This is a genomic window from Pseudoxanthomonas sp. UC19_8 (assembly GCF_042700505.1).
Classification (GTDB): domain Bacteria; phylum Pseudomonadota; class Gammaproteobacteria; order Xanthomonadales; family Xanthomonadaceae; genus Pseudoxanthomonas_A; species Pseudoxanthomonas_A winnipegensis.
The window spans coordinates 1,951,636-2,009,306 of record NZ_CP170559.1 but is presented as its reverse complement, the minus strand read 5'-3'; the positions used below and the strand labels follow the sequence as shown (position 1 = coordinate 2,009,306).

44 protein-coding genes, 3 tRNA genes and 1 pseudogene (2 of these 48 only partly in view) are annotated in these 57,671 nt (G+C 69.0%); 39 read left to right on the top strand and 9 right to left on the bottom strand.

The annotated features are described in order from the left end of the window. Nucleotides 1–458, top strand: the end of a protein-coding gene (locus ACFJIT_RS08750) for an isopenicillin N synthase family dioxygenase (RefSeq protein WP_379655598.1). The gene continues 496 nt to the left of window position 1, outside the view; the window shows 458 of its 954 coding nt (coding positions 497–954); its start codon lies beyond the left edge, outside the window; the stop codon is at nt 456–458. Between the two features lie 428 nt (nt 459–886). Here ACFJIT_RS08750 and ACFJIT_RS08745 read toward each other — a convergent pair whose 3' ends face one another. Next, entirely contained in the window at nt 887–1,705 is an 819-nt protein-coding gene (locus tag ACFJIT_RS08745) for an SDR family NAD(P)-dependent oxidoreductase (protein WP_379655597.1), read from the bottom strand. 173 nt (nt 1,706–1,878) lie between these two features. On the opposite strand from ACFJIT_RS08745, the gene tpiA reads away from it, so the two are divergent. The 25 genes and pseudogenes from tpiA (at nt 1,879) to pnp (ending at nt 28,507) form a co-directional block, all read left to right on the top strand. Continuing rightward, entirely contained in the window at nt 1,879–2,631 is a 753-nt protein-coding gene (gene tpiA, locus ACFJIT_RS08740; protein WP_130518830.1) for a triose-phosphate isomerase, read from the top strand. Between the two features lie 68 nt (nt 2,632–2,699). Then, nucleotides 2,700–3,104, top strand: a complete 405-nt coding sequence (gene secG / locus ACFJIT_RS08735) for a preprotein translocase subunit SecG (protein ID WP_379655743.1) — start codon at nt 2,700–2,702, stop codon at nt 3,102–3,104. 46 nt (nt 3,105–3,150) lie between these two features. Next, a tRNA-Leu gene (locus ACFJIT_RS08730) sits at nt 3,151–3,235 on the top strand. A gap of 979 nt (nt 3,236–4,214) precedes the next feature. Then, complete coding sequence (locus tag ACFJIT_RS08725) at nt 4,215–4,571, top strand: NADH-quinone oxidoreductase subunit A (protein ID WP_130521787.1); 357 nt, start codon at nt 4,215–4,217, stop codon at nt 4,569–4,571. Further along, nucleotides 4,562–5,116 (top strand): NADH-quinone oxidoreductase subunit B family protein, encoded by a 555-nt coding sequence (locus ACFJIT_RS08720; protein WP_130521786.1) that lies wholly within the window; start codon nt 4,562–4,564, stop codon nt 5,114–5,116. The genes ACFJIT_RS08725 and ACFJIT_RS08720 overlap by 10 nt, the downstream gene beginning before the upstream one ends. Nucleotides 5,117–5,146: 30 nt before the next feature. Next, nucleotides 5,147–5,899: an NADH-quinone oxidoreductase subunit C gene (locus ACFJIT_RS08715; protein ID WP_130521785.1), complete on the top strand. Its 753-nt coding sequence runs from the start codon at nt 5,147–5,149 to the stop codon at nt 5,897–5,899. Next, on the top strand, nt 5,896–7,221 hold the full coding sequence (locus ACFJIT_RS08710; RefSeq protein WP_130521784.1) for an NADH-quinone oxidoreductase subunit D: 1,326 nt from the start codon (nt 5,896–5,898) through the stop codon (nt 7,219–7,221). The genes ACFJIT_RS08715 and ACFJIT_RS08710 overlap by 4 nt, the downstream gene beginning before the upstream one ends. Further along, a complete protein-coding gene (gene nuoE / locus ACFJIT_RS08705) occupies nt 7,218–7,745 on the top strand; it encodes an NADH-quinone oxidoreductase subunit NuoE (protein ID WP_130521783.1) in 528 nt (175 codons plus the stop codon). Before ACFJIT_RS08710 ends, nuoE begins: the two co-directional genes overlap by 4 nt. Nucleotides 7,746–7,749: 4 nt before the next feature. After that, complete coding sequence (gene nuoF, locus ACFJIT_RS08700) at nt 7,750–9,087, top strand: NADH-quinone oxidoreductase subunit NuoF (protein ID WP_379655596.1); 1,338 nt, start codon at nt 7,750–7,752, stop codon at nt 9,085–9,087. Then, the gene (nuoG, locus tag ACFJIT_RS08695) at nt 9,084–11,330 is read left to right on the top strand and encodes an NADH-quinone oxidoreductase subunit NuoG (protein WP_379655595.1); all 2,247 of its coding nucleotides are present in this window, start codon (nt 9,084–9,086) and stop codon (nt 11,328–11,330) included. The genes nuoF and nuoG overlap by 4 nt, the downstream gene beginning before the upstream one ends. Further along, nucleotides 11,327–12,418 (top strand): NADH-quinone oxidoreductase subunit NuoH, encoded by a 1,092-nt coding sequence (gene nuoH / locus ACFJIT_RS08690; protein ID WP_379655594.1) that lies wholly within the window; start codon nt 11,327–11,329, stop codon nt 12,416–12,418. The genes nuoG and nuoH overlap by 4 nt, the downstream gene beginning before the upstream one ends. Before the next feature lie 5 nt (nt 12,419–12,423). Then, nucleotides 12,424–12,912, top strand: coding sequence for an NADH-quinone oxidoreductase subunit NuoI (gene nuoI / locus ACFJIT_RS08685; RefSeq protein ID WP_130521779.1), 489 nt, complete (start codon nt 12,424–12,426; stop codon nt 12,910–12,912). A 7-nt stretch (nt 12,913–12,919) separates the two neighbouring features. Continuing rightward, the gene (locus ACFJIT_RS08680; protein WP_130529645.1) at nt 12,920–13,579 is read left to right on the top strand and encodes an NADH-quinone oxidoreductase subunit J; all 660 of its coding nucleotides are present in this window, start codon (nt 12,920–12,922) and stop codon (nt 13,577–13,579) included. Next, nucleotides 13,576–13,881 carry an NADH-quinone oxidoreductase subunit NuoK gene (nuoK, locus tag ACFJIT_RS08675; RefSeq protein ID WP_130521777.1) on the top strand — a complete coding sequence of 102 codons (306 nt, stop codon included), beginning with the start codon at nt 13,576–13,578 and terminating at the stop codon, nt 13,879–13,881. The genes ACFJIT_RS08680 and nuoK overlap by 4 nt, the downstream gene beginning before the upstream one ends. Before the next feature lie 7 nt (nt 13,882–13,888). Next, nucleotides 13,889–16,084: an NADH-quinone oxidoreductase subunit L gene (gene nuoL / locus ACFJIT_RS08670; protein WP_379655593.1), complete on the top strand. Its 2,196-nt coding sequence runs from the start codon at nt 13,889–13,891 to the stop codon at nt 16,082–16,084. Nucleotides 16,085–16,103: 19 nt separating this feature from the next. Further along, on the top strand, nt 16,104–17,624 hold the full coding sequence (locus ACFJIT_RS08665) for an NADH-quinone oxidoreductase subunit M (RefSeq protein WP_130521775.1): 1,521 nt from the start codon (nt 16,104–16,106) through the stop codon (nt 17,622–17,624). 12 nt (nt 17,625–17,636) lie between these two features. Further along, the gene (gene nuoN, locus ACFJIT_RS08660; RefSeq protein WP_379655592.1) at nt 17,637–19,106 is read left to right on the top strand and encodes an NADH-quinone oxidoreductase subunit NuoN; all 1,470 of its coding nucleotides are present in this window, start codon (nt 17,637–17,639) and stop codon (nt 19,104–19,106) included. A 60-nt stretch (nt 19,107–19,166) separates the two neighbouring features. Next, nucleotides 19,167–19,243 (top strand) — tRNA-Met (locus tag ACFJIT_RS08655). A 149-nt stretch (nt 19,244–19,392) separates the two neighbouring features. Then, complete coding sequence (rimP, locus tag ACFJIT_RS08650) at nt 19,393–19,956, top strand: ribosome maturation factor RimP (RefSeq protein WP_379655591.1); 564 nt, start codon at nt 19,393–19,395, stop codon at nt 19,954–19,956. A gap of 49 nt (nt 19,957–20,005) precedes the next feature. Continuing rightward, nucleotides 20,006–21,516, top strand: a pseudogene (nusA, locus tag ACFJIT_RS08645) (transcription termination factor NusA). Between the two features lie 95 nt (nt 21,517–21,611). After that, nucleotides 21,612–24,320 carry a translation initiation factor IF-2 gene (infB, locus tag ACFJIT_RS08640; protein WP_165394487.1) on the top strand — a complete coding sequence of 903 codons (2,709 nt, stop codon included), beginning with the start codon at nt 21,612–21,614 and terminating at the stop codon, nt 24,318–24,320. Between the two features lie 82 nt (nt 24,321–24,402). Further along, the gene (gene rbfA, locus ACFJIT_RS08635) at nt 24,403–24,777 is read left to right on the top strand and encodes a 30S ribosome-binding factor RbfA (RefSeq protein WP_165402894.1); all 375 of its coding nucleotides are present in this window, start codon (nt 24,403–24,405) and stop codon (nt 24,775–24,777) included. Then, nucleotides 24,777–25,823 carry a tRNA pseudouridine(55) synthase TruB gene (gene truB, locus ACFJIT_RS08630; protein ID WP_379655590.1) on the top strand — a complete coding sequence of 349 codons (1,047 nt, stop codon included), beginning with the start codon at nt 24,777–24,779 and terminating at the stop codon, nt 25,821–25,823. Before rbfA ends, truB begins: the two co-directional genes overlap by 1 nt. A 160-nt stretch (nt 25,824–25,983) precedes the next feature. Further along, nucleotides 25,984–26,244 carry a 30S ribosomal protein S15 gene (rpsO, locus tag ACFJIT_RS08625; protein WP_130519451.1) on the top strand — a complete coding sequence of 87 codons (261 nt, stop codon included), beginning with the start codon at nt 25,984–25,986 and terminating at the stop codon, nt 26,242–26,244. A 157-nt stretch (nt 26,245–26,401) separates the two neighbouring features. Then, nucleotides 26,402–28,507 (top strand): polyribonucleotide nucleotidyltransferase, encoded by a 2,106-nt coding sequence (pnp, locus tag ACFJIT_RS08620; RefSeq protein WP_379655589.1) that lies wholly within the window; start codon nt 26,402–26,404, stop codon nt 28,505–28,507. A gap of 731 nt (nt 28,508–29,238) precedes the next feature. Here pnp and ACFJIT_RS08615 read toward each other — a convergent pair. Together ACFJIT_RS08615 and ACFJIT_RS08610 are read right to left on the bottom strand one after the other, a co-directional pair. Continuing rightward, nucleotides 29,239–30,591 carry a sensor histidine kinase gene (locus ACFJIT_RS08615; RefSeq protein ID WP_379655588.1) on the bottom strand — a complete coding sequence of 451 codons (1,353 nt, stop codon included), beginning with the start codon at nt 30,589–30,591 and terminating at the stop codon, nt 29,239–29,241. Continuing rightward, on the bottom strand, nt 30,588–31,292 hold the full coding sequence (locus ACFJIT_RS08610; RefSeq protein WP_130529660.1) for a response regulator: 705 nt from the start codon (nt 31,290–31,292) through the stop codon (nt 30,588–30,590). Before ACFJIT_RS08610 ends, ACFJIT_RS08615 begins: the two co-directional genes overlap by 4 nt. A 142-nt stretch (nt 31,293–31,434) precedes the next feature. On the opposite strand from ACFJIT_RS08610, the gene ACFJIT_RS08605 reads away from it, so the two are divergent. Further along, the gene (locus ACFJIT_RS08605; protein WP_379655587.1) at nt 31,435–32,751 is read left to right on the top strand and encodes a hypothetical protein; all 1,317 of its coding nucleotides are present in this window, start codon (nt 31,435–31,437) and stop codon (nt 32,749–32,751) included. On the opposite strand, the gene ACFJIT_RS08600 is transcribed toward ACFJIT_RS08605, so the two are convergent. Further along, nucleotides 32,735–34,132: a GntP family permease gene (locus ACFJIT_RS08600; protein ID WP_130519459.1), complete on the bottom strand. Its 1,398-nt coding sequence runs from the start codon at nt 34,130–34,132 to the stop codon at nt 32,735–32,737. The two genes, ACFJIT_RS08605 and ACFJIT_RS08600, sit on opposite strands and share 17 nt — an antisense overlap. Before the next feature lie 176 nt (nt 34,133–34,308). Between ACFJIT_RS08600 and ACFJIT_RS08595 the strand changes: the two genes are divergently transcribed. The 3 genes from ACFJIT_RS08595 (at nt 34,309) to ACFJIT_RS08585 (ending at nt 40,573) form a co-directional block, all read left to right on the top strand. Then, nucleotides 34,309–36,525 carry a TonB-dependent receptor gene (locus ACFJIT_RS08595; RefSeq protein WP_379655586.1) on the top strand — a complete coding sequence of 739 codons (2,217 nt, stop codon included), beginning with the start codon at nt 34,309–34,311 and terminating at the stop codon, nt 36,523–36,525. Between the two features lie 185 nt (nt 36,526–36,710). Beyond that, complete coding sequence (locus tag ACFJIT_RS08590; protein WP_379655585.1) at nt 36,711–40,025, top strand: PAS-domain containing protein; 3,315 nt, start codon at nt 36,711–36,713, stop codon at nt 40,023–40,025. Between the two features lie 59 nt (nt 40,026–40,084). Next, a complete protein-coding gene (locus ACFJIT_RS08585; protein WP_130519463.1) occupies nt 40,085–40,573 on the top strand; it encodes an 8-oxo-dGTP diphosphatase in 489 nt (162 codons plus the stop codon). A gap of 206 nt (nt 40,574–40,779) precedes the next feature. Here ACFJIT_RS08585 and ACFJIT_RS08580 read toward each other — a convergent pair whose 3' ends face one another. Then, a complete protein-coding gene (locus tag ACFJIT_RS08580; protein ID WP_130519465.1) occupies nt 40,780–41,445 on the bottom strand; it encodes a response regulator transcription factor in 666 nt (221 codons plus the stop codon). A 110-nt stretch (nt 41,446–41,555) separates the two neighbouring features. On the opposite strand from ACFJIT_RS08580, the gene ACFJIT_RS08575 reads away from it, so the two are divergent. Beyond that, a complete protein-coding gene (locus tag ACFJIT_RS08575) occupies nt 41,556–43,400 on the top strand; it encodes a 3-hydroxybutyrate oligomer hydrolase family protein (RefSeq protein WP_379655584.1) in 1,845 nt (614 codons plus the stop codon). Between the two features lie 501 nt (nt 43,401–43,901). Here the strand turns inward: ACFJIT_RS08575 and ACFJIT_RS08570 are convergent. Together ACFJIT_RS08570 and ACFJIT_RS08565 are read right to left on the bottom strand one after the other, a co-directional pair. Then, nucleotides 43,902–45,137 carry a beta-ketoacyl-[acyl-carrier-protein] synthase family protein gene (locus ACFJIT_RS08570; RefSeq protein WP_379655583.1) on the bottom strand — a complete coding sequence of 412 codons (1,236 nt, stop codon included), beginning with the start codon at nt 45,135–45,137 and terminating at the stop codon, nt 43,902–43,904. A gap of 6 nt (nt 45,138–45,143) precedes the next feature. Next, the gene (locus tag ACFJIT_RS08565; protein ID WP_130522312.1) at nt 45,144–45,416 is read right to left on the bottom strand and encodes an acyl carrier protein; all 273 of its coding nucleotides are present in this window, start codon (nt 45,414–45,416) and stop codon (nt 45,144–45,146) included. A 654-nt stretch (nt 45,417–46,070) separates the two neighbouring features. Between ACFJIT_RS08565 and pssA the strand changes: the two genes are divergently transcribed. From pssA to ACFJIT_RS08540, 5 genes are all read left to right on the top strand, one after another. After that, on the top strand, nt 46,071–46,691 hold the full coding sequence (gene pssA / locus ACFJIT_RS08560; RefSeq protein ID WP_130522313.1) for a CDP-diacylglycerol--serine O-phosphatidyltransferase: 621 nt from the start codon (nt 46,071–46,073) through the stop codon (nt 46,689–46,691). A gap of 70 nt (nt 46,692–46,761) precedes the next feature. Next, nucleotides 46,762–47,922, top strand: a complete 1,161-nt coding sequence (locus ACFJIT_RS08555) for a poly(R)-hydroxyalkanoic acid synthase subunit PhaE (protein ID WP_379655582.1) — start codon at nt 46,762–46,764, stop codon at nt 47,920–47,922. Further along, the gene (locus ACFJIT_RS08550; protein WP_379655581.1) at nt 47,919–48,986 is read left to right on the top strand and encodes a class III poly(R)-hydroxyalkanoic acid synthase subunit PhaC; all 1,068 of its coding nucleotides are present in this window, start codon (nt 47,919–47,921) and stop codon (nt 48,984–48,986) included. Before ACFJIT_RS08555 ends, ACFJIT_RS08550 begins: the two co-directional genes overlap by 4 nt. A gap of 421 nt (nt 48,987–49,407) precedes the next feature. Beyond that, on the top strand, nt 49,408–49,614 hold the full coding sequence (locus tag ACFJIT_RS08545) for a PspC domain-containing protein (protein WP_379655580.1): 207 nt from the start codon (nt 49,408–49,410) through the stop codon (nt 49,612–49,614). After that, nucleotides 49,611–50,084 (top strand): hypothetical protein, encoded by a 474-nt coding sequence (locus ACFJIT_RS08540; RefSeq protein WP_379655579.1) that lies wholly within the window; start codon nt 49,611–49,613, stop codon nt 50,082–50,084. The genes ACFJIT_RS08545 and ACFJIT_RS08540 overlap by 4 nt, the downstream gene beginning before the upstream one ends. A gap of 7 nt (nt 50,085–50,091) precedes the next feature. Here the strand turns inward: ACFJIT_RS08540 and ACFJIT_RS08535 are convergent, their stop codons facing one another. Further along, nucleotides 50,092–50,715, bottom strand: coding sequence for a TetR/AcrR family transcriptional regulator (locus ACFJIT_RS08535; protein WP_130519481.1), 624 nt, complete (start codon nt 50,713–50,715; stop codon nt 50,092–50,094). A 189-nt stretch (nt 50,716–50,904) separates the two neighbouring features. On the opposite strand from ACFJIT_RS08535, the gene ACFJIT_RS08530 reads away from it, so the two are divergent. After that, a tRNA-Leu gene (locus ACFJIT_RS08530) sits at nt 50,905–50,987 on the top strand. Between the two features lie 251 nt (nt 50,988–51,238). Here the strand turns inward: ACFJIT_RS08530 and ACFJIT_RS08525 are convergent. Continuing rightward, entirely contained in the window at nt 51,239–52,246 is a 1,008-nt protein-coding gene (locus tag ACFJIT_RS08525; protein WP_130519491.1) for a LacI family DNA-binding transcriptional regulator, read from the bottom strand. A gap of 110 nt (nt 52,247–52,356) precedes the next feature. Between ACFJIT_RS08525 and ACFJIT_RS08520 the strand changes: the two genes are divergently transcribed. Continuing rightward, the gene (locus tag ACFJIT_RS08520; protein ID WP_379655578.1) at nt 52,357–54,918 is read left to right on the top strand and encodes a glycoside hydrolase family 3 N-terminal domain-containing protein; all 2,562 of its coding nucleotides are present in this window, start codon (nt 52,357–52,359) and stop codon (nt 54,916–54,918) included. 519 nt (nt 54,919–55,437) lie between these two features. Further along, nucleotides 55,438–57,671, top strand: the 5' portion of a protein-coding gene (locus tag ACFJIT_RS08515; RefSeq protein WP_379655577.1) for a TonB-dependent receptor domain-containing protein. Its footprint extends 865 nt past the window's final position; the window shows 2,234 of its 3,099 coding nt (coding positions 1–2,234); it begins with the start codon at nt 55,438–55,440; its stop codon lies beyond the right edge, outside the window.

Genomic DNA, 57,671 nt, shown 5'->3' with positions numbered 1-57,671 from the left:
ACAAGACCGATGCGGGCAACTCGATCCTGCGCCCGATCCACTATCCGCCGATCACCAGCGACGACATCCCGAACGTGCGCGCCGGCGCGCACGAAGACATCAACCTGATCACGCTGCTGGTCGGCGCCAGCGCCGCCGGCCTGGAAGTGAAGTCGCGCGAGGGCCAATGGGTGCCTTTCACCAGCGACGCGGACACCATCGTGGTCAACATCGGCGACATGCTGCAGCGCCTGACCAACCACGTGTATCCGTCCACCACGCACCGGGTCACCAACCCGCCGGGCGAGGAGGCGCGCAAGCCGCGCTATTCGGTGCCGTTCTTCCTGCACCCCAATCCGGACTTCCTGATCGACGTGCTGCCTTCGACGATCACCCCGGACAACCCCAAGCGCTATCCCCAGGCCATCACCGCCCAGGACTACCTGGACGAGCGCCTGCGCGAGATCAAGCTGAAGTAAGCCGCTTCGCCGACGCGCGCGGCTCCTGGGCTCGTCAGCCCTAACCGGTTGACGCTTAGTCGGGACAGCGCGTCACGCTTCTGTGGGAGCGACTCTCCCCCATCACGTCGCGGCCTGCCTGTAGAGCGGAGCTTGCTCCGCTGGGGCTTTCCCGATGGTCCGGCCCAACCCCAGCGGAGCAAGCCCCGCTCTACAGGTGGAGGCCTTCAGGCGCTACGTGCGAGGCAGCGGGCCGGCGGGCGGTGGTCGCGACGAGCCAGGCAGCAAGCCGAGCGTCTTAAGGCAGGGCAGGATGCCCTGACCGAGAGAAAAGCGGGTACCGCCCGCCGGACCGCTGCCCCTCCGAAGCGGGAACGCTCCCGCTCGAGCGCCGGAACGCACGAGCCGCTGTGAGAAGCGCTTGAAGTAAGGCCGGGTGCGCGAACGCCTCAAACCTGCGCACGCACCTTGCGCGAGCTGCGCGCCATCAGCGCCAGCAGCCAGGATTGCGGCAGGTGGCGTACCACGTGGTACAGCAGCCGCCAGCGCCAGCCCGGGATCACCAGCACCTGGCCGCGCTCCACCCCCGCGATGCCCTCGCGCACGACCTCCTCGGCGCTCAGCCAGATCCACCGGGGCAGGCGCGACATCTGATCGCGCGTGCCCGTGACATCGTGGAACTCCGACCAGGTAAAGCCCGGGCACAGCGCGCAGACCCGCACGCCGCGGTCGGCATACTCCAGCGACAGCGACTGACTCATCGCCACCAGCCAGGCCTTGGCCGGCGCATACAAGGTCTGCCCGTCCGCCCCGGGCACCAGCGCGGCGAACGAGGCCACATTGATGATCCGCCCCGAGCCACTGGCGGCGATCTGCGGCAGCAGGCGCCAGGTCAGCTCGCACAGCGCGGTCACCATCAGCTGGATGAAACGCGCATGCACGCTCCAGTCGCGCGTGAGGTAGCGGCCCGGCACCCCGTAGCCCGCGTTGTTGACCAGCACCTGGACCCGCAGCCCGCGCCGCGCGATCTCCTCGGCGATCCGGGCGGGCGCGGCCGGATCTTCCAGGTCGGCGGCGATCACCTGCACGTCCACCTGCGTCCCCAGTTCAGTGGCCAGCGCCTGCAGCCGTCCGGCGCGGCGCGCGGTCAGGATCAGCGGCACGCCGCGCGCGGCGTACTGACGGGCGAATTCGGCCCCGATGCCGGCCGAGGCGCCCGTGATCAGTGCATAGCCGGGGTGTTGCGCAGGAACGGCGGTCGAGGACATGGCGGGCGCGAGACGGGAAGAGAGCGCCAGTGTGCATCCCCGGGCAGCGCCCGCGCATCGACGCCGCAAGGGCAGGGCGGGCGGGCCGCCCGCGGATGTGTGGGGCGGCTTCGTCAGCGAGCCACCACGGACGAGGCGGTATGCTGCCCCGCCTGATGTTCATAGGAGTTGTCATGCGCCGCAGGATCGTCGCCGGAAACTGGAAGCTGCACGGCAGCCGCGATTTCGCCACGGCTCTGGTCGGAGACCTGGCAGAAGCCCTGCCCGTGCCGGGCGTCGAAGTGGTGGTGCTGCCGCCGCTGCCTTACCTGGGCGATCTGATCGAGGACTTCGAGGGCCGGCCCATCGCCTTCGGCGCGCAGGACGTCAGCGCCAACGAGAAGGGCGCCTACACCGGCGAGGTCTCCGCCGCGATGCTGGTCGACGTCGGCGCCACCTACGGCCTGGTCGGGCATTCCGAGCGCCGCCAGTACCACCACGAGAGCAGCCAGCTGGTCGCGCGCAAGTTCATGGCCGCGCGCAATGCCGGCCTGGTGCCGGTGCTGTGCGTGGGCGAGACCCTGGAGCAGCGCGAGGCCGGCCAGACCGAGCAGGTCATCGCCGCCCAGCTCGAGCCCGTGCTGGCGCTGGCCGGCAGCGCCGGCTTCGACGGTGCGGTGGTGGCCTACGAGCCGGTCTGGGCGATCGGCACCGGCCGCACCGCGACCCCGCAGCAGGCCCAGGACGTCCACGCCTTCATCCGTGGCGTGGTGGCGCGCGTGGATGCTAGAATCGCCGATTCGTTGCCCCTGCTGTACGGCGGCAGCGTCAAGCCCGACAACGCCGCCGAGCTGTTCGCCCAGCCCGATGTCGACGGCGGGCTGGTCGGAGGCGCCTCGCTGGTGGCCGCCGACTTCCTGGCCATCGCCCGCGCGGCGGCCGGGTAGACACAGACTTCATGGCGCCGTCGCTGCCAAGCGGCGGGGCCTTTCAACGAGAAACACGATCCATGTCGATGTTGATGCTGATCCTCAATGTGGTCTACGTGCTGGTGGCGGTGACCATCATCGGCCTGGTGCTGATGCAGCGCGGGACCGGCGCCCAGGCCGGCTCCGGCTTCGGTGCGGGCGCCTCGGGCACCGTGTTCGGTGCGCGCGGCGCGTCCAACTTCCTGTCCAAGAGCACCAAATGGCTGGCCGTGGCGTTTTTCGCCATCAGCCTGTTCATGGCCTGGAGCGCCTCGCGCACCGCGCACACCGGCAGCGCGCAGCAGGATCTGGGCATCATGTCGCAGCAGCCGGTCGCCCCGGCGCCGGCCGACACGGTCGCGCCCGCCGCTTCCGCGCCGGCCGCCCAGCCCGCGCCTTCGGCCCCGGCGCAGCCCGAGGCCACCAAGCCGGCTCCCACTCCGGCCCAGTGACACGTACAATGCCGGCCCGCGCGATGCGAGCCGGCAGGCAAGCTTTGCCCAGGTGGCGGAATTGGTAGACGCACTACCTTGAGGTGGTAGCGGCGAAAGTCGTAGGGGTTCGAGTCCCCTCTTGGGCACCACACAACGCGTTAAACGAAAAGGGCCTTGTCGGGCCCTTTTTCGTTGGTTGCCTTCCGATCAAGAGCTGCGTTGCCTTCGCGCTCTGGCTTCGACAGGGGCAGCGGTCCGGCGGGCAGTGGTCGCTTTTCCCTCGGTCAGGGCATCCTGTCCTGCCTTAAGGCGCTCGGCATCCTGCCTCGTTCTTCGCGGCTACCGCCCGCCGGCCCGCTGCCTCGCGCGTCAGGTCACAGGGCTTTGGCTTGAGCCCCCTCCCTTGCGCGCAGCGCAGGGGAGGGATGGGGAGGGGTCGGGGCTTTACCGGATAAGCCACCGAAGCGAAGAGTAGAAGCACCCCACCCCGGCCCTCCCCTTCGCCTGCGGCGAAAGGGAGGGGGCAGGGCGCTTGCTCGATGCCTTTGAGTTGGAAGACGTGCTGTTCTATTCACCGCAGCGCCTCGACCCGGGTGGGGGCGCGGAGAGTGGGCCTTAGGATGGCCCGCGGCGGCGAGTCCGCCAGGGAGGGCGGGTCGAGCCGAGGAGCCGCTCCCGGCCGGATCGAGGCTGGGCGGCGAAGTGCGCTTTTCGCCGTCGAAGCGCGTCATGAGCCGCTTCGCGTCCCCGCGCTCCGATGAAGAGCCCTTACGTCGCCGTCGCCGTGGGAGCCCGCGGCCAGGCGCTGCGGGCCTGTCGCGGCGCCGGCAAGGATGGCGAATTCGCGGCACGATCCAAAACCGCGAAATCGTTTACTCGGCAGTTCAGTGAACGCTACAATTGTCAGGTTCGCAGCAGTGTCCGGTACGAGAAGCGGAAGGACACGCGGCGAAGCGCCCGGCCATGCCGGGCCGGATCGGGACGGCAGGGCACTGCCGAGGTCCCGCGCCCGGCCCGTCAACACGGTGGATCCGCAAGGCTGGACCCGTCAGCGACCTCTGCACGCTTCTGCCGCACTGCGGCAGTAGACTGTGCCCCGGTCGCGGGAATTAAAAGAGAGAACTGCGAGTGCTGGCCAATTACCTGCCGAACCTGCTTTTCCTGATCGTCGCCACCGGCATCGGCATCGCGCTGATGATCATCGGTCGCCTCATCGGCCCGCGTCGCCCCGACGCCGAGAAACTCTCCCCCTACGAATGCGGCTTCGAGGCATTCGAGGACGCGCGCATGAAGTTCGATGTGCGCTACTACCTGATCGCCATCCAGTTCATCGTCTTCGACCTGGAAATCATCTTCATCGTGCCGTGGACCCAGGTGTTCATGGACATCGGTGCGCGCTCCCTGGTCACCATGGGCCTGTTCGTGGGCATGCTGTTCCTGGGCTTCATTTACGTCTGGAAGAAGGGAGCGCTCGAATGGGAGTGATCCAAACCATCGACAAGCTGATGACCAACCCGATCCCGGAAGGGCGGGTGGACGACATCCTGCGGCCGGAAGGCGACAACCCGCTGCTGGAAAAAGGCTATGTCACCACCAGCGTCGATGCGCTGATGAACTGGGCCCGCACCGGCTCGATGTGGCCGATGACCTTCGGCCTGGCCTGCTGCGCGGTGGAGATGATGCACGCCGGCGCCGCGCGCCTGGACCTGGACCGCTACGGGGTCGTGTTCCGCCCCAGCCCGCGCCAGTCCGACGTGATGATCGTGGCCGGCACCCTGGTCAACAAGATGGCCCCGGCGCTGCGCAAGGTCTACGACCAGATGCCGGACCCGAAGTGGGTGATCTCGATGGGCAGCTGCGCCAACGGCGGCGGCTACTACCACTATTCCTACTCGGTGGTGCGCGGCTGCGATCGCATCGTGCCGGTCGACGTCTACGTGCCGGGCTGCCCGCCCACGGCCGAGGCGCTGGTCTACGGCATCCTGCAGCTGCAGAAGAAGATCTGGCGCACCCAGACCATCGCCCGCTGATCCACTCCTTTCAGAGCACGCAAAGCCCCCATGGCAGAGCAAGCCCTTTATACCGACACGCTGCGCGCCCGTTTCCCGGACGCGGCCGTGACCGTTTCGCCCTCGGGCGAGACCACCATCGAGGTTCCGCACGCGCTGTGGCACGAGCTGTGCCTGGCGCTGCGCGACGACTTCGGCTTCGAGCAGCTCACCGACCTGTGCGGCGTGGACTACCTCGGCTACGGCAGCGATGAGTGGGATACCTCGGACGTCTCCTCGCAGGGCTTCTCGCGCGGCGTGGAAGGCAAGGCCGTCGGCCGCTTCGCCTGGGGCGAGTTCCCGACCCGCGAGAACGGCAACGCCGGCGGCATCGGTGAGGTGCCGGTGCCGACCAACCGCTTCGCCGCGGTGGCGCACCTGATCTCCTACCAGCACAACCGCCGCGTGCGCCTGCGCTGCTTCGCGCCCAACGACGACGTGCCGGTGGTGGCCTCGGTCACCGACATCTGGCCGGGCGCCAACTGGTTCGAGCGCGAGGCCTTCGACCTGTTCGGCATCGTCTTCTCCGGCCATCCGGACCTGCGCCGCATCCTCACCGACTACGGCTTCGTGGGCCATCCGTTCCGCAAGGATTTCCCGCTGATCGGCAATGTCGAGGTGCGCTACGACGAAGAGCGCAAGCGCGTGGTCTACGAGCCGGTGACCTCGGTCGAGCCGCGCGTGGGCGTGCCGCGCGTGATCCGTGAGGACGCGCGCTACCAGACCGCCGCCGGCGAAGCCGCGGCGCGGGAGTCGAAGTCATGAGCGCACAGATCCAGCCATCGCACGTCAACCAGGCCCATGCGCCTTTCGCGAGCAATCCCGCCGAGGCCCGGCAGGAGATCCGCAACTACACGATGAACTTCGGCCCGCAGCATCCTGCGGCCCACGGCGTGCTGCGCCTGATCCTGGAAATGGACGGCGAGACGGTGGTGCGCGCCGATCCGCATATCGGCCTGCTGCACCGGGGCACCGAGAAGCTGGCCGAGTCCAAGCCGTTCAACCAGTCGATCGGCTACATGGATCGCCTGGACTACGTGTCGATGATGTGCAACGAGCACGCCTACGTGCGCGCCATCGAGACCCTGATGGGCATCGAGGCGCCGGTGCGTGCGCAGTACATCCGCACGATGTTCGACGAGATCACGCGCGTCCTGAACCACCTGATGTGGGTCGGTTCCAACGCGCTGGACCTCGGCGCGATGGCGGTGATGCTGTACGCCTTCCGCGAGCGCGAGGAGCTGATGGACTGCTACGAGGCGGTCTCCGGCGCGCGCATGCACGCGACCTACTACCGTCCGGGCGGCGTCTACCGCGACCTGCCGGGGCAGATGCCCAAGTACAAGGAGTCGCCCTGGCACAAGGGCCAGGCGCTCAAGCACCTCAACGCCGCGCGCGAGGGTTCGCTGCTGGACTTCCTGGAGGAGTTCACCAAGACCTTCCCCTCGCGCGTTGACGAATACGAGACCCTGCTGACCGACAACCGCATCTGGAAGCAGCGCACCGTCGGCATCGGCGTGATCTCGCCCGAGCAGGCGCGCGCCTGGGGCATGACCGGCGTGATGCTGCGCGGCTCGGGCATCGAGTGGGACCTGCGCAAGAAGCAGCCCTACGCCAAGTACGACGCGGTGGATTTCGATATCCCGATCGGCCTCAACGGCGACTGCTACGACCGTTACCTGGTGCGCATCGCCGAGATGCGCGAGTCCAACCGCATCATCGCCCAGTGCGTGAAGTGGCTGAAGGCCAACCCGGGCCCGGTGATGATCGAGAACTTCAAGGTCGCGCCGCCCAGCCGCGAGTCCATGAAGGACGACATGGAAGCGCTGATCCACCACTTCAAGCTGTTCTCCGAAGGCTATTGCGTGCCGGCCGGCGAGACCTACAGCGCGGTGGAAGCGCCCAAGGGCGAATTCGGCTGCTACCTGGTTTCCGACGGCGCCAACAAGCCCTTCCGCGTGCACCTGCGCGCGCCGGGCTTCGTGCACCTTTCTTCGATGGACGCGATCGTGGTCGGGCACATGCTGCCCGACGTGGTGGCGATGATCGGTACCTATGATCTTGTCTTTGGTGAGGTGGACCGATGAGGGCCACGGGTAATTTCGAGAACGCGCGCCACGTCGACCCGATGGTCGTGCTGAGCGACGCCACGCGCGCCCATATCGACCACTGGTTGACCAAGTTCCCGCCGGATCGCAAGCGCTCGGCCGTGCTGCAGGGCCTGCACGCCGCGCAGGAGCAGAACGGCGGCTGGCTGACCGACGAGCTGATCGCCGGCGTGGCCAAGTACCTGGAGCTGCCGCCGGTGTGGGCCTACGAGGTCGCCAGCTTCTATTCGATGTTCGAGCTGGAGAAGGTCGGCCGCCACAACGTCGCCTTCTGCACCAACATCAGCTGCTGGCTCAACGGGGGCGAGGAACTGGCGCAGTACGCCGAGAAGAAGCTCGGCTGCAAGCGTGGCCAGTCCACCGCCGACGGCCGCATCTTCCTCAAGCGCGAGGAGGAGTGCCTGGCCGCATGTTCGGCCGCGCCGATGATGGTGATCAACGGCCACTACCACGAGCACCTCACGCCCGAAAAGGTCGATGAGCTGCTGGACGGCCTGGAGTAAGCGCATGGCACATTCCCACCCAGCTTCCACTGGCCCGGTCGGTCCCGCCCCGCAGCCGCATCAGGTGTGCCTGACCACGCTGCACTACGACACCCCGTGGTCGTACGAGAACTACCTCAAGACCGGCGGTTACGCCGCGCTGCGCAAGATCCTCGAAGAGAAGATCAGCCCGGCCGACGTGGTCGAGATGGTCAAGGCCTCCAACCTGCGCGGCCGCGGCGGCGCCGGCTTCCCGACCGGCCTGAAGTGGTCCTTCATGCCCAAGGGCGACATGCAGAAGTACATCCTCTGCAACTCGGACGAGTCCGAGCCGGGCACCTGCAAGGATCGCGACATCCTGCGCTACAACCCGCATTCGGTGGTGGAGGGCATGGCCATCGCCTGCTACGCCACCGGTTCGACCGTGGGCTACAACTATCTGCGCGGCGAGTTCCATCACGAGCCCTTCGAGCATTTCGAGCAGGCCCTGGCCGATGCCTACAAGCACGGCTGGCTGGGCAAGAACGTGCTCGGCTCGGGCGTGGACATCGACATCTACGCCGCGCTGGGCGCCGGCGCCTACATCTGCGGTGAGGAAACCGCGCTGATGGAGTCGCTGGAAGGCAAGAAGGGCCAGCCGCGCTACAAGCCGCCGTTCCCGGCCAACTTCGGCCTGTACGGCAAGCCCTCGACGATCAACAACACCGAGACCTACGCCTCGGTGCCGGCGATCATCCGCAACGGGCCGGAATGGTTCCTGGGCCTGTCCAGGACCAAGAACGGCGGTCCGAAGATCTTCTCGGTGTCCGGCTGCGTGGCCAAGGGCGGCAACTTCGAGGTGCCGCTGGGCACCACGTTCGATGAGCTGCTGGAAATGGCCGGCGGTCTCAAGCCGGGCCGCAAGCTCAAGGCCGCCGTCCCCGGCGGCGTGTCGATGCCGGTGCTCAAGGCCGACCAGCTCAAGGGCCTGCAGATGGACTACGACACGCTGCGCGCGCTGGGCACCGGCCTGGGCTCGGGCGCCATCGTGGTGCTGGACGACAGCGTGTGCTGCGTGCGCTTCGCCTGCCGCATCAGCCAGTTCTTCCACAAGGAATCCTGCGGCCAGTGCACGCCGTGCCGCGAAGGCACCGGCTGGATGCACCGGGTGCTGGAGCGCATCGTCGCCGGCAAGGGCACGATGGAAGACCTGCACCAGCTCAAGGCCGTGGCCGGCCAGATCGAAGGCCACACCATCTGCGCGTTCGGCGAGGCGGCGGCGTGGCCCATCCAGGGCTTCCTGCGCCAGTTCTGGGACGAGTTCGAGTACTACATCGTCAACGGTCGCTCGATCGTCGACGTCCAGCTGGAGGCCGCCGCATGAGCGCCCAACCGGTCGATCCCAACGTCCCGCCCGATCACGTCACCATCGAGATCGATGGCCGCGTCCTGTACGCGCCAAAGGGCTCGATGATCATCCAGGCCGCCGACAAGGCCGGCATCCCGATCCCGCGCTTCTGCTATCACGACAAGCTGTCCATCGCGGCCAACTGCCGCATGTGCCTGGTCGATACCGAAGTCGGCGGCCGCCCCGCGCCCAAGCCTTCGCCGGCCTGCGCCACGCCGGTCGGCGACGGGCTCAAGGTGTTCACGCGCAACGAGAAGGCGCTCAAGTACCAGCGCAGCGTGATGGAGTTCCTGCTGATCAACCATCCGCTGGACTGCCCGATCTGCGATCAGGGCGGCGAGTGCGAGCTGCAGGACGTCTCGCTGGGCTATGGCCGCTCGGTCAGCCGCTTCAACGAGCGCAAGCGCGTGGTGCCCGACGAGGACATCGGTCCGCTGGTCGCCACCGAGATGACCCGCTGCATCCAGTGCACGCGCTGCGTGCGCTTCACCGCGGAAGTGGCCGGCACCTACGAGCTGGGCGGCATGTACCGCGGCGAGAACCTGCAGATCGGCACCTACGACGGCAAGCCGCTGACCACCGAGCTGTCGGGCAATGTGGTCGACGTGTGCCCGGTCGGCGCGCTGACCAACAAGGTGTTCCAGTTCCGCGCCCGTCCGTGGGAGCTGCAGGCGCGCGAGTCGCTGGGCTTCCACGACGCGATGGGCTCCAACCTGTACGTGCACGTGCGTCGCGGCGAAGTGCTGCGCACCGTGCCGCGCGACAACGAGGCGGTCAACGAGTGCTGGCTGTCCGACCGCGACCGCTATTCGCACCAGGGCCTGTACGCCGCCGACCGCGCGGTCAAGCCGCTGCAGAAGGTCGATGGCGAGTGGAAGGAAGTGAGCTGGGCCGAGGGCCTGGCCGCCGCCGCCGAGATCCTCAAGGCCCACGCCGGTGACGAGCTCGGCGTGCTGGTCCACCCGGCCACCTCGAACGAGGAGGGCGGCCTGGTGGCGCGCCTGGCCGCGGGCCTGGGCAGCGGCAACCTCGACCATCGCATCTTGGCCAACGATCTGTCCGACGCCGCCGTCGCGCAGCCGTTCGGGCTGCCGCTGGCGCAGATCGAGCAGGCCGGGGCGATCGTGGTGTTCGGCAGCAATGTGCGCCATGAGCTGCCGCTGCTGCACCAGCGCATCCGCAAGGCGGTGCGCAACGGCGCCAAGGTGCACCTGGTCAATCCGGTGGACTTCGACTTTACCTTCAGCGCGGCCAGCAAGACCATCGTGCCGCCGTCGCAGCTGGCCGATGCGCTGGGCGCTTCGGCGCTGCGCGAGGCGGTGCAGGGCGCCAGCTCGGCGGTGGTGATCGTCGGTGCGCTGGCCGAGAACCATCCGCAGGCCGCCGCGCTGCGCAAGGCCGCCGCCGACTTCGCCGCGGCGACAGGCGCGGCGCTGTGCCGCATCCCGCAGGGCGCCAACGCCGTGGGCCTGGCCCGCTCCGGCGTGCTGCCGAGCGTGCGCGACGCGGCCGACATGGTCGCCCAGCCGCGCGCCGCCTATGTGATCTACGGTATCGAGCCGGGCCTGGACTTCGCCCACGGCTTCGCCACGCAGAAGGCGCTGACCGCGGCCAAGGTTGTGGCGTTCAGCCACTTCGCCTGCGCCTCCACGCGGCGCATGGCCGATGTGATCCTCCCCATCGGTGCGCTGCCGGAAATCGAGGCGACGCTGACCAATCTCGATGGCGTCGAGCAGCGCACCCAGGCCGGCGGCAAGCTGCCGGGCGAGGCGCGCGAGGGCTGGAAGGTGCTGCGCGCCCTGGGCGGCGTGCTGGGTCTGCCGGGCTTCGACTTCACCGATCTGGCCGGCGCGCGCGCCAGCCTGGCCAACCCGGCCGCGGTGACGCCCAAGGCCTCGGCCGCGCCGTCGCTGGCCGGCGAGGGACTGGAGGTGGTCGCCACCTGCGGCATCTACCGCACCGATGGCTTCGTGCGCCGTGCGCAAGCGCTGCAGGCCCATCCGCTCAACACCGCGCCCGGCATCAGCCTGCATCCGCAGGACGCGCAGGCGCTGGGCCTGGGCGAAGGGCAGGTGGCCAAGGTGCAGGCCGCCGATGGAACGGCCACCTTGCCGGTGGCGATCAATGACCGTGTCGCGCCGGGGTCGGCGTGGATCGAGTCGGGCCACGGCGCCACCGCGCCGATCGGCGCCGGCCGGGTGAAGGTGGTGGCTGCATGAACGAGCTGTTGATCAATGGCGTCAGCCCCCTGCGCGACTGGCTGCTCAGCCTGGGCGCGGGCGGCCTGATCGTGTGGATCGTGCTGAAGATCCTGGTGATCACCATGCCGGTGATCATCACGGTGGCCTTCTACGTGGTCTGGGAGCGCAAGCTGATCGGCTGGATGCACGTGCGCCACGGGCCGATGTACGTGGGCATGGGCATCCTCCAGGCCTTCGCCGACGTGTTCAAGCTGCTGTTCAAGGAGATCATCCAGCCGGCCAGCGCGCAGAAGACGATCTACGTCCTGGCGCCGCTGATCACGCTGGCGCCGGCCTTCGCGGCCTGGGCGGTGATTCCCTTCGACGCGCAGCTGGTGCTGTCCAACGCCAACGCCGGCCTGCTGTACCTGCTGGCGATGACCTCGCTGGGCGTGTACGGCATCATCCTGGCCGGCTGGGCGTCCAACTCCAAGTACGCCTTCCTGGGCGCGCTGCGTTCGGCCGCGCAGGTGGTCAGCTACGAGATCGCGATGGGCTTCGCCCTGGTCGGCGTGATGATCGCCGCCGGCAGCCTCAACCTGTCCAACATCGTCGAGGCCCAGCGCGGCAACGCCGGCTTGTTCGAGTGGTACTGGCTGCCGCTGTTCCCGCTGTTCATCGTGTACTGGGTGTCCGGCGTGGCCGAGACCAACCGCGCGCCGTTCGACGTGGTGGAAGGCGAATCGGAAATCGTCGCCGGCCACATGGTGGAGTACTCCGGCTCGGCGTTCGCGCTGTTCTTCCTGGCCGAATACGCCAACATGATCCTGGTCAGCTTCCTGGTCTCGATCTTCTTCATGGGCGGCTGGCTGAGCCCGATCCAGGGCTGGGTCACCGCCGATGTCTCGCCGTGGATCGACTGGGTCTGGAAGGGCGGCTGGCCGTGGCTGTTCGCCAAGGTCGTGTTCTTCATGAGCGCCTACATCTGGTTCCGCGCCAGCTTCCCGCGCTACCGCTATGACCAGATCATGCGGCTGGGCTGGAAGATCTTCATCCCCCTGACCATCGTGTGGATCGCCGTGACCGCGCTGATGGTGTTCTACGGCGTCATCCAGCGAGGCGCCTGACCGACATGAACAAGATCACCCATTACTTCAAGAGCCTGCTGCTGCTCGAACTGCTGCAGGGCCTGTGGCTGACGTTCAAGTACACGTTCAAGCCCAAGTACACGATGATGTACCCGATGGAGAAGTTCCCGCAGTCGCCGCGGTTCCGCGGGCTGCACGCGCTGCGCCGCTATCCCAACGGCGAAGAGCGCTGCATCGCCTGCAAGCTGTGCGAGGCGGTCTGCCCGGCGCTGGCCATCACCATCGATTCGACCAAGCGCGAGGACGGCACCCGCCGCACCACGCGCTACGACATCGACCTGTTCAAGTGCATCTACTGCGGCTTCTGCGAGGAAAGCTGCCCGGTGGACTCCATCGTGGAAACCCACGTGCTGGAGTACCACTTCGAGAACCGTGGCGAGAACGTCGTCACCAAGCCGCAGCTGCTGGCCATCGGCGACCGACTCGAGTCGGAAATCGCCGAACGCCGCGCCGCCGACGCCGCTTTCCGCTGAGGACGAGATGGACTGGATCAACATCAGCTTCTGGATCTTCGCCGCCGTCGCCGCTGTCTCGGGCGCCGCGGTGATCAGCGTGCGCAACCCCGTGCACGCGGTCCTGTTCCTCATCCTGACCTTCTTCAGCGTCGCCTGCGTCTGGCTGCTGGTCGGCGCCGAGTTCCTCGGCGTGGCCCTGATCCTGGTGTACGTCGGCGCGGTGATGGTGCTGTTCCTGTTCGTGGTGATGATGCTGGACATCGACGTGGCCCAGCTGCGCCAGGGCTGGGTCAGGTTCCTGCCGGTGGGCCTGCTGGTGGCCGTGGTCATGCTGGTGCAGATGCTGGTGCTGATCGGGGTCAAGGCCAAGGCCGGCGCCGCGCTGCCGGACAATGCCGCCGCCGCGGCCGCCGAGACCTCCAACATCACCTGGCTGGCGCGCTCGCTGTTCACCGAGTTCCTGCTGCCGTTCGAGTTCGCCGCGGTGATCCTGACCGTGGCGGTGATTGCCGCGGTGATGCTGACCCTGCGCAAGCGCGAGGGCGTCAAGACGCAGGACCCGTCCGAACAGACCCGGGTCAAGGCGCGCGACCGCTTCCGCATGGTGCGCATGGAACCCGTGCGCCCGGTGGCGCCGGTCGTCGAAACCCCGGCCCAAGACGGTGCCCAGGAGGCCAAGTCGTGATCACCCTCGGACACCTGCTTGCGCTCGGCGCGGTGCTGTTCTGCATCTCGCTGGCCGGCATCTTCCTCAACCGCAAGAACGTGATCGTGCTGCTGATGTCGATCGAGCTGATGCTGCTCTCGGTCAACATCAACTTCGTGGCCTTCTCGCGCCAGCTGGGCGACACGGCCGGCCAGCTGTTCGTGTTCTTCATCCTCACCGTGGCCGCGGCCGAGGCCGCGATCGGCCTGGCGATCCTGGTCGCGCTGTTCCGCAGCCGGCGCACGATCAACGTGGCCGAAGTCGACTCCCTCAAGGGCTGATGTACTGATGACGGGCCAACTTCTCCTTTCCAAGTCCGTGCTGCTGGCCGTGGTGCTCGCGCCATTGCTGGGCAGCATCATCGCCGGCCTGTTCGGGCGGCAGGTCGGCCGTGCCGGCGCGCATACCGTCACCATCCTGGGCGTGGCCGTCAGCTGCGCGCTGTCGTGCTGGACGCTGTACCAGCTGGTGTGGGGCGGGGCGTCGCCGTTCAACGAGAACCTGTACACCTTCTTCGACGTCGGCAGCTTCCAGGGCCATGTCGGCTTCATGGTCGACCGCCTGACCGCGATGATGATGGTGGTGGTGACCTTCGTCTCCCTGCTGGTGCACGTCTACACCATCGGCTACATGGCCGACGATCCGGGCTACCAGCGCTTCTTCAGCTACATCTCGCTGTTCACCTTCTCGATGTTGATGCTCGTGATGAGCAACAACTTCCTGCAGCTGTTCTTCGGCTGGGAAGCGGTGGGCCTGGTCTCCTATCTGCTGATCGGCTTCTGGTTCAAGCGCCCCACGGCCGTGTTCGCCAACCTCAAGGCCTTCCTGGTCAACCGCGTGGGCGACTTCGGCTTCCTGCTCGGCATCGCCGCGGTGCTGATGGCATTCCGCACGCTGGACTACGCGACCGTGTTCTCCTACGCGCCGCTGGCCGCCAACGCCAAGCTGGCCCAGGTCTGGCCGCAGGTCGAAGGCCTGCAGCAGGCGTTCGAGTGGATCGGCGGCTGGTCGCTGATGACGGTCATCTGCATCGGGCTGTTCATCGGCGCGATGGGCAAGTCGGCCCAGGTGCCGCTGCACGTGTGGCTGCCTGATTCGATGGAAGGCCCGACCCCGATCTCGGCGCTGATCCACGCCGCGACGATGGTCACCGCGGGCATCTTCATGGTGGCGCGCATGTCGCCGCTGTTCGAGCTCTCGCAGACCGCGCTGAACTTCATCCTGTTCATCGGTGCGACCACGGCCTTCTTCACCGGCCTGATCGGCATGGTGCAGAACGACATCAAGCGCGTGGTCGCGTATTCCACGCTGTCCCAGCTGGGCTACATGACCGTGGCCCTGGGCGTGTCGGCCTACAGCGCCGGCGTGTTCCACCTGATGACCCACGCCTTCTTCAAGGCGCTGCTGTTCCTGGGCGCCGGCTCGGTGATCATCGGCATGCACCACGAGCAGGACATGCGCAAGATGGGCGGCCTGCGCAAGTACATGCCGATCACCTACGTGACCATGATCATCGGCACGCTGGCCCTGGTCGGGACGCCGTTCTTCTCCGGCTTCTATTCCAAGGACACCATCATCGAGGCCGCCGCGCACCACGCGCACGTCTCGCACGACTGGATCGCCACCTACGGCTACTGGGCGGTGCTGGGCGGCGTGCTGATCACCAGCTTCTACAGCTTCCGTCTGCTGTTCCTGACCTTCCACGGCGCCGAGCGCTTCCGCGATGTGGCGCACGACGATCACGGTCATGGCCATGACCACGCGCATCACGACGCGCACGGCGATGCCGAGCGCACCGATGCCGAGGCCCAGGTCCACGGTCACGACGATCACGGCCACCACGGTCCGCACATCCCGCACGAGTCGCCCTGGGTGGTGACCCTGCCGCTGATCCTGCTGGCCATCCCCTCGGTGCTGATCGGCTTCTTCACCATCGGTCCGATGCTGTTCGGCACCGACTGGGCCGGCCACCACGCCGAAGGCGGCGTGCCGGGCCAGACCGTGAAGTTCTTCACCGGCATCATCGATTTCTACGATCCCGCGCGAGACACCGTCGGCGCGCTGGCCGAGGAGTTCCATGGTCCGGTGGCCTTCGCGCTGCACGGCTTCCTGGGCGCGCCGTTCTGGCTGACCCTGGCCGGCTTCGCCCTGGCGGCGGTGCTGTACCTGGTGCTCTCGCCGGAGTGGCCGGCTAGGCTGCGCCAGCGCTTCTCCGGTCTGGTCAAGATCCTGGAGGCCAAGTACGGCTTCGACATCCTGTGGATCGACGGCTTCGCCGGCGGTGGTCTGCAGCTGGGCAGGATCTCGCGCTGGATCGATACCCGCATCATCGATGGCGTCTTCGTCAACGGCAGCGCTCGCGTGGTCGAGCTGGCCTCGCAGCTGCTGCGCCGCACCCAATCCGGTTTCCTCTACCACTATGCGTTCGCCATGATCATCGGCCTGGTTGCACTGCTGGCCGTCGTGTCTTGGGCCTGGCGCTGATCTGTACGGATACGAACACGTGTCGAACTTGCTGAGCATTCTGATCTGGCTGCCGATCCTCGGCGGTGCCCTGGCACTGGCGATGGGCACCGGCCGCGCCCAGGCCGCCCGCTGGCTGGCGCTGGTCGTGGCCCTGCTGACCTTCCTGGCGAGCCTGCCGCTGCTGATCCACTTCCAGTGGGGCAGTGCGGACATGCAGTTCGTCGAGAAGCATGCCTGGGTGCCGGCCTTCGACATCTGGTACGCGCTGGGCGCCGACGGCATCTCGGTCTCGCTGATCGTGCTGACCACGCTGACCACGGTGCTGGCGCTGATCGGCGCCTGGACGGCGGTGGACAAGCGCGTCAACCAGTACGTGGCCGCCTTCCTGATGCTCGAGGGCATGATGGTCGGCGTGTTCTGCGCCACCGACGCGATGCTGTTCTACGTGTTCTTCGAGGCGATGCTGATCCCGATGTTCCTGATCATCGGTGTCTGGGGCGGCCCGCGCCGCATCTACGCCTCGGTCAAGTTCTTCCTGTACACCTTCCTCGGCTCGGTGCTGATGCTGGTCGGCCTGGTCTACCTGTACATCAAGGGCGGTCAGCTGGGTCATGCCAGCTTCCAGTTCGCCGACCTGTACGTGCTGCCGCTGACAGCCAAGGAGCAGACCTGGCTGTTCTTCGCCTTCCTGATCGCCTTCGCGGTCAAGGTGCCGATGTTCCCGGTCCACACCTGGCTGCCCGACGCGCACGTGGAGGCGCCGACCGCCGGCTCGGTGATTCTGGCGGCGATCATGCTGAAGATAGGTGGCTACGGCTTCCTGCGCTTCTCGCTGCCCATCACGCCCGATGCGGCGCATGAGTGGGGCACGCTGGTCATCGTGCTGTCGCTGATCGGCGTGGTCTACGTCGGCCTGGTGGCGCTGGTCCAGGAGGACATGAAGAAGCTGATCGCCTATTCGTCGGTCTCGCACATGGGCTTCGTGACCCTGGGTACCTTCATCGCCTCGGGCCTGCTGCGCGATTACGACAACGTCGATGCGGCGCGCCTGGGCCTGCAGGGCGCGATGGTGCAGATGATCTCGCACGGCTTCGTCTCCGGCGCGATGTTCTCCTGCGTGGGCGTGGTCTACGACCGCATGCACACGCGCATGATCAAGGACTACGGCGGCGTGGCCAATGTGATGCCGTGGTTCGCGGTGTTCTTCGTGTTCTTCGGCATGGCCAACTCCGGCCTGCCGGGCACCAGCGGCTTCGTCGGCGAGTTCATGGTCATCCTGGCCAGCTTCCAGAAGCACCCCTACATCGCCTTCATCGCCGCGCTGACCCTGATCATCGGCGCCGGTTACACGCTCTGGCTGGTCAAGCGCGTGCTGTACGGCGAGGTCGCCAACAGCCACGTGGCCGAGCTGACCGACATCAACTGGCGCGAGGCGCTGGTGCTGGGGGTATTCGCGGCCGGCACGCTGGCGCTGGGTGTCTATCCCAAGCCGCTGACCGACCTGCTGGAACCCTCGATCGCGCAACTGGCGATGCAGCTCGCCACCAGCAAGCTGTAAGGACTTCACGCCATGGCCGCTCCAATGCTTCCTTCCGCCCCCGTCACCGACCTGTTGCCGATCATCCCGGAACTGGTCGTCGTCGCCGGCGCCTTCGCGCTGCTGATCCTGGACGTGTTCCTGGACGCGCGCCGCCGCGCCATCACCCATGGCCTGACCCTGCTGGTGCTGGCGGTGACCTTCGTCCTGCTGGTCAGCCACAGCGGTGTGGACCTCTCGCAGGGCCCGGCCCACGTCTTCCACGGCATGTTCGTGCGCGATGCCCTGGCCGATGTGACCAAGGCCGCGATCGTGCTGGTCTCGGGCCTGTCGCTGATCTACGGCTGGCCTTACCTGCGCGAGCGCAATCTCTATCCGGGCGAGCTGCCGGTGCTGGTGCTGTTCGCCACCGCCGGCATGATGATGCTGGTCTCGGCCGGCAGCCTGGTCATGGTCTACCTGGGTCTGGAGCTGCTGTCGCTGTGCTCGTACGCGATGGTCGGCATGAACCGCGACAACGGCCTGTCCACCGAAGCGGCGATGAAGTACATCGTGCTCGGCTCGATCGCCTCGGGTCTGCTGCTATACGGCATGTCGCTGGTGTACGGCGCCACCGGTTCGCTGGATCTGGCCCAGATCAACGGCGCGATCGCCGGCATCACCGATCGCCCGATGCTGCTGACCGGCATGGTGTTCATGGTCTGCGGCATCGCCTTCAAGCTGGGCGCCGCGCCGTTCCACATGTGGCTGCCGGACGTCTACCAGGGCGCGCCGACCCCGATCACGCTGTTCATCAGCTCCGGTCCCAAGCTGGCGGCCTTCGCCATGGCCTACCGCGTGCTGGAGCAGGGCGTGGGCCCGACCCAGCCGCAGTGGCATCTGTTGATGGCCGCCCTGGCGACGCTGTCGCTGGTGATCGGCAACGTGGTGGCCATCGCCCAGACCAACCTCAAGCGCATGCTGGCGTATTCGACGGTGTCGCACGTGGGCTTCCTGATCCTGGGCCTGGCCGGCGGCGGCGCGGAAGGCTATGCGGCGGCGCTGTTCTACGGCATCGCCTATGCGCTGATGTCGGCGGCCTCGTTCGGCGCGATCCTGGTGCTCTCGCGCGCCGGCTTCGAGGCCGACACGATCGACGACTTCAAGGGCCTGAGCGCGCGTAGTCCGTGGATGGCCGGCATGGTGCTGTGCGTGATGGCCTCGCTGGCCGGCGTGCCGCCCTTCCTGGGCTTCTGGGCCAAGCTGGTGGTGCTGCGCGCCGCGGTCAACGGCGACCTGATGTGGCTGGCGCTGGTGGGCGTGGTGTGCGCGGTGATCGGCGCGTTCTACTACCTGCGCGTGATCAAGGTGATGTATTTCGATGAGCCGGTGGGTTCCCTTCCGGTGCCGCGTTCAGGTAAACTTGTCCCCGTGGTGTTTGGTGTCAATGCACTGGGTCTGCTGGTGCTGGGAATCGCCTGGAATCCGGTGATGACCTGGTGCAAAGCCGCTTTCGGCGTTTGATACAAAAGAAGTTTCAGGGCTTGCATAAATCCCGCTGATTCTTCATAATTCCGCTTCTGCTGCGGGGTGGAGCAGTCTGGCAGCTCGTCGGGCTCATAACCCGAAGGTCGCAGGTTCAAATCCTGCCCCCGCTACCAAGTTTCCGGCATCGAAGTCCGCTTCGATCGCCAGGAGCCTGGGCTCGTAGAAACGCTTGTTCCCGTTTCTACATCCAGCGTCATCGGAAAAGGGCCCATTGGGCCCTTTTCCGTTTCTGAAAAACGCATTACGACGAGACTTCCGCCACGTGAGCGACAAGGCCACCGAGATCGCACAGCTGCTGCAGCCCACCGTTCAGGCCCTGGGCCTCGAGCTGCTGGGCGTGGAATACCTGCCGGCCACCGGCAACGCCACGCTGCGCCTGTACATCGACGTGCTCGAGGCCGAGCGCGAGACGCGTGTGGTCAACATCGACGACTGCGAGGCGGTCAGCCGCGAGGTCTCGGCCCAGCTGGACGTGGAAGACCCGATCAGCGGCAATTACACGCTGGAAGTGTCCTCGCCCGGCGTGGACCGTCCGCTGTTCACCGCGGCGCAGTTCGCGCGCTTCATCGGCGAGGAGGCCAAGGTCGTGCTGAAGCTGCCGCAGGACGGGCGCCGCCGGCTGCAGGGCCGCATCGTGGCGGTCGAGGGCGAGGCGATCACGCTGGCCTTCGACAACCAGCAGCTGACCATCGCCGGCGACAACCTGGACAAGGCCCGGCTGATGCCCGACTGGGTCGCGCTGGGCCTGGCGCCGCAGCCGAAGAAGAAAGACGTGGGTGCCGGCAAGGGCAAGAAAAAGCCTGCCGCGCCCAAGCAAGTGCATTGATACCAACCCAACCCAACGACGGCCCGCGTGGTCGCGCTCGGAGTGATAGATGAGTAAGGAATTGTTGCTGGTGGTGGACGCGGTCGCCAACGAAAAAGGCGTGCCGCGTGAGGTGATCTTCGAGGCCATCGAGGCCGCGTTGGCGTCCGCCGCCAAGAAGCGCTATCCCGACCAGGACGTGCTGGTACGCGTGTCCATCGACCAGAAGGACGGCACCTACGAGACCTTCCGCCGCTGGGAAGTGGTGGCCGACGACGTGGTCATGGAGTCGCCCGATCGCCAGATCCGCCTGATGGACGCGGTCGACGAGGCCGAAGGCGTCGAGGTGGGCGATTACATCGAGGAGCAGATCGAGAACCCCGATTTCGGCCGCATCGCCGCCCAGGCCGCCAAGCAGGTCATCGTGCAGCGCGTGCGCGAGGCCGAGCGCGCCCAGGTGGTCGATGCGTGGAAGGATCGCGTCGGCGAGCTGGTCACCGGCATCGTCAAGCGCGCCGAGCGCGGCAACATCTACGTGGACCTGGGCGGCAACGCCGAGGCCTTCATCGCCAAGGACAAGGGCATCCCGCGCGACGTGCTGCGCGCCGGCGACCGTGTGCGCGGCTACCTGTTCGACGTGCGTTCCGAGCCGCGTGGCCCGCAGCTGTTCATCAGCCGCGCCGCGCCGGAATTCATGATGGAGCTGTTCAAGCTGGAAGTGCCGGAAGTGGGCCAGGGTCTGGTCGAGATCAAGGCCTGCGCGCGCGATCCGGGCGACCGCGCCAAGATCGCCGTGCTCGCCCACGACACCCGCACCGATCCGATCGGCGCGTGCATCGGCATGCGCGGTTCGCGCGTGCAGGCGGTGAGCAACGAGCTCAACGGCGAGCGCGTGGACATCGTGCTGTGGAACGACAACCCGGCCAACTTCGTCATCAATGCGATGGCGCCGGCCGAGGTGCAGTCGATCATCGTCGACGAGGACCGCCACTCGATGGATCTGGCCGTGGCCGAGGACCGCCTGGCCCAGGCCATCGGCAAGGGCGGGCAGAACGTGCGCCTGGCAAGCCGCCTGACCGGTTGGCAGCTCAACGTGATGACCCAGGACCAGGTCGCGGCCAAGTCCGAGGCCGAGCAGGGCGTGGCCCGCCAGCTGTTCATGGACAAGCTGGAAGTGGACGAGGAGATCGCGCAGATCCTGTCGCCGAAGGGTTCAGCACGGTCGAGGAAATCGCCTACGTCCCGGTCGGCGAGCTGCTGGCGGTGGAGGGCTTCGACGAGGACATCGTCGAGGAACTGCGCGCCCGCGCCCGCGACGCGCTGCTCAACGAGGCGCTGGCCGCCGAGGAGAGCGCCGAGGGCGGCGGCCCGTCCGCCGACCTGCTGGCCCTGGACGGCATGGACGAGGCCACCGCCTACGCCCTGGCCTCGCACGGAGTGCAGACCAGCGAGGACCTGTCGGACCTGGCGGCCGACGAGGTGATGGAGTTCGGCATCGATGGGCTAGACGAGGCCCACGCCGCCGCGCTGATCCTGGCCGCCCGCGCCGAGGAGATCGCCCGCCTGGAGCGTGGCGAATGAGCCGGCCATGAACATCGCCCTGAATCCTTCAGGGTTTAGAATTCGCGTTTCCCTTGCTCTGGGCGAGGGGGCGCCAACCAGATCATAGGATCCGAATGTCGCAGCAAACCACCATCCGCAAGCTCGCCGAACTGGTCAACACGCCGGTCGACAAACTGATCGAACAGCTGGCCGAGGCCGGCATGAAGTTCAGTGGCCCCGACCAGGAAGTGTCCAGCACCGAAAAGATGAAGCTGCTCGGCTTCCTGCGTCGCACCCACGGCAAGGCCGACGGTGAGACCGAGGAGGCCGCGGCCTCGCGGAAGATCACCCTGGCACGCCGCAAGGTGCAGGAAGTGACGGTCAAGTCCGGCCGCAGCAACTCCACCGTGGCCGTGGAGGTGCGCCAGAAGCGCACCTACGTCAAGCCGACCGAGGCCCAGGCCAGCGAGGCGCGCCGCGCCGGCAGCGCCGCGGCCGCCAACGGCGGCGACGAGCGCGCCGAGATCCTGCGCAAGCTGGAAGAATCGCGCCAGCGCAACCTGGCCGAACAGCAGCGCCTGGCCGAGGTCGACCGCGCGCGCGCCGAGGAAATCGAGCGCAAGCGCCAGGAAGAGCTCGCCGCGCGCGCCGCCGCCGAGGCCGAGGCCCGCGCCGAGGCGCAGTCCGAGGACGAGGAGGCGGTCGCCGAGGAGCCGGCGGCGCCGTCGGCCCCGCCGGCGCGCACGCCCATCGACGAGCGCAACGGCCCGATCGCCGGCATGTCCTCGATCCGCGTCCCGGCCAAGCCCGCCGCCCCGCGCAGCACGCCGGCCCCGGCGCGCAAGGAACCCGAGCGTGGCGCCGGCGCTGCCGCGGCCAAGCACAAGACCCGCGGCTCGCACGCGATGGTCGCCGGCGTCGAGGACGACGACAGCACCCAGCGCTTCGCCGGACAGCTGCACCTGTCGGCCGCCGACCGCGCCCGTCGTGGCGCCGCGCGCGGCAAGCCCAAGGCGCGTCGCCAGCTCGAGCAGAGCCGCGGCGGTTCGGGCAGCCACCAGTTCGAGCGCCCGACCGCGCCGGTCGTGCGCGAAGTGGCCATCGGCGATGCGATCAGCGTCGGCGACCTGGCGCAGAAGCTCGCGCTCAAGGGCGGCGATGTGGTCAAGGCGCTGTTCAAGATGGGCGTGATGGCCACCATCACCCAGACCATCGACCACGACACCGCCGCGCTGGTCACCGAGGAACTGGGCCACAAGGTGGTCAAGGCCAATACCGATTCGGCCGAGGACGCGCTGCTGGCCCACACCGAGGAAGTGCAGGGCGATCAGGCCCCGCGTCCGCCGGTGGTCACCATCATGGGCCACGTCGACCACGGCAAGACCTCGCTGCTGGACTACATCCGCCGCACCAAGGTCGCCACCGGCGAGGCCGGCGGCATCACCCAGCACATCGGCGCCTACCACGTCGAGACCGCCAACGGCGTCATCAGCTTCCTGGATACCCCGGGCCATGCGGCGTTCACCGCCATGCGTGCGCGCGGCGCCAAGCTGACCGACATCGTGGTCCTGGTCGTGGCCGCCGACGATGGCGTGATGCCGCAGACGATCGAATCGGTGCAGCAGGCCAAGGCGGCCGGCGTGCCGCTGATCGTGGCGATCAACAAGATGGACAAGTCCGACGCCGACCCGCTGCGCGTGAAGAACGAGCTGCTGGCCCACGACGTGGTCGCCGAGGAGTTCGGCGGCGACACCCAGTTCATCGAGCTGTCGGCCAAGACCGGCCAGGGCGTGGATGCGCTGCTGGACGCGATCAGCCTGCAGGCCGAGGTGCTGGAACTGCGCGCCGTGCCCGAGGGCCGCGCCACCGGTACGGTCATCGAGTCCTCGCTGGACAAGGGCCGCGGCCCGGTCGCCACCGTGCTGGTCCAGCAGGGCCTGCTCAAGAAGGGCGACTACCTGGTCTGCGGCATCCAGTACGGCCGCGTGCGCGCGCTGTTCGACGAGACCGGCGGCCAGCCGGCCTCGGCCGGCCCGTCGATCCCGGTGCAGGTCCTGGGCCTGTCCGGCGTGCCCGATGCGGGCGACGACTTCGTGGTCGTCGACGACGAGCGCCTGGCCAAGGACGTGGCCCAGCAGCGCGATGCCAAGCGCCGCGAGTCGCGCCTGGTGGCCTCGGCCGGCAGCCGCATGGAAGACATCATGGCCCAGCTGGGCAAGGGCGAGGGCCAGCTGAGCCTCAACCTGATCGTCAAGGCCGACGTGCAGGGCTCGGTGGAAGCGCTGCGCCATTCGCTGGTGGCGCTGTCCAACGAAGACATCCGCATCAACATCATCAGCTCCGGCGTGGGCGGCATCACCGAGTCGGACGCCAACTCGGCGGTCGCCTCCAAGGCCACGATCATCGGCTTCAACGTGCGTGCCGACGCCTCGGCCCGCCGCATCGTCGAAGCCAATGGCGTGGACATGCGCTACTTCTCGATCATCTACGACGTGATCGACCAGGTGAAGCAGGTGGCGTCCGGTCTGCTGGGCGTGGAGATCCGCGAGGAGATCATCGGTATCGCCCAAGTGCGCGACGTGTTCCGCAGCTCCAAGTTCGGCGCGGTGGCCGGCTGTATGGTCATCGAGGGCGTGGTCAAGCGCTCTAAGCCGATCCGCGTGCTGCGCGACAACACGGTCATCTTCGAGGGCGAGCTGGAATCGCTGCGCCGCTTCAAGGAGAACGTGGACGAAGTGCGCAACGGCACCGAGTGCGGCATCGGCGTGAAGGCCTACAACGACGTCAAGGCCGGCGACCAGATCGAGTGCTTCGAGCGCATCGAGGTGCAGCGCACGCTGTGATCGCGCCCGTCTGCGCCGCGGCGGTTCCTTCCAGGAATCGCCGCCGGCGCAGGCGCCGTGATCGCCGCATCGCTCGATTGCCATGCCGACCAAATCCTTCCATCGCACCGACCGCGTCTCCGCCCAGCTCCGCCGCGAGCTGGGCACGCTGGTGCACGAAGCGGTGCGCGAGCACGGCCTGCCGTCGGTCAGCGTGTCCGACGTCGAGGTCACCCGCGACCTGGCCCACGCCAAGGTGTTCGTCACCGCCCTGATGCCCGAACGCTCCACCGAGGCGGTCAAGGGCCTGAAGGAACTGGCGCCGCAGATCCGCTACGCCCTGGCGCGTGCGGTGAAGATGCGCCACGTGCCTGAACTGCATTTCCACTACGACGATTCGGTCGACCGCGGCGAGCGCATCGAGACGCTGCTGCGCGAGAATCCGCTGCCGCCCGAATCCGGGTCCGACCAGGACTGATGGCCGCCACCGACGCCGCCGCGATGCCGGACGCCGACGGTGCCGGACGCGGCGGTTCGGCGCGCGCCGACCAGCCGCGCGGCAAGCGCCCGCAGCGCCCGCGCACCAAGTTCCGCCGCGTCGACGGCATCCTGCTGCTGGACAAGCCCGGCGGCATGAGCTCCAACCAGGCCCTGCAGCGGGCCCGGCACCTGTTCGGCGCGGAGAAGGGCGGCCATACCGGCGCGCTCGATCCGCTGGCCACCGGCCTGCTGCCGCTGTGCTTCGGCGAGGCGACCAAGATCGCCGGCAGCCTGCTGGGCTCCGCCAAGGCCTACGACACCGTGGCCCGGCTGGGCCAGGTCACCGACACCGACGATGCCGAGGGCCAGGTGCTGCGCGAGCGGCCGGTCCAGGCCTATCCGATCGACCGCCTCGATGCGGCCCTGCGCGCGCTGACCGGGCACCTGCAGCAGCGCCCGCCGATCTATTCGGCGCTCAAGCGCGGCGGCGAGCCGCTGTACGCCAAGGCCCGGCGCGGCGAGGTGGTGGAGGTCGAGACTCGCCCGGTCTACGTGCGCGCCTTCGAACTGCAGTCGGCCGCCGATCTGCTCGACGCCGGCCAGCCGCTGCTGCGCCTGCATGTCGAATGCGGCTCGGGCACCTATGTGCGCAGCCTGGTGCGCGACCTCGGCGAGGCGCTGGGCTGCGGCGCGCACGTGGCCCAGCTGCGCCGGCTGTGGGTCGACCCGTTCCGCGAGCCGCGCATGTGGACCCTGGAGCAGCTCGAGGCCCTGGCCGAGCGCGATCCGCGCAGCCTGCAGGCCTGCCTGCTGCCCGTCGAGGCCGGCATGGTCGGCCTGCCGCGCATCGACCTGACCGACGAGGCCGCCGCGCGCCTGCGGCAGGGCCAGCGCCTGACCGGCGTGCCCGGCCCGGCCGGGACCGTGGCCGTGTTCGCCGAGTCCGGCCAGGTGCTGGGAATGGGACAGCTGTCCAAGGATGGGCTGCTTTCGCCCCAGCGACTGTTCAACTGGCCGACCGGCGGCGCGGTGTCACCGGCCTGAAACCTTGTGCCACCGGGTGCTGGCCCCTACAATACCGCGGCCTTTTCAGGCCCTTGGCCGATCCCGGCCTTCACTCACCATTGCAAGCGGCGGACCAGGCGGTGCGCGCGGAGGACAGCCCGCGTTCCTGCAGGTCGCGCATCAACCAAGAGAAATCGACATGTCCATCGACACCCAGAAAGTCATTGAAGACAACAAGCGCGGCGCCAACGACACCGGCTCGCCGGAAGTCCAGGTCGCCCTGCTGACCGCCCGCATCGAGATGCTGACCGAGCACTTCAAGACCCACAAGAAGGATCACCACAGCCGTCGCGGCCTGCTGCAGCTGGTCAACCGCCGCCGCAGCCTGCTCGACTACCTGCACCGCAAGGATGCCCCGCGTTACAAGGCCCTGATCGAGAAGCTGGGCCTGCGTCGCTAAAACCAGATGACCGACCGCGGCGCAGTGATGCGCCGCGGTTCGTTTTTTCCGGCGTCGGAAAAAGATGCACTGCAACATGGCCGCATACGGTGGCCGCCCGGGCACGGCAGGGGCCGTCGGCCGGGACAACCAGATTCGAGACTCTTAGGAAACCCACGTGGCAAAAATCACCAAGACCTTCCAGTACGGCAAACACACCGTCACCCTCGAGACCGGCGAGATCGCCCGTCAGGCCAGCGGTGCCGTCATCGTCAAGATGGACGACACCGTACTGCTGGTCAGCGCCGTCGCCGCCAAGAGCGCGCGCGAGGGCCAGGACTTCTTCCCGCTGACGGTGGACTACCAGGAGAAGTTCTACGCCGGCGGCCGCATCCCCGGTGGCTTCTTCAAGCGCGAAGGCCGCGCCACGGAGAAGGAGACGCTGATCTCGCGCCTGATCGACCGGCCGATCCGTCCGCTGTTCCCCGAGGACTACAAGAACGAAGTCCAGATCATCGCCACGGTGATGTCGCTGAACCCGGAGATCGACGGCGACATCGCCGCCCTGATCGGCGCCTCGGCCGCGCTGTCGCTGGCCGGTACCCCGTTCAAGGGCCCGATCGGCGCCGCCAAGGTCGGCTACAAGAACGGCGAATACATCCTCAACCCGACCGTGTCGGAGCTGAAGGACTCGCAGCTGGAGCTGGTCGTGGCCGGTACCGCCAACGCGGTGCTGATGGTCGAGTCCGAGGCCGCGCTGCTGTCCGAGGAAGTGATGCTGGGCGCGGTGACCTTCGGCCATCGCGAGATGCAGAAGGTCATCAACGCGATCAACGAGCTGACCGTCGAAGCCGGCACCAAGCCCTCCAGCTGGGTCGCCCCGGCCAAGAACGAGGCGCTGATCTCGGCGCTGAAGGAAGCCGTCGGCGGCAAGCTGGCCGAGGCCTTCCAGGTGCGCGACAAGCTGCAGCGCCGCGACGCCATCGCCGCGATCAAGAAGGACGTCATCGAAGCCCTGGCCGGCCGTGTCGAGGCCGAGGGCTGGGACAAGGCAGAGCTGTCCAAGGAGTTCGGCGAGCTCGAGTACCGCACGATGCGCGACTCGGTGCTGGACACCAAGATCCGCATCGACGGGCGTGCGCTGGACATGGTGCGCCCGATCTCCGTGCAGGCCGGCGTGCTGCCGCGCACCCACGGCTCGGCGCTGTTCACTCGCGGCGAGACCCAGGCGATCGTGGTCACCACGCTGGGCACCGCCCGCGATGGCCAGGTGATCGACGCGGTCAGCGGCGAGTACAAGGACAACTTCCTGTTCCATTACAACTTCCCGCCGTACTCGGTGGGCGAGTGCGGCCGCTTCGGCGCGCCGAAGCGTCGCGAGATCGGCCACGGCCGTCTGGCCAAGCGCGGCGTGCTGGCCGTGATGCCGACCCTGGAAGAGTTCCCGTACACCATCCGCGTGGTCTCGGAGATCACCGAGTCCAACGGCTCCTCGTCGATGGCCTCGGTGTGCGGCTCGTCGCTGGCGCTGATGGACGCCGGCGTGCCGGTCAAGGCGCCGGTGGCCGGTATCGCGATGGGCCTGGTGAAGGAGGACGACCGCTTCGTGGTGCTGTCCGACATCCTGGGCGACGAGGATCACCTGGGCGACATGGACTTCAAGGTCGCCGGTACCTCCGAGGGCGTGTCCGCGCTGCAGATGGACATCAAGATCGAGGGCATCACCGAAGAGATCATGAAGCAGGCGCTGGAGCAGGCCAAGGCCGGCCGTCTGCACATCCTCGGCGAGATGTCCAAGGCCCTGACCAGCCCGCGCGCCGAGCTGTCGGACTACGCGCCGCGCCTGATCACCATCAAGATCCACCCCGACAAGATCCGCGAAGTGATCGGCAAGGGCGGTTCGGTCATCCAGGCGATCACCAAGGAGACCGGCACGCAGATCGACATCCAGGACGACGGCACGATCACCATCGCCTCGGTCAACGGCGCTGCCGGCCAGGCCGCCAAGTCGCGCATCGAGCAGATCACCTCGGACATCGAGCCGGGCCGCATCTACGAGGGCAAGGTCGCCAAGCTGATGGACTTCGGCGCGTTCGTGACCATCGCCCCGGGCAAGGATGGTCTGGTGCACGTCTCGCAGATTTCCTCCGAGCGCGTGGAGAAGGTCTCCGACAAGCTCAAGGAAGGCGACGTGGTCAAGGTCAAGGTGCTGGAAGTGGACAAGCAGGGCCGCATCCGCCTGTCCATGAAGGCCGTGGAAGAAGGCGAGGGCGTGACCGAGTAATCGGTTGGCTATCGCTTGATTAGAAGAAGGCGGGCCTTGGCCCGCCTTTTTTTGTTGCTGTCTCGGTAAAGGGAGCGCGCGTTTTTGCGCTCCGGCTTCTTTGCGCTCCGGCTTCGGAGGGGCAGCGCTCCGGCGGGCGGGGGCCGCTTATCCCTCAATCAGGGCATCCTGCCCTGATTCGGGCGCTCGGCTTCCTGCCTCGCTAGGCGCGGCCCCCGCCCGCCGGAACGCTGCCTCGCGCGTCAGGTCACAGGACTTCGGTTTACGGGGTCGTGCCAATCTTTCCCTTGTGCACAAGGCGATCAGTGACGGGAAGGCGTCGACTTGAGCCCCCTCCCTTGCGCGCAGCGCAGGGGAGGGATGGGGAGGGGTGCTCTTGCTCTTGCTTTGGTGGCTTGACCGGGAAAGCCACGACCCCACCCCGGCCCTCCCCTTCGCCTGCGGCGAAAGGGCGGGGGCAGGGCGCTTGCTCGCTGCTTTCGAGTTGGGAGAAGTCCCGATCTATTCGCCGCAGCGCTGCGACCCGGGCGGACGTGCGGAGAGCGGGCCGGGATGGCCCGCGGCGGTGAGTCCGCCGTGGAGGGCGGATCGAGCTGAGGAGCCATGTCCTGCCGGGTCGAGGCTGATTAGTGGGCGAAATCAGCTCACAGGCCCGAAGCCGTGCAACTCGGAGACGAGGACTTGGCGCGGCCTTAGCGTTGGACCCGCGATGTGGCAATAGCGGCGACGCCTCAGCGCAGCGGCAGGCTGAGCGTGGCGCGCAATCCCTGCGGCGTGCGGTTGGCCAGGAGCAGCCGGCCGCCGTGGGCTTCGGCGATGCGCTCGGCGATTGCCAGGCCCAGCCCGGCGCCGCCGGTCGTGCGGCTGCGTGAGCTTTCCAGGCGCTTGAACGGGGTGGTGATGCCGGCCAGCTGGTCTTCCGGGATGCCGGGGCCTGCGTCGTCGATGTGCAGGTCGATCCGGTCGGCGTGCGCTTCGATGCTAAGGCGCGCGCTGCCGGCGAAGCGCAGCGCGTTGTCGAGCAGGTTGTCGATCGCGCGGTGCAGCGTGGTGGGGTCGGCCTGGAGGCGTGTATCCCGGTTCGCCGGGACGGAGGCGACGGCTTGGCCCAGCGAGACCCGGTCCGCCGCGATGCCCGCGACCAGGGCGTCGAGATCGACCGGCTGCAGCCGCGCCGGCTGCGCCTGGGCATGCGCGTAGGCGAGCATCTGCTCGATCATGGCGGCCATGCGTTCCAGGTCGCCGATCATGCGCTGGCGGTCGGCGCCGGGGACGAGCTCGGCGCGGATGCGCAGGCCGGTCAGCGGCGTGCGCAGGTCGTGGGCGATAGCGGCGAAGGCCTGCAGTCGTTCGCCGGCATGCCGGGCCAGGCGGGCGTGCATGGCGTTCATGGCCTCGCCGACCGCGCGCAGCTCCGGGGGGCCGTCGAGCGGGAAGCCCGCGCCACTGTCCAGATCGCTGATCGCCGCCGCCCGCGCCAGGCGCTGGATCGGCCGGGAGAGCCGCCTCGCGGCAAACCACACCGGCAGGGCTAGCAGCGCCATCGCCACGCCGAACGCCGCCGTCATCCGCAGCCGCCAGCCCGCCAGCCGTTGGTCGACGGGCGTCAGCGTGCGCCAGCGTCCGTCGCTGCCCTGGATCGCCGCGGTGAAGGCGGGCAGCGAGGTGTCCATGCCGACCCGCGCATCGGCGTCGTAGCGCATCTGGAAGCCGCGCGCGTCGCTGTCCACCAGCAGGGTGCGGTCGCCGACCAGGACCACGCTCTGCCCGTTGCCGCTGGCCTTGCCCGCGCCCGCCGCGTCCAGCCAGCACGCCCGTACGCGCCCCGGCTGGGTGCCCGTGGCCTGCGCCAGCGTCGCCTCCACCGGCGCGACGCGGGGACAGCCGGGCGGCGCGGCACGCGGCTCGATCCTGAAGCGGCCGCCGTGCTGCCCTTCGAGGGCCGCCGCGGCCTCGCGCACGCTCATGCGGATGGGTGCGGGCGTGGGCGTGGCCAGGACGATGCCGAAGCACAGGGCGAAGGCCAGGGCCAGGGTGACCAGCGCCAGCGCCGCCACCTGGACCAGGATGGGCGGCGGTCTCATCCCCGCGTCACCGGCGCGCGGAAGCGATAGCCGAGGCTGCGCACGGTCTCGATCAGCGCAGCGCCCCCGGCCGCGGCCAGGCGCCGGCGCAGGCGGCTGACCGCCAGGTCGATCGCGCGGTCGAACGGCCCTTCCGCTGCCTCGTGGGTCAGGTCCAGCAGCCGGTCGCGGCTGAGCACGCGGGTGGGATGCCGGACGAAGGCCAGCAGCATCCGGGATTCCCCCGCGGTCAGTGCGAGCGTCGCGCCGTCGGGCGTGGTCAGGCGGTGGGCGTCGGCCTCGAACACCCATCCGGAGAACAGATAGGGACTGGTCGGCGGAGCGGCGCGCGGCGCCTGCCGGCGCAGGATGGCGCGCACCCGGGCCAGCAGTTCGCGCGGGTCGAAGGGCTTGCCCAGGTAGTCGAACGCGCCGACCTCCAGGCCGACGACGCGGTCGGTCACCTCGACCAGCGCGCTGAGCAGCAGGACCGGCGGGCCGTCCTGGCTCAGGCGCCGGCAGATCGACAGCCCGTCCTCGCCCGGCAGCATGATGTCCAGGATCACCAGGTCGGCCGGCTGGCGGTGCAGCAGCGCGTCCAGGCCGGCGGCATCGGCGGTGCCGCGCACCTCGAAGCCATGCCGGCCCAGGTAGGCGACGATGGCCTCGCGCACGCTGTCGTCGTCCTCGACCACGACGATCCGGTTGTCCTTGCCTGCCATGCGCCTTTCATAAAGCGGAGACGTATCGGGATTGTGTCGCCATCGGCGCTGGCGATACAGGCCGGGCATCGAGGCGATACGGCGCGGCGCTGGAATGGCGGCCTCGTCCACTTCCCTGGAGTCACCGATGCATCTGCGTGCGATGTTCCGTTCCCTTTGCTGGCTGGGCGTTGGCGGCGTTGGCGGCGTCTTCCCCGTACAGGCGTTGCCGATCACCGCGGACGGTCATGACGATCCGGCAGCGACCGCCGCGGCGGCCATCGCCCAATACCGGGTGCTGTGCCAGCGCGACCATGCGCGGCTGTGGGGCCAGAGCCTGTGCGGCCCGATCATGCTGGTCGAGCGCGACACGCGCACGCTGTTCGTGGACCGCGACGTGCCCGGGCAGGGCCTGCAGCGGCGGCGCGGCGTGTTCGTGGGCCAGTTGCCGGCGGACATCGGCATCGCCAACACCGCGACCGAATGGGCCGGGCAGCGCTGGACGATGCTGCAGCTGCCGCTCCCGCAGGACCGGCAGGCCCGCGCCGAACTGCTGATGCACGAGGCGTTCCATCGCATCCAGCCCTCGCGCCTGCCACCGCCCGTCGCGCCGCTGCCCGAGCACCTGGACCAGTTCGACGGGCGCGTCGGCCTGCGGCTGGAATGGCGCGCGCTGGCGCAGGCGCTGCGCAGCCGCAGCGCGCAGCGCCAGGCGGCCATCGCCGATGCGCTGGCGCTCCGCGCCTGGCGGCGGCAGCGCTTCCAGGACGCGGCCGTGCGCGAGAACGCGCTGGAGATCAACGAGGGGCTGGCCGAATACACCGGCCGGCGCCTCGGCGACGCGGGCGATCCCGCCGTGTCGGCCATCGCCACGCTGGAGGACTACGACCACAGGCGCGGCTATGTGCGCAGCTTCGCCTATGCGTCCGGCCCGGCCTATGGCCTGCTGCTGGACGCGCTGGCGCCGGGCTGGCGCCAGGGCCTGCGGCCCGACAGCGACCTGGGAACCCTGCTGCAGCACGCCGCCGGCGACCCGCCGCTGCCCGATCCCGCCGTGGCCGGCCAGCGCTACGGCGAGGAGGCGATCCGCCGCGAGGAAACCACGATCCGCGAGGCGCACGACCAGCAGGCCGCGCAGTGGCGCGCGCAGCTGGTGGACGGCCCGCTGCTGCGGCTGCCGCTGGTGCACATGAGCATCGAGTTCGACCCGCGCACCGTGTTCCCCCTGCCGCCGCAGGGCACGGTCTATCCGCACGCGATCATCCGCGACGACTGGGGCACGCTGACGGTCGAGCGCGGCGTGCTGCTCGCCGGCGACTGGAAGGCCGCGACGGTCGCCGGACCTGCCAGCGCCGTGGACGGCCGCAACCAGGGGCCTGGATGGACGCTGGAGCTGGCGAAGGACTGGGTGCTGGCCGATGGGGTGGTGCGTCGTCGATCCGAGGCGCAGCCGCCGGCGCCGGCTACACCCAGCCGGTGAGGTAATACGCGGCGATTACCACGAACACCGCCAGCGTCTTGACCAGGGTGATGGCGAACACGTCCTTGTAGGACTGGCGGTGGCTCAGGCCGGTGACCGCCAGCAGGGTGATCACCGCGCCGTTGTGCGGCAGGGTGTCCATGCCGCCGGAGGCCATCGCGGCCACGCGGTGCAGCACCTCCATCGGGATGCCGGCCGCCTGCGCGTTGGCGATGAAGCTGTCGGCCATTGCCGCCAGGGCGATGCTCATGCCGCCGCTGGCCGAGCCGGTGATGCCGGCCAGCGCGGTGACCGAGACGGCCTCGTTGACCAGCGGGTTGGGGATCGCGCCCAGCCCGTGGGCCACCACCAGGAAGCCCGGCAGCGCCGCGATCACCGCGCCGAAGCCGTATTCGGATGCGGTGTTCATCGAGGCCAGCAGTGCGCCGCCGATCGCCGAGCGGGTGCCCTCGGCGAAGCTGGCCAGCACCGGTCTCCAGGCGAAGGCGATCACGCAGGCGATGCCGCACAGCAGCGCGGCCTGCACGGCCCAGATCGCGGCGACCTTGGAGACCTCCTGCACCACCGGCGCCGGGTTGCCGATCACCGCCGGCACGAACGAGGCGCTGCTGCCGTACCACTGCGGGATCCAGCGGGTGAAGGCGAAGTTGGCCACGCCCACCACCAGCAGCGGCAGGATCGCCAGCAGGGGGTGGGCCAGGCGATCGCCCCTGAAGGGTTCGGGTTCGTTGCGCAGTTCGCCGCCGTAACCCTCGCCGGCGCGTGCGGCGGCGCGGCGGCGCCATTCCAGATAGCTCATGCCCAGCACCAGGATGAATACCGCGCCGAGAGTGCCCAGCACCGGCGCGGCCCAGGCCGTGGTGCCGAAGAACGCGGTGGGGATGATGTTCTGGATCTGCGGCGTGCCGGGCAGCGCGTCCATGGTGAAGGTGAAGGCGCCCAGCGCGATGGTGCCGGGGATCAGCCGCTTGGGGATGTCGCTCTGGCGGAACAGCTCGGCGGCGAAGGGATACACGGCGAACACCACCACGAACAGCGACACCCCGCCGTAGGTCAGCAGCGCGCACACCAGCACGATCGACAGCATCGCCCGCTGCGCGCCGACCACGCGGATGGTGGCCGCCACGATCGACTTGGAGAAGCCGGAGATCTCGATCAGCTTGCCGAACACCGCGCCGAGCAGGAACACCGGAAAGTACAGCTTGAGGAAACCGACCATCTTCTCCATGAACAGGCCGGTGAACATCGGCGCCACCAGCGAGGCGTCGGTGAGCAGCACCGCGCCGAGCGCGGCCACCGGCGCGAACAGGATGACGCTGTAGCCGCGGTAGGCCACGAACATCAGAAAGCACAGCGCGGCCAGCACGATCAGGAACGACATGGCACCACTCTCCAGCCGCCAGGACACGGCTTGCGCGGGGCGAGTATCGGCAGCGGCCGCATGGACGCGCTCCTGTACCAAGGTACAAGTGATGGCCCTGCGGCCGGTGCCTAGAGTTGCGCCCAACTTGCGGCGATCCCGCCGCGAGGTCGTACCCGGGGAGGAGGGGAATGACCATGAAGCGCAAGCACCTGTGCCTGGCGATCGCCGGCTTGTTGATGACGCCGGCCAGCGGCGCCTGGGCCCAGCAGGCCGAACCTGGCCAGGCGAGCGAGGGCGCCAGGGCCACCACGCTCGATGCGGTCACCGTCACCGCGCGCAAGCGCGAGGAGACCCTGCAGGAAGTGCCGGTGGCGGTGACCGCCTTCACCCCGCAGGCGCTGGACAAGCTCAACATCCAGGACATCGGCGATCTCGATGCGCAGGTGCCCAACCTGACCATCTATGCCGCGCGCGGTTCCACCAGCACCGCGACCGTGTACATCCGCGGCGTGGGTCAGGCCGATCCGCTGTGGGGCGTGGATCCGGGCGTGGGCATCTACCTGGACGATGTCTACATCGCCCGACCGCAGGGCGCGCTGCTGGACGTGTTCGACGTCGGCCGCATCGAGGTGCTGCGCGGCCCGCAGGGCACGCTCTACGGCAAGAACACCATCGGCGGCGCCATCAAGTACATCAGCCGCGAGCTGCCCAAGCAGCTGGACGGCTACGCCCAGCTGACCGTGGGCAACTACGACCAGCTCGACTTCAAGGGCGGCATCGGCGGCCCGATCGGCGGCAGCGAGGCGCTGCGCGCGCGGCTGTCGGTGGCCAGCATGAACCGCGACGGCTTCGGCAAGAACCTGGTCAACGATCAGGAGGTCAGCGACAAGGAGATCAACGCCGCGCGCTTCCAGCTGGGCGCCTTCGCCAACGAGCAGTTCGATGCGCAGTTCGCGGTGGACTGGCTGGACGATCAGTCCGGCGTGCGCGGCGCCAAGCTGCTCAAGGCCAATCCGCTGGCGCCGGCCTATCCGCCGCTGCCCAGCCGCTACGACATCCGCAGCGGCATGCCCAACGTCAACGACACCACGGTCAAGGGCGCCTCGGCCACGCTCAACTGGCGGCCCAGCGCCGACTGGGCGGTCAAGTACGTGATCGCCAAGCGCGAGTCGGATACCGATACCAATATCGACTTCGACGAGACCCCGCTGAAGCTGGTCGACGTGCATGCCGACTATTACGACCAGCAGGTCAGCCACGAGCTGCAGGCCAACTACGATGGCGGCGGCCGCGCGCGTGGGGTCATGGGCCTGTACTACTTCGACGGCGAGGCCGGTGGCCAGGTCCGCAACTACTTCTCCAATCCCTACCTGCCCAGGTCGCTGACCAATCCGCTGTTCGGCGACACCCAGGGCAAGGTGCTGACCAAGAGCGTGGCGCTGTATGCGGACTGGACCTTCGATCTGACCGACAAGCTCAAGCTGGACGTCGGCGCGCGCTACACCGACGAGGACAAGCACGCCATCGCCCTCAACCGCTTCTACACCAGCGACAGCTACACCACCTCCTGGGGCACAGCGGCCAACTTCGACAAGACGGTGAACTTCAAGAACGTCTCGCCCAAGCTGTCGGTCGATTACCAGTTCACGCCCGACCTGATGGCCTACGTGTCGGCTTCGCGCGGCTTCAAGTCCGGCGGCTACAACATCCGCGCCAACACCACCGCGGTGCCGCGCTCGGGCCAGCCCTTCGACGACGAGCAGGTGGACAGCTACGAGATCGGCAGCAAGATGGGGCTGCTGGACGGCCGCGCCTTCCTCAACCTGGCTTACTTCTACAACAAGTACAAGGATATCCAGCTCTCGGTCTTCACCCAGTACCAGTTGCCCAACGGCAGCTATAGCTTCTTCGGCGACTTCACCAACGCCGGCAAGGGCACGGTGCAGGGCGTGGAGGTGGAGTACCAGTTCCTGCCGACCCGGCACTGGCTGATCAGCGGCAACCTGGCCTGGCTGGATGCCAAGTACGACGAGTTCATGAGCGGCGGCGTCAACATCGCCAAGACCCAGTACTTCACCAACGCGCCCAAGTACTCCGGTGCGCTGAACGTGGAGTGGCGCACCGATCTGGCCGGCGGCGGCAACCTGTCCGCGCGCGCCACCTACAGCTACCAGAGCGAGGTCTGGCCCACCACCGACCTGTCCAAGGAGATCCGCCAGGATGGTTACGGCCTGCTGTCGGCCGGCGTGATCTGGAAGCTCGACGACGCCTGGAGCCTGTCGCTGCAGGGCACCAACCTGACCGACAAGGCCTACCGCACCACCGGCTACAACATCGCCGCCTACGGCGTGCTGACCGGCTTCTACGGCGCGCCCCGCCAGGTGCAGGCCAGCGTGCGCTACGACTTCTGACCGCTGCGTGGTCAGGGTCGAACGACGGGCCCGGCGCAAGCCGGGCCTCGTCCATCCGGGGCGGGGCGCTGGCGGTATGCTCGGCCAATGGGGAGGCAGGACACATCGCGGGCGCGCGCCGCAGGGCGCTGGTGCGGGCAGGGTGCGTCGGCTGAGCGGTGCCCATGCGCCTGGGTGAGGCGCCCATGCTGAGCATGTGGATGGTGGCGCTGGCCGGGCTGGCGTGGCTGGCGCTGATGTTCGGCACCGCACTCTATGGAGAGCGCCATCCGGCGGTGCTGGCGCGGCGCTGGCGCCACGTCTACGCGCTGTCGCTGGCGGTGCATTGCACCTCGTGGACGTTCTACGGCACGGTGACCCAGGCCGCGCGCTACGGCTGGCCGCTGCCGCCGACCTTCCTCGGGGCGATCCTGCTGTACGCGCTGGCGGTGGCCTTCATGGTGCGCCTGGTGCGGCTGGCGCGCGAGACCAACGCCACCTCGCTGGCCGATCTGATCGCCACCCGCCTGGGCAAGGATGCGTGGCTGGCGGCGATCGTGACCGGCGTGGCCGTGCTCGGGCTGGTGCCCTACGTGGCCCTGCAGCTGCGCGCGGTGACGATGAGCGTGTCCACGCTCACCGGCAATGTGGCCCATGCCGACCAGGTGCCCGCGCCGCTGCGCGACGGTGCCCTGTACGTGGCGCTGGCGATGGCGGTGTTCGCGATGCTGTTCGGCACGCGCCGGGCGAATGCGGCCGAGCACAACCGCGGGCTGGTGCTGGCGATGGCGTTCGAGTCGCTGTTCAAGCTGGCGGCGATGCTGGCCCTGGGCGCGTTCGTCTGGCTGGGGCTGGACGTGGACTGGGCGCGCGCGGCCAGCGCCGCACCGGTGCCGGCCGCCGATGGCTTCGTGCCGCTGGTGCTGCTGGGCGCGCTGGCCATGTTCATCCTGCCGCACCAGTTCCATGTGGCGGTGGTCGAATGCCGCGACGAGCGCGACGTGGCCACCGCGCGCTGGCTGTTCCCGCTGTACCTGCTGCTGATCGCGCTGCCGGCGCTGCCGCTGGCGCGCGCCGGCAGCCTGCTGCTGGGCGGGCATGTGCCCTCGGACATGTACGCGCTGGCGCTGCCGTTCGCGGCCGGGCACGCGGGCCTGGGGCTGTTCGCCTTCCTGGGCGGGCTGAGCGCGGCGACCGGCATGGTGGTGATCAGCACGCTGACCTTGAGCCTGATGATCGGCAACCACTGGTTCGCGCCCGGCCTGCTGCGCGGAGCCTGGCTGCGCGGGCAGGGCGAGGATCGCCGCGGCGAACTGCTGACCCTGCGCCGGGTGGGCATCGTGGCGATCATGCTGCTGGCCTGGGCCTACAACCGGCTGATCGGCGGCAACGACGCGCTGGCCGACGTGGGCGCGGTGTCCTTCTCCGCGCTGGCCACGCTGGTGCCGGCGCTGTGCTTCGCGGTATGGCGCCCGCAGACGCCGCCGCGCGCGGCGCTGCTGGGCCTGCTGGCGGCGTTCGCCACCTGGGCGTGGGTGATGCTGGTGCCGATGCTGTGGCCGGTGGACGCGCCGCTCTGGCGGCATGTGCCGCGCGTGCTCGCTCCGGCCGGGCTGTTCGGCCTGACCGGCTGGAGCGCGCTGGGTCGCGCGGTCGGCGCCAGCCTGTTCCTGGGCGCACTGGTCACGCTGGCGGCGACCGGCTGGCGCCAGGCGCCGCGCGGCAGCGCGCGCCGGCTGGACCGCGCCGCGCTGCGCGAGGCCGGGCGGCGCTTCCTCGGCCACGAGCGTATCGAACACCTGCTCGCCGGCGCGCCCGACGCCGGGCCGGTGCCGCTGGCCACCGAGCAGCGCATCGAACGCGAGCTCTCCGCGGTGCTGGGCTCGGCCTCCACGCGCCTGCTGCTCAACGCCGCGCGCAGCCAGGCCGGCGAGCTGGACACTGTGGCGGCCATCGTCGGCGAGGCCTCGGCCGACCTGCGCTTCAACCAGCAGGTGCTGGAGGCGGCGCTGCGCAACATGAGCCAGGGCATCAGCGTGGTCGATCGCGAACAGCGGCTGGTGGCCTGGAACCCGCGCTATGCGCAGCTGTTCGGCTTCCCGCCGGAACTGCTCCAGGTCGGCCGGCCGATCGCCGATCTCACCGCCTGGGCCTTGCAGCGCATGCCCCACCGCAACAGCGCCGAGCATGCGCTGGACCGGCGTCTGGCGTTCATGCGCGCCGGCACCGCGCATCTGACCGAGCGCGTGTTCCCCGACGGCACCATCGTCGAGATCCGCGGCAACCCGATGCCCGGCGGCGGCTTCGTGGCCACCTACACCGATGTGACCGACTCGCGCCGCGCCGAGGCCGGACTCAAGCGCGCCAACGAGACCCTGGAGCAGCGCGTGGCCGAGCGCACCGCGCTGCTGGAGCGCGCCAAGGCCGAGGCCGAGCATGCCAACGATGCCAAGAGCCGCTTCCTGGCCGCCATCGGCCACGACCTGATGCAGCCGCTGCACGCCGCGCAGCTGTTCACCGACGCACTGGCCCAGCGCACGCCCGCGCAGGACCACGACACGCTGCGCCAGTTGGCCGGCTCGCTGGAATCCACCCACGACCTGCTCAGCGGCCTGCTGGACATGTCGCGGCTGGAGGCCGGCGGCCTGGTGCCGGCGCCGCGCGATTTCCCGCTGTCCGAACTGCTCGATCCGCTGGCCGCGCAGGTGCGCGCGATGGCGGCCGAGAAGGGCCTGCGCTTCGGCTATGTGCCCAGCCGCGCCTGGGTGCGCAGCGACCCGCAGCTGCTGCGTCGGATCGTGCAGAACTTCCTGGTCAACGCGGTGCGCTACACCGCGCGCGGCGGGGTGCTGCTGGGCACGCGGCGCGTCGGCGCGCGGCTGCGCATCGTGGTGTACGACAGCGGGCCGGGCATCGCGCCGGAGCAGCAGCGGCTGATCTTCGAGGAGTTCCGGCGCGGCCAGGACGCCGGCGGCCAGGGCCTGGGGCTGGGCCTGGCCATCGCCGAACGCATCGCCGGGCTGCTCGATACGCCGCTCTCGCTGCGCAGCGCGCCGTGCCGCGGCACCGCCTTCGGCGTCGAACTTGCGCGTCTACCGGCGCCGCGCGCCGCACGCGCCGCGGTGCGCGGACAGGGCGCCCTGCCGCTGGCCGGCCTGCGCGTGCTGGCGGTGGACAACGACGAGGCCGCGCTGGCCGCCCTGGCAGCGTTGCTGCAGGGCTGGGGCTGCGAAGTGGTCACCGCCGCCGACGAGGCGCAGGCGCGTGCGGCGCTGGCGCATGCGCCGGCCGCGCTGTGGCTGTTCGACTATCACCTGGATCGGGGCGACACCGGTGTGGCCCTGCACGCGCGCCTGTCCGAGGCCTTCGGCGCGCGCCCGTGCGTGCTGCTCTCGGCCGACGCCTCCGGCGCGGTGCGCGACGCCGCGCGCGCGGCCGACCTGCCGCTGCTGGCCAAGCCGCTGCGGCCGCTGGCGCTGAAGTCCGTGCTCGACCGGCTGCTGGCCGCGCGCGCGGGTTGAACACCGCGGCACCGGCGCGGGCGCGACTACAATGGGCGTTTGACCGCCACGCCCTCGCCATGCCCTATACCCCGATCACCGGAACGCTCGGCTACGTGCTCTCGCCCGACGGCACGCAGGTGCTGATGATCCACCGCAACGCGCGGCCCGAGGACGAACACCTGGGCAAGTACAACGGGCTGGGCGGCAAGCTGGAGAACGACGAGGACATCGCCGCCGGCATGGTGCGCGAGATCGCCGAGGAGGCCGGCATCGAATGCACGGCGATGGAGCTGCGCGGCACCATCAGCTGGCCCGGCTTCGGCCGCAATGGCGAGGACTGGCTGTGCTTCATCTTCCTCATCACCGCCTGGACCGGTACGCCGCTGACCTCCAATCCGGAGGGCACGCTGGAGTGGGCGCCGATCGAGCGCCTGGGCGAGCTGCCCATGTGGGAGGGCGACCGCCACTTCCTGCCGCTGGTGTTCGATGGCGATCCGAGGCCGTTCCACGGTGTGATGCCGTATCGCAACGGGCGCATGGTGTCGTGGAGCTTCAGCCGCTTCTGAAGCGGGCGGTGCGCCCGGCGGCGGAGGTGGTTGAAGCGTCGTGCTAGCGGCTGAGGGGGGAGGGGTGCTCTTCGTGGGGAAGTCAAAAGCAAAAGCACCTCCTCCCAGCCTCCCCCCTTCGCAGCGCACAAGGGGAGGGGCGATATTCCGCCTTCGTGGAGGCGGCGGTGTGATCAGCGTGGTCGGCGGCGCTTGGCTGGCGCCGCTCAGCCCTCGAGCTGGCGCGCGGGGTCGGTGAGTTCCAGTTCGCGCAGGATCACTCCGGCCTGGGTGCGGTTGCGCACGCCCAGGCGCTCGAAGATCGAGGACACGTGCGCCTTGACCGTGCGCTCCTGCACGTCCAGGCGGTCGGCGATCTGTTTGTTGAGCAGCCCCTGGGCGACATAGCCCAGCACGCGGAACTGCTGCGGCGACAGGCTGGCCAGGCGCGCGGCCAGCGCCGTGTCGTGCGCGGAGGATTGCGCCCGCGTCACCGCCGTGCGCAGCGAGGCCGGCAGCCACTGTTCGCAGGCCAGCACGCAGCGGATGGCCTCGCGCAGTTCCTCCAGCCCGGCGCTCTTGGGCAGGTAGCCGGCCGCGCCGTGGTCCAGCGCGCGCCGGACCACACGCGGGTCGTCGTTGGCCGAGACCACGACCACCGCCACCGCCGGGAACTGCGCGCGGATCGCGGCCAGCCCGGCCAGGCCGTGGTTGCCGGGCATGTGCAGGTCCAGCAGCACCAGATCGATCTCCGGATGCGCCTCCAGCGCCTGCAGCACCGCGTCGAGCGAATCGGCTTCCAGCATCTCCAGGGCGGCCACCGCATCGGCCGCCGCGCCGCGCAACGCGGCGCGGAACAGGGGATGGTCGTCGGCGATCAGCAGGGTGGGCATGGCGGCGGCGGTCGGCGGGTGGCGAGGGCTAACGTTAGCAAGCCGCGCCCGCCGGCGGCTGGTACCAAAGTACGATGCGGCCGGCCTGCAGCCGCAGGTAGCGTGGCGCCATGCATGGAACCCGATCCGCCAGCCGCCTGTCGGCATTGCTCTTATCCGGCGCGCTTGCCGCGTGCGCCACGCCGCAGGCCCGCCCGCACGCGGAGGCCGGCGTGACCGGCGCCTCGCAGGTCACGGTGCACCGCGACGGCGATGATCTGCTGACCGCCGGCCTCGGGCTGGCCGGGCTGCAGACTCCGACGCCGCCGGCCTTCGCCAGGCCCGACGCGCCCACGCCGGCCGAACTGCGCAGGCGTGCGATCTGGTCCAACTGGCGCGGCATCGCCGATCTCTCGCCCACCGGCGGCTACGGCACGCTGTACGGCAGCGTGGCGCGCGTGCCGGGCCGCGAGTACGCCGCGCTGGCCACGGTGCCCGGCGCGCGCCAACCGCATCGCGTGCTGGTCCAGGTACCCGACGCTTTCGATCAGCGGCGGCGCTGCGTGGTGGTGGCGCCGTCGTCGGGCTCGCGCGGGGTGTATGGCGCCATCGCCGTGGGCGGCGCCTGGGCACTGCCGCGCGGCTGCGCGGTGGCCTATACGGACAAGGGCACCGGTACCGACTATTTCGATCTGGATGCCGGGCGCGGCTTTGCGCTGGACGGCAGCTCGGCCGCGACGGGCGAACAGGCGTTGGCTTTCGCTCCTCAGCCCGCAGCCGCGGCGGGCGGCGTGGCGTTCAAGCACGCGCATTCGCAGGACAACCCGGAAGCCGACTGGGGCCGGCACGTGCAGCAAGCCGCGCGCTTCGCGCTGCAGGCGCTGGATGCGGCGTTCCCGCAGGCGGCGCCGTTCACTGCGGACAATACGCGCGTGATCGCGGTCGGCATCTCCAACGGCGGCGGCGCGGTGCTGCGCGCGGCCGAGCTGGACGACGCGCTCATCGATGCCGTCGTCGCCGGCGAACCCAACGTCTACGTCGAAGGCGCGCCCGGCGCGCGTGCGCTGTACGACTTCGCCAGCGAGGCGGCGCTGCTGATGCCTTGCGCCTTGCTCGATCTGCCGCCGGCGGCGCTGCCGCAGCCGCCGCTGCGCGCCCAGGTCGAACCGCTGTGGGCCGCGCGCTGCGCCGCGCTCCAGGCGCAGGGGCTGGTCGAGGGCGCCACGCCTGCGGCGCAGGCCGCCTCGGCCCACGCGCAGCTGCGGGCCAGCGGCTGGAGCGAAGCGGTGTTGGCCTCCGGCGCGGCCAGCGTGGGTTTCGACCTGTGGCGCGCGATCCTGGCGACCTACGCCTCGGCCTACGGCCGCTATGCGCCGGGCGAGCACCCGTGCGGCTATCGCTGGTCGGCGCAGAACGCGGACCTCTCCCCGCGCGCGGCCACGGCCGTCGAACGCGCGGCGTGGTGGTCCGACGCCAGCGGCATCCCGCCCGGCAACGGCGTGGGCCTGATTGATGCCAGGCTGGCCGCGCCCGATCCGACGCTGCCGGGGCTGCTGTGCCTGCGCGCGCTGTGGGACGGGCAGGGCCCGGACGCCCAACGCGTGCGCGCCGGCATCGCGGGCACCCATGCCGGACTGCCGCGGGCGGGGCTGCCGGTGCTGGTGGTGCATGGCACCGACGACGGCCTGATCCCGCCGGCGTTCACCAGCGCGCCCTATGTCGCCGCCGCACGCGCGGCCGGCCGGCCGGTGCGCTACTGGCAGGTGCGCAACGGCGAGCACTTCGACGCCTTCCTCGCCCTGCCGGCGTACGGCGCGCGCTACACGCCGATGCTGCCGCACGTCTATGCCGCACTGGATCGCGTGGCCGATGTGCTCGATGGCAAGGCCGCGCTGCCGGCCGATGCGACGATCGAGGCGCGCGGCCGCGGCACCGGTGCGGTGGAGGCCGCGCAGTTCGGCGCGGCGGTGAAGTAAGGAAGTTGGCACCAGGCGCCATCCACGCGAAAGCGGCGTCAGCGCCTTGGCCATTCAAGAACGAAGGTCACCTGGCCCGGCCTTCGCGCGGCGACGGCGCTGGTGCGGCAAGAGGGCTTCAACCAGGTTGCGTGACGCGCATCGCCCGCCTGGATTGCTGGAGGCGACACGCTGTCGCCGTAGAGCCAAGCGGAGCGCCGTGGAACCGTGCTGTTGGCGGCCAGTGCGACCTGCGCGGTTCTCCACAGCCGGTGTGGATGAGTGGTGGGGCAAGCATGTGGATAAGCCGCGCGCGCCCAGTCGTGGCAAGGCAGCGCGCGAAGATGGCGAAAAAATGACCAGCGCGCGGCAGTTCATCCACAGGGCCTGTGGATGGAAGCTGGACAAGGATGTGGATAAGCGCGTGAGCGCGTTGCGGGGCGGGCGTGTCAAGCGGATTGGCACAAAAATGACCAGGCCGCATCGCGCCGCATGACGCGCTGCGTGGAACCTTGCGAGGCTTCAATCCGCCGCGCGCAGCGCGATCACCGCATTGAGTCCGCCGAAGGCGAAGGAGTTGCTCAGCACCGCGTGCACCGGGCGGGCACGCGCCTGGTTGGGGACGTAGTCCAGGTCGCATTCCGGATCGGGATCGAGGAAGTTGGCGGTCGGCGGCACCACCTGCTCGCGCAGTGCGCCGATCGCGGCCACCAGTTCCAGCGCGCCGGCCGCGCCGAGCGCGTGGCCGTGCACGGCCTTGGTCGAACTCACCGCCAGCGCCTCGGCGTGCGCGCCGAACACCTGCCGCAGCGCGCGGGTCTCGCAGCGGTCGTTGGCCTGGGTGCCGGTGCCATGGGCGTTGACGTAGTCGATCTGTTCCGGCGGAAGGCCCGCGTCCTGCAGCGCCAGGCGCATGGCCGCGGCCGCACCGTCGATGCTGGGCGCGACGATGTCGCCGGCATCGGCGCTCATGCCGAATCCGGCCAGCTCGGCCAGCGGCCGCGCGCCGCGGGCGGCGGCGTGCTCGGCGCTTTCCAGCACGAACAGCCCGGCGCCTTCGCCCAGCACCAGGCCGCTGCGCTGTGCGCAGAAGGGCCGGCAGGTGTCGTCGCTGACCACACGCATCGCTTCCCAGGCGCGGATCAGGGCCAGGCTCAGGCAGGCCTCGCTGCCGCCGGCGATGGCCACCTCGGCCAGGCCGTGGCGCACCATCAGCGCGGCCTGGGCCAGCGCGTGATTGGCCGAGGCGCAGGCGCTGGACACGGCGAAGGCCGGCCCGCGCAGGCCGAAGGCGATGCTGATCTGGCTGGCCGCGGCGTTGTTCATGCTGCGCACGATGGTCAGCGGGTGCAGGCGCTCGGACTGGTCGCGGTAGAGCCGGCGCGACTGCTCGTCGCGGCTGAGCTCGGCGCCCACGCCGGTGCCGACCACCACCGCGCAGCGCGCGCCGAGCGCGGACTCTGCGCTCAGGCCGGCCTGGGTCATCGCCTCCTGGGCGGCGACCAGTGCCATCTGGGTCATGCGGTCGAGCTGGCCGGGGGCGATGCCGCCGGTCTGCGTCGCGTCCGGGGCGAACCCGGGCAGGGTCGCCGCCATCCGCATCTTCAGCGTGCTGTGCGGATCGGGCGAGGCCAGGGGCGCGATGCCGCTGCGACCGTCGCGCATCGCGCTCCACAGCGCCGGCGCGCCCAGGCCGAGCGCGCTGACCGCGCCCATGCCGGTGATCACCACGCGCCGCGCCCGCACGGAGGCGTCCATGGCGCGTCAGTGCGCCGGCTGCGCCGCGGTGGCCGCCTTGGTCGCCAGCGCGTCCTCGACGGCCAGGACCAGCTTGCCGAGCGAGCCGTCGTCCAGTTTCGGATCGCGCTGCGGGAAGGTGATGTCGAAGTGCTCTTCGATGTCGAACAGGATCTCGATGGCCTCGAGCGAATCCACGCCCAGCTCCTGCAGCTTGGTGTCCGGGGTCAAGGTGGCGGGGTCGATCTCGGCGTGCTGGGCGACGATGGTCTGGATCTGCGATTCGATGGACGGGGTCATGGCAGTGCTCCGCGAATGAGAGGCCACCGCACGGCACCGGCCGCCGGTGGAGCGCACGCTGCAGCCTCGGCCGCAGCAGCCAGGCGCCACGCTAGATCGCCAATCTTCCAGAGGCCTTTCGTCAAGCCGGTCCACGCGCGGGCCTTCAGCGGCGGTCCAGCGCCCGCTGAGCGGGGGTGTCCCGTCCCGTCCGTTGGCGCCGAGCCGGGCCCGGTTGGCGGCCGTGGAACCGTAAACGCCGGTGAGCCGTGCCGCCGCCGCAGTTCTCCACAGCCGGTGTGGATGAGTGGTGGGGCAAGCATGTGGATAAGCCGCGCGCGCCCAGCAACGGCGCGGCCTGCGCCGAAGATGGCGAAAAAGTGACCGGCGCGCGGCCGTTCATCCACAGGGGCTGTGGATGGGGTGCCGACAAAGGTGTGGATAAGCGTGGGAGCGCGTTGCAAGGCAGGCGTGTCAAGCGAAATGGCACAAAAATGACCAGGAAGAATCGCGGCGCTTCGGACTTGCGCGTGGAACATCGCGGCCCGCTAAGCGGCTGGCCGCGTGGCGCTGACAGGTGCCATCTCTTCGAGCCTTCGCGCCCGGCCTTGATTGCCGCGCGACGCCACCCTTGGCAGGCTGGCGGCCCGTTCTTCCGTCGCGAGCGCGCGCGCCATGTCACGACCCCGCCATTTCTCGATGCTGCGCGACTTCCAGCTGGCCGACTGGTTCACCCTGGGCAACGCCTTCTGCGGCAGCGGCGCGGTGTTCGCCGCGCTGCACTACATGCAGCAGGGCCGCGTGGGCGTGCTGCTGGCCGGCATGGCGCTGATCCCGCTGGCCTTCATCTTCGACGCGCTGGACGGCCGGGTGGCGCGCTGGCGGAAGTCGGCCTCCACCCTGGGGCGCGAGCTGGACTCGCTGGCCGACGTGATCTCCTTCGGCGTGGCGCCGGCGGCGCTGGCCTACGCCTGCGGCCTGCAGGGCGGCTGGGACTGGCTGATCCTGAGCTACTTCGTGTGCTGCGGCGTCAGCCGACTGGCGCGCTACAACGTCACCGCCGAGGCGCTCTCGGGCGATGAGGGCAAGGTGACCTACTTCGAAGGCACGCCGATCCCCACCAGCCTGGCGCTGGTGGTGCTGCTGGCGGTGGCGGCGGTGCAGGGCCGCCTCGGTGCGCAGGTGTGGTGGGGCCAATGGCAACTGGGGCCGTGGCAGCTGCATCCGCTGGTGCTGCTGTTCGCGCTGTCCGGCTCGCTGATGATCAGCAAGACACTGCGTATTCCCAAGCCGTAGGGCAGCTGCCGGCAGGTTGCTATCATCCGGACGCAAGTCGGGAGCGCGTAATGTCGGGTGCACAAGGCGGGTGGGGCGAAGGGGCGGACGCGATGGCGCGCCAGGTCTGGGAGACCTGGGCGAGGCGCTGCGCAAGTTCGCCTCGGTGCCGCTGGAGACCGCCGGGCCGGCCTGGCAGCAGGTGCCTGGCGGCTGGCCGGGCTGGACGCCGCCCAAGGGCGGGGCGCCGGGCGATGTGATGGAGCGCTTCGACGGGCTGGCCCGGCACTGGTTCGGGCGCATGCAGCACGTGGCCGCCCAGTTCGCCGACCGCGACAACACCCCGGCCGACATCGTCGCCGCCTGGCGCCAGGCGCTGGGCGCGACCGAGGCCAATCCGTATCCGGACCTGTTCGGCAGCCTGTTCGGTCAGGCCACCGGGCTGGACGATCTGGGCGAGCAGTGGCTGCCCTGGCTGGAATCGCTGCGCGGGCCGCTGGAGGAATGGTCCAGGACGCCGGCCTTCGGCCCGGCGCGCGAGCACCAGCAGCGCTGGAAGGGCCTGTTGCAGGCCCAGCATGCGCTACGCGAGGCTGCCGAGGCCTACCGCACCCTGCTGGAGGATGCCTCGCGCCAGGCCTATGCGCTGTTCGAGGAGAAGTTGAACCAGCGCGCGGGCGAGGGCAGTGCGCTGGACAGCGCGCGGGCCCTGTTCGACGAGTGGATCGACGCGGCCGAGGATGCCTACGCGCGCATGGCGCTGTCCGAGGAATTCAGCGAGGTCTACGGCGCGCTGGCCAACGCGCAGATGCGCATGCGCGCCGGCGTGCAGCGCGAGGTCGAGCAGCTCGGCAGCCTGCTGGGGCTGCCCACGCGCACCGAGGTCGATGCCGCGCACCGCAAGATCGCCGAACTCGAGCGCATCCTGCGCCGCATGATGCGCGGCCAGGCCGCCGAGCGGCCCGCGCCGCGTCCCGCGGCCGCGCCTGAAGCGTCTCGCCAGGCTCCGTCGCCAGCGCGACCGGCGAAGGCGGCGAAGAAGGCCGCCGCTTCGAAGCCTTCCCCTGCGTCGAAGGCGCCGGCGAAGAAGTCGGCCAAGACCGCAGCGAAGAAGACCGGCGATAAGCCTACGGCGAAGAAAGCCGCGGCGAAGAAAGCCGCAGCGAAGAAGGCCGGCCGCACCAGAGCGCCCAGCAAGCCCATCTCGAAGACCTCCGCCAGGCGCACCACGCGCGGCAAGGCGCCGGCATGAGCAGCAGCCCGTTCCGCGCCACCGCCGATGCGCTGGCCGCCGAAGCGATCGCCCTGCAGGAGAAGCTGGGCGCCGGCTTGCGCACGCTGCCCGAGGTCGGGGACGTCCACTACGGTGTGACCCCGCGCGAGGAAGTCTGGCGCGATGGCAAGGTGGTGCTGTATCGCTTCATCGGCGACACCGCGCCCACCGCCAGGGTGCCGCTGCTCATCACCTATGCGCTGGTCAACCGGCCCTACATGGTCGACCTGCAGGAGGACCGTTCGCTGGTCCGGGGCCTGCTGGCGCAGGGCCAGGACGTGTACCTGATCGACTGGGGCTATCCGGATCGGTCCGACCGTTTCGCGCTGCTGGACGATTACGTCAACCGCTATATCGACGGCGCCGTCGATCATCTGCGCCAGACCAGCGGCGAGGACGCGATCAACGTGCTCGGCATCTGCCAGGGTGGCGCGCTCTCGCTGTGCCATGCCGCGCTGCATCCGGCCAAGCTGCGCAACCTGATCACGATGGTCACCCCGGTGGACTTCCACACGCCGGACAACATGCTGTCCAACTGGATCCGCATGGTCGATGTGGATCTTCTGGTGGATACGCTGGGCAACGTGCCGGCCGACCTGATGAATCTGAGCTACCTGATGCTCAAGCCGTTCCGCCTGAACGTGCAGAAGTATGTCGGCCTGCTCGACATCCTCGACGACCGGCGCGCGGTGCAGGATTTCCTGCGCATGGAGAAGTGGATCTTCGACTCGCCCGACCAGGTGGGCGAGGCCTTCCGCCAGTTCGCCAAGCAGTTCTACCAGGCCAACGGCTTCGTCGAAGGCGGCATCGCGCTGGACGGCGAGGCGGTGGACCTGTCGCGCCTGGGGATGCCGATCCTCAACATCTACGCCGAGCAGGATCACCTGGTGCCTCCCGATGCCTCCAAGGCGCTGCGCGGGCTGGTCGGCAGCCAGGACTATTCCGAACTGAGCTTCCGCGGCGGCCATATCGGCATCTACGTCTCCAGCCGCGCCCAGCGCGAAGTCCCCAGCGCCATCGCAGGCTGGCTGGCGGCGCGCTGATTGGGTCTGTCGGACCCGCTGTTTGGCGACTTGGTCCAAGCGCCACTAACCGCCCCGCCAAAATGACCGTTTCCCCATGATCCGCCCCCTCCCTTGCGCGCAGCGCAGGGGAGGGCTGGGGAGGGGTGCTTTTCGCGGCTAGCTAAAGACAAGCGAAAGCCAGCGGCAACAGCGAGCCCCAGCAGCAAAGGCGACAGCAACAGCTGGCAGCTACAGCAAGAGCTAACAGCAACAGCAAAAACCAACCCCTCCCCCTCAGTCGCTAGCCGCGACTTCGAGCTCCCCTGCGCTGCGCGCAAGGGAGGGGGCAGATCACTTGGGCTGACGCTTCCTGCGATCCCGAATCCCGAATCCCCAACCCGCCCTTGACCCACACACCGCTAGACTCCCCACCATCCACCGCCGCTCGCAGAGTGCCGCCATGAACACGCCCACCGCTCCCCGTCCGCTGGCTCGCTCGCTGGACGACCGCATGATCGCCGGCGTCATGGGCGGCATCGCTCGTCGCTTCGGCTGGAACACCACGCTGGTGCGGGTGGTGTTCGTCATCGTCTCGCTGGCCTCGGCGGCCTTTCCCGGCATCCTGGTCTACCTGCTGCTGTGGCTGCTGATGCCCAACGAGGCGTGAGCGATCGCGCCCGCGTGCGCGCGCCGCATCCGTTGCTGCTGGCGCTGGGGGCGCTGTGGACATCGCCCAACACGCTGATCGGTCTGCTGCTCGGCGCGGCCGGCCTGCTGCGCGGCGCGCGGGTGCACCTGAGCACGCGCGAGCACGCGCTGGTGTTCGCGCGCTGGCCCTGGGGGCCGGGCGGGGCGATCACCTTCGGCAACACCATCCTGCACACGGGACCCGACCTGGACATTGCCTGCCACACCTATGCCCATCGCGCGGGGCATTGCACCGACGCGGCGATCCGCCTGGGCGATCACGAACGCGCGCACGTGCTGCAGTACATGGCGCTGGGGCCGCTATTCCTGCCGCTCTATCTGGTCTGTGGTGGGATCAGCGTGCACAACCGCTTCGAGCGCGCCGCCGATCGCTATGCGTTGACCGGCGCGGGTTGGTGGCCGTTCGCCAACCCGCGTTCGCTGCGATGAAGCGGCTTCAGCGCGGCAGCGCGCCGTGCAGGAACTGCTCGACCGAGGCGTCCACGTAGGCCGCCAGCTCCTCCGGATCGGAGTTGGCCATGTAGCCGCAGGCAGTGCGGATGGTCAGCTCGCCGAACAGCATCATGAAGAACTGGCCCGCCGCCTGGTAAGGGGTGGTATGCAGCACCAGCCTGCCGGCGGCGACCTGCTGTTCGAAGTAATGGCCCAGGCAGCCGCGCGTGTCGGCGATGGCGTTGTCGAAGAAGAAGTCGCGCAGCTGCGGGAAGGCGCGGCCTTCGCCGATCACGATGCGGTTGACCAGCAGCGCATCGGGCGTGGTCAGGCTGGCGGCGATCTCGCGGCCGGCCTTGCGCAGCGCCTCCTGCGGCGACAAGCCGTCCAGTTCCATTGCGCGCAGCCGGTCGGCCATGTCCTGCAGGCGGCGCTCGATGATGGCGAAGGCCAGGCCTTCCTTGTCGCCGAAGGCCCGGTACAACGTGGCCAGCGAGCCGCCGGCGCGCGCCACGATCTCGCTCAGGCGGGCCTGCTGGTAGCCCTTCTCGGCGAACACCTCGGCGGCCGCGTCGAGGAACTTCTCCACGCGCAGCTCGCCGCGGCGGCACAGTTCGACCTGGGGCATCGGCCGCACACCCGGGAGGCGCGGTCTGGAAGCGAGCATGGGCATGGGGGATCGGAGCTGGCCTGTTTCCGCCAATCTAGCAAGGAATATCGCCAGACGAGTGATGCACCGCGGGAGAGCGCCATGCGCGCAACGCCGCGCGCCGCAGGCTTACCGGCACCGCCCCGGGCCGCTATACTGCGCGACCGCGCCGAAGTGGCGGAATGGTAGACGCAGCGGACTCAAAATCCGCCGCCCTTAAAAGCGTGTGGGTTCGAGTCCCACCTTCGGCATGATGGGAAGGCAAAGGCCGGCATCGCCGGCCTTTGTGCCGTCTGGGGAATGACAAGCCCGCCAGATTGATGCGGCGCAGAATGCCAAGGCGGGGTCGGGCTTCGTATGGTGACAGCGCTGTCACCGGACGGGGTCGTGGGTGGTGGCGCTTCCTTGCCTTGCTGCCTGGCTTGTCTCCCTTATGCGCCCGCCTGACCTGCGTTTCGTCCATGCACTGCGGGGCCGCCCTGGCGCGGCGCGCATGCGTGCGTCAGGTCGAGGGGGCCGCGGTCGATTCGCGCAGCTGCAGGGCGTAGGGCATCTGCACCATCGCACCGCTGTCGGGCGTGTGGATGGTCTTGATCAGTTCGAGTGTCGCGGTGCGGCCCATGTCGCGCGTGGGCTGCCGCACGGTGGTAAGCGAGGGGAAGATGTGGCGCGAGATCGGCGTGTCGTCGAAGCCGCAGACCGAGAGCTGCTGCGGGATGCGCAGGCCGCGCTCGCCGGCCACGCGGATCACGCCGGCGGCCATGTCGTCGTTGCCGGCGAAGATGGCGGTGGGCGGCTCGGGCAGGTCGAGCAGCTGGTTGGCCGCGGCCACGCCCGATTCGAAGGTGAACTCGCCCTTGGCCACCAGCGCCGGGTCGTAGGCGATGCCGGCCTCGCGCAGGGTCTCGCGGTAGCCGGCGTGTCGCCACTCGGCCGCGCCGTGGGTCGGCGGCCCCTTGATGTGGCCGATGCGGCGATGGCCGAGCGCGAGCAGGTGGTGCATCAGCTCGCACACCGCGGCGTGTTCGTCCACGGTCACGCCGATGCGGCCACGATGCGTGCGTGGGGCGATGCTGGCGAAGGGCAGGGCCGCATCGTCCAGGAAGCCGAGCAGCTCCATGTCGTCGGTCAGCGGCGGGGTGAGCACGAAACCGTCGACGCCGTGCTGGTTGGCCAGTTCGCGCAGCTCGGCGATCGCGCGGCCCTCGCCATAGGTCACCGGCGCCAGCACCAGGGTGTAGTGCCGCTCGCGGCAGGCTTCGAGCACGCCGCCCTGGATCTGCATCAGGTAGTTGCGCGAAGGGTTGTCGTAGGCCAGCGCGACCACGAAGGTGCGCCGGCTGGCCAGGCTGCGCGCGGAGAGGTTGGGCTTGTAGTGCAGCCGATCGACCACTTCCTGCACGCGGCGACGGGTCTGTTCGCTCACGCGCGGCTCCTGGTTGAGCACGCGCGAGACCGTCTTCATCGATACGCCGGCCGCCTCGGCCACGTCCTCCAGTCTCACCCGCATCGTCTGCCATCCCCTGTCGCCGTCGCCGCATCTTGCCAAAACCCGCGGCCGACGCCTGCTGCGACCGCAGCACGTCCGGCACGTGCATCCCTTTCCCAGGAGTCCTCTGCATGAAGCAACGTCCCTTCCGCGCCGCCCGTGGCCCCCTTTCCCTCGCGCTGCTGGCGACGCTGTCGGCCGGCGTGCTGAGCGGCGGCGCGGCCATCGCGCTGGATCAACAGGCGGGCACCGCGCATCCGGCGCTGTGGCCGCAGCTGCGCTCGCCGCTCAAGCCCGATCCCAAGCTGGAGGCGCGCATCGATGCGCTGCTGGCCAGGATGTCGCCGGAAGAGAAGGTCGGGCAGGTGGTCCAGGCCGACATCGCCAGCGTCACCCCGGACGATCTGAAGACCTACCGCCTGGGCTCGATCCTGGCCGGCGGCAGCTCGGACCCGGGCGGCCAGTACAACGCGCCGGCCAGCGCCTGGCTGGCGCTGGCCGATGACTTCTACGCCGCCTCGATGGACACCAGCGGCGGCAAGTACAACGCCATCCCGGTCATCTTCGGCGTCGATGCGGTGCACGGCCACAACAACGTGGTGGGCGCGACGCTGTTCCCGCACAACATCGGCCTGGGCGCGACCCACGACCCGGCGCTGATGGGCCAGATCGCGCAAGCCACCGCCGCGGAGATGCGTGCCACCGGCATCGACTGGACCTTCGCCCCGACGCTGGCGGTGCCGCAGGACGATCGCTGGGGCCGCACCTACGAGGGCTATTCGGAGAATCCGGACGTGGTGCGCGCCTATGCCGGTCCGCTGATCCAGGGCCTGCAGGGCAAGCCGGGCAGCAAGGACTTCCTCAAGGGCGCGCACGTGGTGGCCACCGCCAAGCACTTCCTGGCCGATGGCGGCACCTTCGAAGGCCGCGATCAGGGCGATGCGCGCATCGACGAGGCCACGCTGCGCGATGTGCATGGCGCGGGCTATCCGCCGGCGCTGAAGGCCGGCGTGCAGGCGGTGATGGTGTCCTTCTCCAGCTGGAACGGCGTCAAGATGAGCGGCAACGCCTCGCTGCTGGATGCGGTGCTGAAGCAGCGCATGGGCTTCGACGGCTTCGTGGTCAGCGACTGGAACGGCCATGCCAGCGTGCCCGGCGGCAGCCGCGAGAACTGCGTGCCGGCCTTCGTCGCCGGCGTGGACATGATCATGGCGCCGGACACCTGGAAGGGCTGCTACGAGCGTCTGCTGGCGGCCGAGAAAGGCCACGCGCTGCCGGCCGGGCGCCTGGACGAGGCGGTGCGCCGCATCCTGCGGGTGAAGTTCCGCGCCGGCATGTTCGAGGCCGGCAAGCCGTCCACGCGCGGGGTCGCGGGCCGGTTCGACCTGCTGGGCAGCGCCGAACATCGCGCCATCGCGCGTCGGGCGGTGCGCGAGTCGCTGGTGCTGCTGAAGAACAACGGCGGCGTGCTGCCGCTCGATCCGCGCGCCAGGCTGCTGGTGGCGGGCGACGGCGCCGACGACATGATGATGCAGTCCGGCGGCTGGACCCTGAGCTGGCAGGGCACCGGCCTGAAGCCGGAGGACTTCCCGCACGCGCAGACCATCGCCGCGGCCCTGCGCGAGCAGGTGGCGCGCGCCGGCGGCCAGGTCGAGCTGGCCGCCGACGGCCGCTACACGCACAAGCCCGACGCGGCGGTGGTGGTGTTCGGCGAGACGCCGTACGCCGAGTTCCAGGGCGACCTGAAGGTGCTGGCCTATCGCCCGGGCGACGACCGCGACCTGAAGCTGCTGCGCAAGCTCAAGGCGGAAGGCATCCCGGTGGTGGCGGTGTTCCTGTCCGGCCGTCCGCTGTGGATGAATCGCGAGATCAATGCCGCCGACGCCTTCGTGGCCGCCTGGCTGCCGGGTTCGGAAGGTGGCGGCGTGGCCGATGTGCTGTTGCGCGACGCTGCGGGCAAGGTGCAGCACGACTTCCGCGGCACGCTGTCCTACTCGTGGCCGCGCACCGCGGTGCAGACGCCCTTGAACGTCGGCCAGCCCGGTTACGACCCGCAGTTCGCCTACGGCTACGGCCTGACCTACGCCAAGCCGGCGTCCCTGCCGGCGCTGTCCGAGGATGCGGGCATGGACCTGGCCTCGCTGGGCGCGCAGACCTTCTTCGAGCGCGGAACGCCGGCCACCGGCTGGACGCTGCGCGTGCAGTCGGTGGTGGGCAAGCCGCGCACGCTGTCCCAGCCTTCCGGCCAGCGCGACGCGCCGGACGTGGCGATCGCGCCGGTGGACTACAAGGCGCAGGAAGACGCGTGGAAGATCACCTGGAAGCAGGCCGGCGAGATCGCGCTGCTCGCGCCGCGCCCGCTGGACCTGGTGCGCGAGACCAACGGCAACGTGATGCTGCGCGTCACCCTGCGCGTGGACGCCGCGCCGTCGCAGCCGGGCGCCGAACTGTTCCTGGAATGCGGCCCGGGCTGCAGCGCGTCCCTGCCGATCGACACCGCGCTGGCCAAGGCGCCGCGCGGCACCTGGGGCACGCTGGGCATCCCGTTGAAATGCTTCGCCGCGCGCAACGCGCAGATGGGCCAGGTCACCGCGCCGCTGGGCTGGCGCATGCCGGCCGGCACGGTGCTGTCGGTCCACGAAGTCGGCCTGGGCACCGAGGCGCAGCACGTGCTCGATTGCGCGGCGAAATGAGGGCGGGCGGGCCCTGCCTCGGTCAAGAGGACAGCGGCCCGCCTTGACACCTTGGGCGGACACGAGGCCGGCGGTGATGACATCGCCGGCCTCGCTTTTGTGCGTGTGACGCGGTAGGCCTAGTTGCTTGGATGGATATGGCGCGTTGGTCGCTTTGAGCGCGGTCGAGGCGTCGGCAGACTGCGGCAGAAAACTTCCTCCGTGCCCTCAGTGGACTTCAAGAGGAGACGGTCAATCAGGGGAACGGTTGGTGTCGAATAGGGCAGATGCCGTCATCCAGGACAAATGAAACCATGTCGATTGCATGACGCGACTTGGCAGACAAATTCTTGAAAAGCACCGTCAAATGTAGCGAAAACAGGCACAAAAAAAAGATGACCAATTTGTAATTTTTTGTGAGTTTCTCGTTACTCTCGTGTTGCGGAGGTTGTCCCAAGACCCACGCATTCCCGGCTGGGGAGCAGTACGAAAGACAGCCGGATGGCCTTGCTCCTACCTGTCAACCAGAGAGATCTTTCGATGAAATTCGCCAAGACCATGAAGCGCACGGCGTTGAGTGCGGCGCTGGGCATGTGCTTTGCCGGCGTCGTCCACGCGCAGAGCACCAGCGGCAGCATCCGCGGCACCGTCCAGCCGGGTTCCACCGTGACCATCAGTAACAACAGCGGCTTCAGTCGCACGGTCACGGCCGATGCCGATGGCCGTTACAGCCTGAGCTCGCTACCGGTGGGGTCCTACACCGTGACCTCGCAGGAGGGCGGCAGCAAGTCGGTGATCGTCACGGTCGGCAGTGCGGTCGACGCGTCCTTCGGCGGCAACGCCGCGACGCTGGAAACGGTCCGGGTCACCGGCGCGTCCGCGCCGAAGATCGACGTGACCGCCACCGATACCCATACGGTGATCACCGCCGAGCAGCTCAAGCGCCTGCCGATCCCGCGTTCGGCCGAGGCTATCGCGCTGCTGGCGCCGGGGACCGCGTCGGGCAACGGCTACTACTTCGGCAACAGCGTGTCCTTTGGCGGCGCGTCGGTGGCGGAGAACGCCTACTACATCAATGGTTTCTTCACCGGCAACCCGATGACCAATGTCGGTGGCTATACGCTGCCCTACGGGTCGATCGCCCAGCAGGAGACCTACACCGGTGGCTACAGCGCCAAGTACGGTCGTTCCGACGGCGGCGTGATCAACGGCATCGGCATGAGCGGCAGCAACGATCTGCATTTCGGCGGCCAGATCACGTTTTCGCCCAAGGGCCTGCGCTCCAACAATCCGGATCGCTACTACCCGAACATGGATTTCAGCGCGGCCAATGCCAATCCGAACATCCCGGTCAATCCCGACACCGGCAAGCCCTATCAGTACGGCTACGAATCGCCTCAGTTGGCGGGCACGATCTACGACAAGGGCAATCAGCACGAGCGCTGGGAGAGCACCTACAGCGGCTATGTCAGCGGTCCGCTGATCCGCGACACCTTGTTCGGCTTCATTTCCGCAGAAACCGACAAGGTCGACACCGCGACCGGGTCGCCCAGCCAGGCCGCGCCGGCGACCTACGAGCGCTACAGCAGCACCAATCCCAAGCTGTACGCCAAGTTGAACTGGAACATCAACGACAGCAACCTGCTCGAATACACCTATCTGCACGAGAAGACCAACGAGCGCGGCACCGATTACGGCTACGACTTCGATACCCAGGCCATCGGCAACGTGCTCAATTCGATCACGCCGACCTACCTGACCAACGACCTGTCGGTGCTCAAGTACACCGGCTATCTCACCGACAGCCTGACCTTCGACGCCACCTACGGCCGCACGCGCCAGGCCTACAAGGCGATCAATCCGCAGGTGTCGGCCGGCATCGACATGGTCACCGCCTCGCAGGCCACGGTGAATCCGGCCGTGGGCGACATCAGCGGCGTCACCATTCCCAACACGCTCACCGCCGGCGGTACCAACGCCATCGATCGCAGCCACGGCCTGCGCGCCGACCTGCAGTGGGTGGTGGGCGACCACACCCTGACCCTGGGCGTGGACAACATGAAGTTCTCGTCGGACAACGAGGGCATCACCCAGTACGTCAACAACTGGCGTTACTCCCACACCAACAACATGGGCGCGCTGGCCGCCTACGGTATTCCCAGTCTGGCCGCGTCCAATGGCTACTACGTCAGCAACACGTTCTACACCGACGCCAGCAGCATGTCCCTCAAGCAGGACGCCTTTTACCTGGAAGACAAGTGGCAGGTCGTGGACAACCTGCTGCTGACCGTGGGTCTGCGCAACGACAAGTTCACCAACTACAACAACGTCGGCAAGCCCTACGTGGACAGCGGTAACCAGTGGGCACCGCGGATCGGTGCGGCATGGGATGTGTTCGGGGATTCTTCGTTCAAGCTGTTCGCCAACGCGGGTCGCTACTTCCTGGCGCTGCCCAATGCGGTGGCGCTGCGTGGCGCTTCGCCCTCCACCTTCACCCGCCAGTACTTCACCTACACCGGCATCAATCCCAACACCGGCGCCCCGGTGACCGATCAGGCCAGTACGGTGCTGGTGCTCAACGGTGAGGACGGCAAGCCCGTCGATCCCAATACGATCGCGCCCACCAACCTCAAGAGCGAGTACCAGGACGAATACATCCTGGGCTTCGAGAAGACGCTCGGTGCGTCCTGGGCCTTCGGCGCCAAGGTCACCTATCGCGACCTGAAGTCGGCCGTGGACGACATCTGCGATCCGGGCACGATGTACAACAAGCT

Coding starts and splice junctions, on each gene's coding strand:
- ACFJIT_RS08745 (WP_379655597.1), bottom strand. CDS start 1,705: ATGTCCTCGACCGCCGTTCCTGCGCAACACCCCGGCTATGCACTGATC.
- tpiA (WP_130518830.1), top strand. CDS start 1,879: ATGCGCCGCAGGATCGTCGCCGGAAACTGGAAGCTGCACGGCAGCCGC.
- secG (WP_379655743.1), top strand. CDS start 2,700: ATGTTGATGCTGATCCTCAATGTGGTCTACGTGCTGGTGGCGGTGACC.
- ACFJIT_RS08720 (WP_130521786.1), top strand. CDS start 4,562: ATGGGAGTGATCCAAACCATCGACAAGCTGATGACCAACCCGATCCCG.
- ACFJIT_RS08715 (WP_130521785.1), top strand. CDS start 5,147: ATGGCAGAGCAAGCCCTTTATACCGACACGCTGCGCGCCCGTTTCCCG.
- ACFJIT_RS08710 (WP_130521784.1), top strand. CDS start 5,896: ATGAGCGCACAGATCCAGCCATCGCACGTCAACCAGGCCCATGCGCCT.
- nuoE (WP_130521783.1), top strand. CDS start 7,218: ATGAGGGCCACGGGTAATTTCGAGAACGCGCGCCACGTCGACCCGATG.
- nuoF (WP_379655596.1), top strand. CDS start 7,750: ATGGCACATTCCCACCCAGCTTCCACTGGCCCGGTCGGTCCCGCCCCG.
- nuoG (WP_379655595.1), top strand. CDS start 9,084: ATGAGCGCCCAACCGGTCGATCCCAACGTCCCGCCCGATCACGTCACC.
- nuoH (WP_379655594.1), top strand. CDS start 11,327: ATGAACGAGCTGTTGATCAATGGCGTCAGCCCCCTGCGCGACTGGCTG.
- nuoI (WP_130521779.1), top strand. CDS start 12,424: ATGAACAAGATCACCCATTACTTCAAGAGCCTGCTGCTGCTCGAACTG.
- ACFJIT_RS08680 (WP_130529645.1), top strand. CDS start 12,920: ATGGACTGGATCAACATCAGCTTCTGGATCTTCGCCGCCGTCGCCGCT.
- nuoL (WP_379655593.1), top strand. CDS start 13,889: ATGACGGGCCAACTTCTCCTTTCCAAGTCCGTGCTGCTGGCCGTGGTG.
- nuoN (WP_379655592.1), top strand. CDS start 17,637: ATGGCCGCTCCAATGCTTCCTTCCGCCCCCGTCACCGACCTGTTGCCG.
- infB (WP_165394487.1), top strand. CDS start 21,612: ATGTCGCAGCAAACCACCATCCGCAAGCTCGCCGAACTGGTCAACACG.
- rbfA (WP_165402894.1), top strand. CDS start 24,403: ATGCCGACCAAATCCTTCCATCGCACCGACCGCGTCTCCGCCCAGCTC.
- truB (WP_379655590.1), top strand. CDS start 24,777: ATGGCCGCCACCGACGCCGCCGCGATGCCGGACGCCGACGGTGCCGGA.
- rpsO (WP_130519451.1), top strand. CDS start 25,984: ATGTCCATCGACACCCAGAAAGTCATTGAAGACAACAAGCGCGGCGCC.
- ACFJIT_RS08615 (WP_379655588.1), bottom strand. CDS start 30,591: ATGAGACCGCCGCCCATCCTGGTCCAGGTGGCGGCGCTGGCGCTGGTC.
- ACFJIT_RS08610 (WP_130529660.1), bottom strand. CDS start 31,292: ATGGCAGGCAAGGACAACCGGATCGTCGTGGTCGAGGACGACGACAGC.
- ACFJIT_RS08605 (WP_379655587.1), top strand. CDS start 31,435: ATGTTCCGTTCCCTTTGCTGGCTGGGCGTTGGCGGCGTTGGCGGCGTC.
- ACFJIT_RS08600 (WP_130519459.1), bottom strand. CDS start 34,132: ATGTCGTTCCTGATCGTGCTGGCCGCGCTGTGCTTTCTGATGTTCGTG.
- ACFJIT_RS08595 (WP_379655586.1), top strand. CDS start 34,309: ATGAAGCGCAAGCACCTGTGCCTGGCGATCGCCGGCTTGTTGATGACG.
- ACFJIT_RS08590 (WP_379655585.1), top strand. CDS start 36,711: ATGCTGAGCATGTGGATGGTGGCGCTGGCCGGGCTGGCGTGGCTGGCG.
- ACFJIT_RS08585 (WP_130519463.1), top strand. CDS start 40,085: ATGCCCTATACCCCGATCACCGGAACGCTCGGCTACGTGCTCTCGCCC.
- ACFJIT_RS08580 (WP_130519465.1), bottom strand. CDS start 41,445: ATGCCCACCCTGCTGATCGCCGACGACCATCCCCTGTTCCGCGCCGCG.
- ACFJIT_RS08575 (WP_379655584.1), top strand. CDS start 41,556: ATGCATGGAACCCGATCCGCCAGCCGCCTGTCGGCATTGCTCTTATCC.
- ACFJIT_RS08570 (WP_379655583.1), bottom strand. CDS start 45,137: ATGGACGCCTCCGTGCGGGCGCGGCGCGTGGTGATCACCGGCATGGGC.
- ACFJIT_RS08565 (WP_130522312.1), bottom strand. CDS start 45,416: ATGACCCCGTCCATCGAATCGCAGATCCAGACCATCGTCGCCCAGCAC.
- pssA (WP_130522313.1), top strand. CDS start 46,071: ATGTCACGACCCCGCCATTTCTCGATGCTGCGCGACTTCCAGCTGGCC.
- ACFJIT_RS08550 (WP_379655581.1), top strand. CDS start 47,919: ATGAGCAGCAGCCCGTTCCGCGCCACCGCCGATGCGCTGGCCGCCGAA.
- ACFJIT_RS08545 (WP_379655580.1), top strand. CDS start 49,408: ATGAACACGCCCACCGCTCCCCGTCCGCTGGCTCGCTCGCTGGACGAC.
- ACFJIT_RS08535 (WP_130519481.1), bottom strand. CDS start 50,715: ATGCCCCAGGTCGAACTGTGCCGCCGCGGCGAGCTGCGCGTGGAGAAG.
- ACFJIT_RS08525 (WP_130519491.1), bottom strand. CDS start 52,246: ATGCGGGTGAGACTGGAGGACGTGGCCGAGGCGGCCGGCGTATCGATG.
- ACFJIT_RS08520 (WP_379655578.1), top strand. CDS start 52,357: ATGAAGCAACGTCCCTTCCGCGCCGCCCGTGGCCCCCTTTCCCTCGCG.